Genomic DNA, 57,428 nt, shown 5'->3' with positions numbered 1-57,428 from the left:
ATTCGGGGCCGCCGCGCCTGATCGGCCGATGATCGTCGTTTCCGGTCGGTAGGTGGCTCGGGCCTGGCGTGCGTGCAGTGTTTCGACCGGAGACAGTGATCTTCGGTGCTCGCAGTGGTGGATGATCGGCGTTTGCGGTCGGAAAGTGGGTTTCGGCTTTGACGCCGTGCAGTGTTTTGACCGGTAGTGGCGATCTTCGGGCCTGTTTCGATCGATGATCGCTGTCGTCGGTCAAAAGGGCGCTGTGCAGCCGAGATAGTGACCGAAGACGGCGATCATCGTTGCGCGCCAGCCGCCAGCCGCCAGCCGCCAGCCGCCAGCCGCCAGCCGCCAGCCGCCAGCCGCCAGCCGCCAGCCGCCAGCCGCCAGCCGCCAGCCGCCAGCCGCCGAACGAGGCGGGGTCCGCCGCGCGGTGCGCGACGGACCCCGCTGGGCGCGACGAGGGTTACCCCTTGCGCCACTTCTGGTTGCTGGCGCCGGTGCAGGTCCACAACTGGAGCTTGGCGCCGTTGCCGGTGGCTGAGCCGGTGACGTCGACGCACTTGTTGGCCTGCGGGTTCACCAGGTCACCAGCCGCGTTGAGGGTGAACTTCTGTGCCCCGGTGCCGTTGCAGGTGTAGAGCTGGATCGCCGCGCCGTTGGCGGTGGAGGCCGCCGCGACGTCCATGCACTTGCCCAGGGCCTGCACGCTGCCGTCGGCGGCGAAGGTCCACTTCTGGGCGCCGGTGCCGTTGCAGTCCCAGATCTGCAGTCGGGCTCCGTCGACCGCGTTCGAGCTGGGGATGTCGATGCAGCGGTTGCTGCCGGTGCCGATGATCGAGTTGGCGCCGGGGGTGGTGCCGCCGTCGTTGGCGTACACGCGGACGTAGTCGACGACCATCGTCTGCGGGAACGTCGTGCTGGCGTTGGGGGAGCCGGGCCAGTTGCCGCCCACGGCAACGTTCATGATCATGAAGAACGGGTGGTCGAACGCCCAACGGTTGCCGTTGGTGTCGGCACTGGTCTTACGGGAGTACTGGATGCCGTCGATGTACCAGGTCACCGAGCCTGGCGCCCAGTCCACCGCGTACGTGTGGAAGTCGTTGGACAGCGCGGCGCCGCCGGGCAGGGTGTACTGGCCGGTGAGCGGGTTGCCGCCGGAGTAGCCCGGTCCGTGCAGGCTGCCGTGGACGGTGCCCGGCTCGGAACCGATGTTCTCCATGATGTCGATCTCGCCGTTGTTGGGCCACGGGTTGGTGGCGATGTCGCTGCCCAGCATCCAGAACGCGGGCCACATGCCCTGCCCTCGCGGGATCTTGATACGCGCCTCGAACCGGCCGTACGTCTGGGTGAACTTGCCGGCGGTGAGCAGGCGTGCCGAGGTGTACTGGCAGCTGCCGTACCAGCAGCTGTAGCCCGCCGGGTTCTCCTTGCGCGCGGTGATGACCAGGTGGCCCTGGCCGTCGTGCGAGGCGTTGCTGGTGCTGTTGGTGTAGTACTCCAGCTCGTTGTTGCCCCAGCCGCCGCCACCGATGTCGAACTTCCACTTGCTGCCGTCGACCGGCGCGCCCGCGGCGGCGTTGAACTCGTCGGCCCACGTCTGCGGACCGACAGCGGCGGCGGGCGCGGCGGTGACCACGTTGACCGGTACGGCCAGGCCGACCGCCGCCAGCGCGGCGACGGACAGCCGCGCGACCAGGCGTGTTGCTCTGCGCATGTGACTACCTCCCCTGTTCGGGATCGGATGCCACCAAGCGGTGCCGAGCGGGACACATTGGAAGCAAAGTTTATAGATCTGTGTCGCCGACGTTACAAATCCACATCGATCCCGTCAAGAGAGCGCTCCCTCATGGACTGAGTAGTCGATCAGGAGGCGGTGCCTTCGACGCGCCGTCGAGCCGTGCCATAGGTTCATGATCGACGGGTGGGAAGGGGGCTGCCCGCCGCGTGGATGGGACGCGGCGGGCAGCGGGAGTGGGGACTGTAGGGATACGGGAGTGGGGACTAGCGGGACAGGCGGGTGCGGTGGACGCCGCCGTCGCCGGTGCCGGCGAACAGCCACGTGCCGTCGGTGCTGACGGCCAGGGTGGTGATGTCGGTGTTCTGCAGGCCGGACGAGATGTTTTGCCAGGTCAGGCCGCCGTCGGTGCTGCGCAGGACGCCGCGTCCACCCTTGGCCAGGCCGTCGGCGAGGAACGACTTCGTGCCCGCGTACAGGGTGGAGCCGTTGGCGGCGAAGTCGGAGACCCACAGCAGCAGCGGCCCGGTGTCGCCGGTGCGGAACGTGCGGCCGCCGTCGGTGCTGACCCGGATGCTCTGCCCGCCGACGACCATCCGCTTGCCGTCGACGCGGATCGCGGTGACCCGTCCGTCGGCGACCCTGGTCATGTTCACGCCGCCGTCGTCGGAGCGGAACAGCCCCGAGTCGGTGCCGATCCACAGCCGCTTCGGGTTGGCCGGATCCCCGGCCAGTGCCCGCACCGGCTCGTCGAGGTACAGGTTCTTCCAGGTCTGGCCGCCGTCGGTGGTGACCGTCAGGCCGTGGCCGCCGAGGCTGTCGAAGCCCGCGTAGACCCGGTTCGGGTCGGCGGGGTGGACCATCAGGGCGGTCGGAACCTCGCCGGAGGTGCCCTTCTCGGTCCAGGTGCGGCCGCTGTCGGTGCTGATGGACATGACGAACCCGCCGAACGCGAACTGGCGGATCTTCCACAGCACCGCCGGGTCGGCCGGGGACGTGGTGACGAACTCGGCGCCCTCGCCGACCCAGCCCTCGCCGACCGCGGCACCCCACTCGGGGCTGCTCGCGGGCACCGTGGTGCGGTAGACGCCGTTCGGGGTGCCCGCGACCAGGTCGGTGCCGGTCACGGCCAGGTCGTACACCTTCGTGCCCGGTACGCCGAGGCGGCGGAAACCGGTGCCCTCGGGTGTGTAGACGCCCGCCGTGGTCGTGGTGGTGGCGGTGCCGTCGGCCCAGCGGTCGTAGTCGTACACGGCCGCGTCCCGGGTCGGCAGGGCCGTCGCGGTCCAGGTGCGGCCGTGGTCGGCGCCGACCAGACCTTCACCGTCGTATGTCGCGGCGTAGAGCTCGCCGCCGGTGGCGCGCAGGCCGGTCAGGCCGAACGAGCGGCTGTACAGCGTGGACCAGTGCTGCCCGCCGTCGTGGGAGCCCACCACGCCGACGCCCCACACCAGTGCCGCGACGACCCCGCTGTCGGCCGCGATCCCGGCGACGAAGCCGGTGCCGGTGTAGACCTGCGCCGCCTCGCCGGGCGTGCCCGAGGTGATCCCGGCGAGCTTCCACACGCCGTCGTAGGTGCCCAGGTACAGGTCGTCGCCGCCGATCACCGCGTACTGGGCCTCGCCCGGCAGGCCGGTGGCGGTGGCGTTCCAGGTGTCACCGCCGTCGGTGCTGGTGTACATGGCCCCGCTGACCAGTGCCACCAGTACGCGGGTGCGCTCGTCGGCGACCAGCGCGGTGACGTACCCGGTCGGCAGGTTCAGGGTGGTCCAGGTGCGGCCCGCGTCGGTCGTGCGCAGCACATGGCCGCCGGTGCCGGGGTCGTTGACGGCGTACCACCACCGGTCGGCGTTCGCGGAGTCCAGGACGACGGTGCCCAGGCCCGCGGCACGGCCCACGGGCAGGCGGTTGAGCTGGGTCCAGGTCGCGCCGTGGTCCTTGGTCAGCCACGGTCCGGCGGTGTAGTCGGTCGTCATCACGGCTCGGTCGCCGTCGGCCGCGGTGAGGGCGAGGTTGCCGCCCGCGCCGTTGGGGCCGACCGACTCCCACCGGTCGTGCCGCACGTCCTCCGGTGTGACCTCGAACCCGGACGAGCCGATGAGGTACTGCCCGGTGGCGGCGGTGCCCCGCACACTGACCCGGTACGCGCCCGCGCGGTCGCCGGTGAGGTCGGCGGTGTACACGTCACCCCACTGGTGCACGGCGGTGACCTGGTACGACTTGCCGTGCTGCGGGTCGACGACCACCACCGGCGCGGCGGCCAGCGGCGTCGGCGCTGCGATCCACACGGTGCTGTGGCCGTCGCTGGGGTCGGGCGAGGCCTGCACCAGCAGCGGGCGCACCACCAGCAGGTAAGGCACCCGTACGGCCCGGCCGCGACCCGCGTCGGCGGTGATGACGCCGGACAGCTCGGCGAAGCCCTCGGGCCGCTCGGCCCGCAGCGTCACCGACACCGTCGCGGTGCCGCCCGCCCGCACGGTCACCTGGTCCGGCTTGACCGTGACCGTGTTCGAGTCGGCGCGCAGCCGTACGGTCAGCGCCGAGGTGCCGGAGTTGCGCAGTGTCACCGTGGCGTGGCCGCCGACGGTGGCGCCGGACAGGTCGGCCAGACCGAACGACACGCTCGCCGGGCTGGTGGTGAGCACCGCGTCGGCCGCCGCGGCCACGTCCAGGCGGCCCGCGCCGCCGGTGGTGGCCGGGGTGCCGGGCAGGGGCTTGGCCGTGCCCGCCAGCGCCGACAGCACGTCGGCGGGGGACTGGCCCGGGTGCAGTTGGCGCAGCAGCGCCGCCGCTCCGGCCACGTGCGGGGCGGCCATCGAGGTGCCGGACATGCGGTACTGGCCCGGCGCGAACAGCGCGGTCGGCACCGTGGAGCGGATGTCGACGCCCGGCGCGACCAGGTCGGGCTTGAGCGTGAAGCGCGGCGACGGGCCGCGCGAGGAGAACGAGGCGATCTGGTCGGTGACGTCGGTGCCCTTCAGCGTCACCTGCACCGGTCCGGCGTCCAGCGCCCGCGACAGCTCGTCGTACTGGGTGCTGTCCATGCCGAGCACGACGAGGGAGTCCATCCGGTACAGGTCGCCGGAGGCGGTCAGCTTCGCCAGGTTCCTGGCCAGGCCGGACGGCGCGACCGGGACGGTGCCGTCCTGCGCGGCGACGACCGGGCCGCCGCCCGCGGGCGAGCCGGAGACCATCGCCAGCGCGCCCCGGCGCTCGACCTCCTTGGCCAGGTCCAGCTCCCACTGGGACAGGTAGTCCAGCGCCGGGGCGGCGAACCCGTTCACGCGGACGATCTTGCCTGCAGGTCACCGGCCTGGTCCAGCTCCTCGGTGCTGCCGTAGCCGACGTCGACCAGCGACGCGGTCACCGGCGCCACCGCCGGATTGGCCGACAGGATGCCGCGGTAGGTCTGCAGCTTCACGCCCTTGACGTACGCGGTGGGCTCGACGCGGTCGCTGGTCGAGGCGCCGACCGCGATCACGCCGTCGGCGGCGGCCGGGCTGCCGATGGTGTCGGCGCTCGGGCCGCTGTTGCCCGCCGAGGCGACGACCACGACTCCGGCGCGGGTGGCGGCGGTGGCGGCCAGGCCCAGTGGGTCGAGGCCGTCGCCGGGGCCGCCGAGGCTCATGTTGATGACGTCGGCGCGGTGCGGGTTGGCCGGGTCGATGGCGGCCTCGATACCGGCGATGATGTCGGAGGTCTCGCCCTCGCCCCATTCGTTCATCACCTTGTACGCCAGCAGGTTCGCCTCCGGCGCCACGCCGGTGATCCCGCCCGGTGCGGCCGCGCGGCCCGCGATGATGCCCGCGACGTGGGTGCCGTGGCCGTTGTCGTCCATCGGGTCGGCGTCGTCGTTGACGAAGTCGTACCCGCCGACGACCTTGAAGCCCTCGCCGAAGCCCCCGCCCAGGTCCGGGTGGCTGTAGTCGATACCGCTGTCGAGCACCGCGACGGTGACGCCCTTGCCCTTGGCAGCCGTGCCGGTGGCGTCCTGGCGCTGCCACACCCGCGTCGCGCCGATCAGCGGCACGCTGACCTCGGTGTGCACGCGCACCGGCCGGTCCGGCACCACCGCGGCGACCCCGGGCAGCGCCGCCAGCGCGGCGACCTCGCGCTCGGGCACAGTCGCGGCGACCGCGTTGACGAGCAGGTTCAGTGGGCGCTCCTGCGACAGATGCAGGCCCCGGCCACGGGCGCCGTCGACGAAGCCCTGTTGGCGGCCGCGCAGCGCCTTGCGCGCGTCGGCGACCTTGACGGCGTCGGCGCCACGGGCGTCCCGCAGTCTGCCGCCGGGGGCGGACGCGGCGGCGGCGTCGCCGTCGAGCAGCACGATGACCCGGCGCTGTGGCGCCGGTTGCTGGGCCACACCGGCCGGGGACCACGCCGACAGCAGCCCGGCGGCTACCGCGAGTGACAGTCCGGCTGCGAGGAACCGAGGAGGGGGGATCTTCATGGTTAAGCGTGTCTACTGGCCTATTTGCGCCAGGGCAATGACGTGCGGTGGCCCCTTGCTGCCGTTGGCACTCTTGGGCCAAGATCTCCCGCATGCCCTCGGAACTTTCCGCGGCCGGCGTCGACCCCTTCGACGAGGCCGTTTACCGTGCCGTGCTCACCCGGCGCTCGGCCGCGCCCGCCGATCTCGTCGAGGAGTTCGGCTGCTCGTTGGAGCGCGTCGCCCGCGCCCTGGACCGGCTGCGCGAGCACGGCCTGGTAGGACGGTTGGCGGGCAGCCGCCGCCGCTACGCCGCGATCGAGCCACAGGCGGCGGTCGGCGCGCTGGTGCGTTCCCGCGCGGCCGAACTCGACCGGGTCCAGGCGGCAGCCGGGCAGCTCGCGCTGCTGTTCGCGGCCACGCACTCGGGCAGCAGCGAGGAGATCGAGATCGTCACGGGCAGTGAGGCGCTGGGCCGCTGGTTCGTCCGGCTGCAGCAGGAGGCCCAGACCGAGGTGATCACCCTGGACCGGCCCCCGTACGCGCTGACCACCTCCAACCCGGTGGAGCAGACCGGCATCGCCCGAGGCGTGCGGTACCGGGCCGTCTACGCTCCCGAGGCGCTGGAGTGGCCCGGTGTCTTCGACGACATCCGCGAGCTGATCCGCCACGGCGAGCAGGCCCGGGTGCTGCCTGGCCTGCGCATCAAGCTCGCCATCGGCGACCGCCGCCTGGCCCTGATGCCGCTGTCACTGGACCTCACCGACGTACGCGCCGCCGTCATCCGACCGTCCACCCTGCTCGACGGGCTGATCGACTACTGGGAGATGTGCTGGCGGGCCGCCGTGCCGCTGGAGGCCCCGGCCGAGGACCCGCTCGGCGAGGAGGACCGGGCGCTGCTGGCGCTGCTGGTCAGCGGCCTCAAGGACGAGGCGGTGGCCCGGCAGCTGGACTGGTCGGTGCGCACCATGCGCCGCCGCATCAGCCGCCTGTACGAGCTGCTTGGCGCGGCCAACCGGTTCCAGGCCGGTGCCATCGCGGTGCGCAAGGGCTGGATCTGAGCGGCGCCGGTCACAGCCAGGAATACGGAATTGGTCGTCGTGCCGGGACCGGGGCATGGCTACGGTCAGGGCGTGGAGATCCTGCGATACACGGCGTTCAGTGCAGATCCGCGCGGCGGCAACCCGGCCGGGGTGGTGCTCGACGCGACCGGCGCCGACGATGCGTCGATGCAGCGCGTCGCGGCCGAGGTCGGCTACTCGGAGACGGCGTTCCTGCTGCCGCGCGGCGGTGACGACTTCGACGTGCGGTACTTCAGTCCGCAGGCGGAGGTGCCGTTCTGCGGCCACGCCACCATCGCCACCGCGGCCGCGTACGCGCGGCGGCACGGCGCCGGTCGGCTGCGGCTGCACACGAAGGCGGGCCTGGTCGAGGTGGGCACGGCCGTGGTCGGCGACACCGCGACGGCGACCCTGACCAGCGTGGCGCCGCGGGTCGAGCCGCTGGCCGAGGCCGACCTGACCGAGCTGCTGGCCGCGCTGGGCTGGTCGGCCGACGACCTCGATCCGGCGCTGCCGCCCCGGCTCGCCTACGCCGGGGTGTGGCACCCCGTCATCGCCGCCGCGAGCCGCGCGCGGCTGGCCGAGCTGTCCTATGACATGGACGCTTTGACCGAGCTGATGGCCCGGCGTGGCTGGACCACGGTGGACCTGGTGTGGCGAGAGTCCGCGACGGTGTTCCACGCCCGCAACCCGTTCCCGCCCGGTGGCGTATACGAGGACCCGGCGACCGGCGCGGCCGCCGCCGCGTTCGGCGGCTACCTGCGCGAACTCGGCCTGGTGCCGACACCCGCGACGATCACCGTGCACCAGGGCGACGACATGGGCCGCCCCAGCCTGCTCACCGTCGCCATCCCGGCCGGGACGGGCGGCGTCGACGTCACCGGCACCGCCGTGCCGCTGGCCTGACGCGTTCTGAGCGCGGGTCCGCTGGCACACGGACCCGCGCTCATTCCGGCGGGGAGGATCGCCGGGGCTCAGTGGGCGTACGAGTTCCAGCCGGACAGTTCGGCCGGACGGTTGGTGATGATGCCATCGACGCCGAGAGCGTCCAGCTGGTTCCATGCCGCGTCCGAATCGACCGTCCACGCCATCACCGCGACCCCGGCCGCGTGCAGACTCGCCACCACCGCCGGGCGTCCCAGCAGCGCGGCGGAGTCCGGGTTGTACGCGGTCAGGTGCAGCTGTGCGGCGAGCGCGACCGGATCGGCGTCCAGCGCGCTGCGCAGCAGGCCGAGCGGGATCTCGGGGGCCAATTCGTAGGCGTACTGCAGCGCGGTGGTCTCGAAGCTCTGGATGAACACGCGGCCGGTCATCTGCTGGTCGCGGATCACCTGAACGATCGTGGCGACCTCGGCGCGGGTGTGCGAACCCTTGATCTCCAGCAGCAGGTTCCCGCCCCGGGCCCGCAGGTCGGCCAGCTGCTCGGCCAGCGTCGGCAGCCGCACGCCGGCGTAGACCGGGGCGAACCACGAGCCCGCGTCAAGCGCCTTGAGCTGGGCCGACGTCAGGGCGCGGATGGCGCCGACGCCGTTGGTGGTCCGGTCCACGGTGCTGTCGTGCAGGATGAACGGCACCCCGTCGGAGGAGGGCTGCACGTCGTTCTCGATCCAGTCCGCGCCCGCGCGGCGGGCGATCTCCTGGGACACCAGCGTGTTCTCGGGCGCGGCCGACGAGGCGCCCCGGTGGGCGATCACCGCGACGCGGCTGCCGGGGGCGCGCAGGTACGGGTTGACCGGGGCCAGTTCGGTGACGCGTACGTCGTCGAAGGAGACCGTCGCGCCGTTGACCAGCAACGCCTGCCCGCCCGTGGTCGAGCGCTGCAGGCTGGTGGTGCGCAGCACCTCCGAGCCGTCGAACAGCCAGCGGGCCTGCGCGCCGTGCACCTCGACGGTGACGCGCACATCGCGACCGGTGCCCGCGGCGTACGGCGCGGTGCCGGTGTTGGTCACGTTCCAGGCGTTGGCGGTGGTGCGCTGGGCGAACTCGACGCCGTTGCCGGCGGTGGTGCCGCTGCGCATGGTCGCGATCCACCAGGGCGTGGCGCCGTCGGCCGGGACGTCCAGGCCGAGCGCGGCCCAGCGGGTGGCGGCGGTCACCGACTCGAAGCGGGCGGTCGCCTCGAACCTGAAGTCGCGCAGGTTGCGGCCGAACGTGATCTTGTTGTTCGCGGACGAGCTGGTCGAGGTGCCGTAGAGGCGTCCGTTCTGGACGGTCCAGGTGCCGTCGACGGCGCGCCAGCCGGTCGGCAGCGTACCGGCGGTGAAGTCCTCCGACACCACGACGGAACCCGGCGCGGCGGCGGCGGGGACGGCGGCGAGGCTGCCGCCGCACAGGGCGAGCGAGAGCAGGACGGCGGCGGTGCGGGTCGGCCGGGACCGCCACCAGCTGAGGGTACGCATGCCGCGAACGGTAGGAAGCGGACGATAACGGCCCGCCAATCTGCGGTGGCGCCCTTACCTACGCCGGGCCAATTCGGGGACCCCGGCCCCGGACCCCACCGCGCGACCCCGCAATACGCGGGGCCCGGATCCCGCAACACGCGGGGGCGCGAGTGCCGGGGGCGTGGGGTGCGTGCAGTTTCGGGGAGACTGCACGCACGAATGCGGGCCAAGATTCCTGCAGTCTCCGAAACCGCAGTCACCGCTCGTGCGGGTGCGGGTGCGGGTGCGGGTGCGGGTCCGGGTCCGGGGCGGACATCGCGTCGAGGTCGGTGCAGAGGTCGGCCGGGATCGGGCGGCCGGTTCGGGTGGACAACTGCTGCCAGCAGCGGCGGCCCAGCGCCCACGCGGCGGCGATGGCGCGGTCGATGTCCGCGGGGTCCGCGGTCGGCACGGTGGCGTGCAGGGCCGTGATCGTGTCGGCGTCGAGATCGGACTCGGCGCACCGGGACGGGGTGAGCCAGTGTTCGGTGCTGCGGTCGGCGAGGCGGCCCAGCCACAGCAGATGCCGCTGGGCGTGGGACAGCGCGTCGACCGCGCGCAGCAACTCGCCGCGTCGGCGTACGTGGTGGGCCAGCACCAGCCAGTTGGCGAAGCGGCCGCACAGCTGCTCGATCTCGTCGGCGGTCTCGGGGAGGCGGGGCTGGTCCGGCAGCGAGGTCAGGGCCTGTCGCAGCGCGCCGGTACGGTCGAGGACGATCATCCGGTCGACGGGCGCGCTGCGAGCGGGCCAGGTCGTCACCGAGGTGATGTCGGCGGCGGCGGCGAAGTGGAACTCGCCGCGGATCAGGCCGGGCAGGAACGCCACGTGCGAGCCGAACTCGTTCAGGACGACGTGGCGTACGCCGCCGACCCGGTCGATCCAGGCGCGCGGGTCGACGGTCGACGGGTCGGCGAAGAACAGCCAGAACTCGATGTCGCTGAACGCGTCACCGGTTCCCTGCGCGAACGAGCCGTAGGTCAGCGCGGCCACGAGGCGGTCGTCGGCCTGGCACAGTTCCCGTACCCGGGCCATCATGTGATCTTGTGGAAGCACGCCGCGACCCTAACGCGGCCGTCGGGATCGCGCGGCTGGGTTTCGGCTTGAGTCTCCAGCAGGAGGAGACGGCAGGGTGGGGGCATGAACGACGACACGCTCTACACGATCGGCGCGTTGGCCCGGCGAACCGGGCTGACGGTGAAGACCATCGGCTTCTACGCCGACACCGGCATCGTGCCGTCGACCGATCGCAGCCCGGCCGGTTACCGGCTCTACGACGTACGCGCGCTCGCGCGGCTGGACCTGGTGCGGACGCTGCGCGACCTGGGGCTCGACCTGACCGCCATCCGACGGGTGTGGACCACGAGGTTTCGGTGCCCGAAGTGGCGGCGACGCACGCCGACGCTCTGGACGTGCAGATCCGCACCCTCCGGCTGCGCCGAGCGGTGCTGCGCGCGGTGGCCAGGCGGGGCTCCACCCCACAGGAGTTGGACCTCATGCACAGACTCGCGAAACTCTCTGACGTCGAGCGGCGCCGCCTGATCGCGGACTTCGTCGACGACACGTTCGGCGGCCTCGACGCCAACCCCGCCTTTGTCGAGATGCTTCGCTCAGCCATGCCGGAACTGCCGGACGATCCCGAGCCCGCGCAGGTCGAGGCATGGGTGGAGCTGGCGGAACTCACCCAGGACCCGGACTTCCGCGCCGCCGTGCGCCGCGGCGTTGGGAAGGGCCCTTCCACATCACATTGCGATAAGAAGGTGCCCTTCCTTACCTCAGGGCTGGGGGTAGGTGGTGGTGAGGTGGTGGCGGATGAGGGCGGCGTGCGAGAGCGGCGTCGCCAGGTCGGTCACCTCGCCGTTCACGGTGTAGTCGAGCAGCACGACGGATCCGGCCTGGGCCAGGGCGCGCAGGTCGGCGACCACGTCGGCGGCGCGCTGCTCCAGCTGGAAGAGGTAGGTCGGCAGGTAGATCTCGCGGCGCGCCTGCTCGTAGCCGAGGAGTTCGGTGCCGTGCAGGCCGCGCCGGTGCCCCCGGACCGTGCCACCGCGATGTGGGGCCCGCTTGATGCCCCGCATCGCGGTGACGGTGAGTTTGGACGGGTCCACGTCGGCGTCGTCGAGCACCTTCAGCGCCTGCCACACTCCCTCGACCGACATGCTGGTCACGCCCGGGGTGAACGGCACCGGGATGCCGCCGTGCGGGTAGAACGGGCTCAGCCGCACCCACGGCTGCTCTCCCCGCGAGGTCACGTCGACGACGGTCGCGCCGGGAAACCGGCGGGCGAGCGTCGCCGCGCCCAGGCGCGCGCTCGCGACATGCACGTTGTCCACCGGAACGGTCTCGGAGTCGGCCACGGCCCGATCCTGCCGTCAGGGTGTGACAACGGGTCTGGACAGGACCTTGGTAGATCATTACGTTGTCCGACTGTGCCCTCGCCGCTGAAACCACAGATCGACCGCCTCGAGCAGGCCATGTACGCACACGACATGGACGGTTTCGCCGACGGCCTGGGCGGTCTCGCACAGCGGGCCCGGGAACTGTCCCCGGACGAGCTGACGGAGGTGGTCGGCGAGCTGGCGGTGCTGCTGCCGGAGATCGGCGGCGCCTACGCGAAGGTCGGCGTGCTGGCCGGGGCGTGCGTGGAGTGGGGCGGCTCGCCGCTGCCCCTGGTGGAGGTGCTGCCGCGCCGGGCGGCCGTGGCGCTGGAGACCGCGGACGTGTTCCGGATGGCGTGGGAGTTGGCCACCCGGGGCAAGCCCCTGCCCGACCCCGACCAGGACGACCCGGACTCGGTGCTGCGACGACTGGTGCGCAAGTCGCGGCGTACCAAACTGGCCGACGAGCACGCCTGGACGGCCGTCGGGGCCTGGTTCGACGTTGTCGACTGGCTCAAGCCGATGATCACGGTGCTGGGTCGGGCCGAGTTCCGCCGGGCGCTGGACGGTGCCTCCCGGACCCGGCTGCTGGCGGCGGCCGAGCCGCTGGGCGAGCACATCTCGCGCGCGCACTGGGTGCACGGGCTGTGCCAAGTGGTCGACGACGAGCCGCTGATCGCGCTGGACCCGGCCACCGGCCGAGGTTTTCGGCTGACGATGGGCGGTGTCGGGGACAACTTCCAGCTGCACACGCTGCTGGCCGACCTGCTCGGTCCAGGTGGGGCCGCGCTGCCGCACGTCGAGCCGCTAGAGCCCGCCTGGCTGGCCGCTGCCACCACCGGCGAGCAACACCTGACGTCGGCCAACGCCGTGGTGCGCCGGTTCCGCCTGTACGACGGCACCGGCGAGTATGTCTACCCGGAGGGCGTCCCCGCCGACATCAAGCCGACCGGGGGCGTCCGGGTGCTCGTGCTGCACCCGCCCCGGGGCCGGTACCTGTGGCTCGCGGGCCGCGTCTACCGGCACATGATGCCGTCACTGACGCTCGACCACGAGCTGCCGCCCGCGGAGGCCGCCGCTTGGCTCGGCCGCATCGCCCCGGCCCGCGAGACGGATCTCTTCGCCGGGTGAGGCCACCGCCCCGTTGGCACGGCGGCGGCCACGGCTACGGCACGACCGCCGGGCGGTAGGCGGCCACGTGCTCCGAGCACAGGTACAGGCTCATCCCCTCGGGGGTGAGCACGTGCGACAGTCCACCCCAGCGCTGCTCCGGGTCCAGGCGGAGCAGCAGGTTCTTCAGGGTGCGGAAGTCGGCGTCGGTGTCGGCGTGGCTGAGCGGCCGCGCGTCCGGCCGACCCGGTGCGAGCGGTGGATCGGCCGAGGAGGCGCCGATCGTGTCGAGCACCTGCCTGGTCAGGTCCAGCTCGTCGGTGAGCTGCTCCTGCAGCTCGTGGGCGGTGAGGCCGAGCAGCGGGCCGACGAACGGCACGGTGGCCCGCAGCAGTTGCAGGGTCCGGGCGAGGTGCGGGCCGACGGTACGCAGCCAGTCGGACAGCTCGGCGACCTCGTAGCAGCCGTCCGCACCGGGCAGCGGGTGCCAGGAGTCGGGTTCCTCGCAGTAGAGGCGCAGCGTGTGCAGAGTCTTGCCCACTCTCTTGCGCCCGTCGGGGACGATCGTGAACACGCTGGGGCAGTGGGTCTGCTGGGCCTTCTGGACCAGCGTACGCAGCCGCAGGTATTCGCGCTGGTTGTCGTGGTTGTACCCGGCGATCTCCTGGCGCAGCGCGTTGAAGCCGCTGGCGATTAGGTGGCGCAGGTCGCCGGTGGCGAAAGCACGAACGGGCGGGGCGATGCCGTACAGGAGCGCGGCGATGTCGACGTGTTCGTCCGCCTCGTCGCAGTAGGCGGTGGTCTGCTCGCGTTGCAGGCGTGCGATGAGCTTGCTGTAGTCGAACAGCTTCTCGCAGGGCCCGTGGCCCTGACAGGGCACCCAGCGGGTGATCCGCAGACCGGGGTAGCGGTCCATCGTGAGGTTGAGGCCGTCGTCGAGCAGCGCGAAGAACCCGCCCGGCATGGGACCGCGCACGGTCAGCTCGACGCGGTTGCGGCCCGGGTCGGTGCGTAGCAGCCCGGTGTGCACCCCGTCGGGATGCCGCAGTACCGCCCCGGAGCGCCAGCGGTGTGGGGTGCCGAACCGGTGCGACCGGGCCAGGAACCAGCCCGGAATTCCCGGCGGCAGGATCGGCAGCTGGTACTCGACGCGGATCTCGCGGTGGCCGGACCGCGTCTCGCGCCACTCGGCGCCGTAGTCGGACGGGGTCTGCGGCAGCCAGGCGATGACGATGGCCAGGGCGTCGTCGGTGCTCTCGCGCACGCGGTAGCATATGTCGAACTTCTCCATCAACGCGAGCAGGAACAGTCGCTGCGCCCGTGGCATCCCCGGCCAGATCCCGCCCAGCTCGGTGCCGGTCAGCAGGCCGTTGTGAGCGGCCACCGCCGGGCTGTCCAGGACTTGGCTGATCCGGGTGCTGAGCCACTGCGGGTCCAGGATGACCGTGTCGGACAGCTCCTCGTCGTCGGGGTAGAACAGGATCTGCCCGCGGTGGGCCAGGGCGGTGGCGAGCGTCTGCTGCTCGGCTGGGTCGCCGACCCCGGCCTGGTCCATCACCTGGAACATCCGGGCGGCCGAGAGGTAGGGCTCGCTGTCGCGGCCGGTCAGGGCCTCGGCGGCAGCCGCCCAGGCCCTGGGCCATTCGGCGCCCATCAGCGGCAGGCCCGCGGCGGCACCCACGAGGGCAACATGCAGTTGCTCGAAGCCGGTCCGGGCGGCGCAATCGACCGGGAAGCTGCCGACGATGGCGGGGTAGGCGGCCTTGAGCGTGGCCAGGTCGATGTCGACGGGGCGGTCGGCGGCGTGCGTGGCGGCCAGCAGGATCGGGGCCTGGGGCGCGCGAGCGGTGATGATGTCCAGCCAGTACTGGAGCCGTCCTCGCTGCGTACCCTCGCCGCTGTTCCACACCAGCAGGAACACCGACCGGTCGGTGAGGAAGAACTGGTGCGTCGCGTGGTAGATGTCCTGGCCGCCGAAGTCCCACACCGACAGCGTCATCCGGGTGCCGGCGAGTTCGGGGTGGGCCAGGCTCAGCCCGTCGACGAACAGGCCGTGGGTGGTCGGCTCGGCCGGGTCGTGCTTGCGGCCCGACAGCGCCTTGACCAGCGATGTCTTGCCCACCCTCCCTTCGCCGACGACCATCAGTTTGGACGCCCACTGCGGCACCGAGGCGGACCCGCTGGCGCGCAGGAAGGCCAGCACCGACGGGGTGCCGGCGGCGACGACCTCCGGTGGCGGGCTGGTGAGCGGGTTCTGGTCGAGCACGAGCGTGTGCAGGGCGGGCAGGTCACCCAGAGGCTCCGGCAGCGAGATCAGCCGGTTTCCGCCCAGATACAGCTGCCGCAGGTCGACGAGGCGGCTCAGGGACTCCGGCACCTCGATCAGCCGGTTGCGGGCGAGGTCGAGCTGGCGCAGCGCGGTGAGCTCGCCGAGCCAGGCGGGTAGCTGCCCGATCCGGTTGCCGCTGAGGTTGAGCCAGGTCAGGCGGGTGAAGTCGCGTAGCCAGTCCGGCAACGCCGTCAGGCCCAGATCGGACAGATCGAGCCCTTCGGCCGCCACTCCGCCCGCCGCCTTGGCGCGCCGTTCGGCGACCACCGGGCCCGGTGGCGGTGCGGCGGGTGCCGCCGGTTGCTCCTGGACGCCCGACTGGTAGACCCGCCCGGCGGGCCGGGTCGCGGGCGCGACCGATGGCTGCGGCGCGGGCGCCGTGCCGGCAGCCGGGGTCGGCGGGTTGACCGTGGCAGAGCCGGTCGGGAGGTTGCCTTCGGCGCTGGTGCGGCCCAGCCCGAGGAGGTCCCGTAGGCCGCGGCGCCGCGCCGGTTCCTCCGTGGGCGCCGTTCTCGCTTCCGCCGGTGGGGAGCCGAGCACCGGGGTCGCCCCCAACGGGCGTCCCGCGGCCGCGCGCAGCAGGTCGTCCCGCATCGCGCCGGCCGACTGGTAGCGGCTCGCGGGGTGCTTCCTCAGGGCCATGAGCACGACGGCGTCGACATCGACGCCGATGCCTTCGACCAGGGCGCTCGGCGGCCGCGGATCCTCACGGACGTGCTGGTATGCCACGGCCACGGGCGAGTCGCCGACGAAGGGCGGATGTCCGCACAGCAGTTCGTACAGCACGCAGCCCGCGCCGTACACATCCGACCGCGCGTCCATCGCCTCGCCGCGAGCCTGCTCGGGTGACATGTACTGCGCGGTGCCGATCACGGCCGCGGTCTGCGTGATGGTGGTGGCCCCGGTCGCCAGGGCACGCGCGATGCCGAAGTCCATGACCTTGACCTGGGAGCTCGGCGTCACCATGACGTTGCCGGGCTTGACGTCGCGGTGGACGATGCCGTGGCGGTGGCTGAAGTCCAGCGCCGTGCAGACGTCGGCCATGATCTCCAGCGCCTCGCGTGGCTGGAACCGACCCCGGGCGGCAAGCGCTTCCTTGAGTGTCCCGCCCGGGACGAACTCCATGACGATGTATGGCAACGTCTCGCCCGTGGCCGTCCGCTCCTCGCCGGTGTCGTACACGGCGACGATGGCGGGATGGTTCAGCGAGGAGGCGTTCTGCGCCTCGCGCCGGAATCGCATCTGGAACGTGGCGTCCCCGGCCAGGTCGGTGCGCAGCATCTTGAGCGCGACGTCCCGGCCCAGCCGCAGGTCACGGCCGCGGTGCACCTCGGCCGTGCCGCCGTAGCCGATCAGCTCCCCGACCTGGTACCTGCCACCCAGCAGCCGAGCCCCTGCGTTCATGCGGAAGCTCTCCCTCACCCGCGAGCCGTCGATGACAAACTATCCGACGGCCGTCAGCGGGTGAACAGACCGAACGACCACAGTGGACGAGAGAGCATGAAGGTCCATTCGAGCGGCCTCGCCTGGCAGTGCACGACCGAATGCCGCCGCAGCGCTTTTTGTATGGCAAAAGGTATGAAAGCCATCATGCGGGCCGATACACTACTCACTTCGCCAAAGCTATGAACCCGATATATCCCTGGTGTTAGCTTCGGAAAGGCGGCTCGATGGGGTGCCGCGACACCCCCGAGCGCAATCGGCCCGCGAGCGGGCGACGACAGCAGGGAGTCGCAGTATGAGCACCGGCAGGGTCACCACCAAGGACGGCACCGAGATCTTCTACAAGGACTGGGGCACCGGCCAGCCGGTCGTGTTCAGCCATGGCTGGCCGCTGACCGCCGACGCCTGGGACGACCAGATGTGGTACGTCGTCTCCAACGGCTTCCGCGCCATCGCCCACGACCGGCGCGGCCACGGCCGCTCCAGTCAGCCGTGGGAGGGCAACGACCTCAACACGTACGCCGACGATCTGGCCGCTGTCATCGAGAAGCTGGACCTGCGCGACATCGTCCTGGTCGGACACTCCACCGGCGGTGGCGAGATCACCCGCTACATGGGGCGCCACGGCACCGATCGCGTCGCCAAGGCCGTGCTCGTCGGTGCGATCCCGCCGCTGATGCTGCAGACCGACGCCAACCCCGAGGGTCTGCCCCGCAGCGTCTTCGACGGCCTGCGGGAGAACGTCGAGCGGGACCGGTCACAGTTCTGGCAGGACCTCAGCGCCCCGTTCTACGGTGCCAACCGCGACGGCGCGAAGGTCAGCAAGGGCGTGCGGGACGCGTTCTGGCTGATGGGCATGACGGTCGGGTTCAAGGGTGCCTACGACTGCATCAAGGCGTTCTCCGAGACCGATCTGACCGAGGACTGCAAGAAGATCGACGTCCCGACGCTGATCATCCATGGCGACGACGACCAGATCGTGCCCATCGTGGCCTCGGCGAACAAGTCCTCGAAACTGATCAAGGACTGCACCCTGCACGTGTACAAGGGCGCCCCGCACGGGCTCACCGCCACGCACCAGGACGAGTTCAACGCCGACCTGCTGGCCTTCCTCAAGGGCTGATCGCGGGCTGACTGGCGTTCCGTTCAAAGGAACACTGTTTCTCCCAAGGAAATTTTGTCGGGCCGACCCCTGGTCAGGGGCTCGGCCCGACGGTCGTTGTGTGACAACCCCCGGTTCGACCGGTTGACAACCGGGTTCCGCCCTGCCTTCATTGTCGTATCGCAGATGAGAACGACGTTTCATCTAGCGAAACAATCGAGGGAAGGGAGGTGCCATGCGAAAGAAACTGGCGGTCGGAACCAGCAGTCTCGTGGTCGTCGCCGCGCTCGGCCTGAGCAGCACATCCGCTCAGGCGTACGGGCCGACGGCGGACTCGCTGGGTTGCCGCCTGTACTTCGGCGACACGGGCACGGGCAGCTCGCCCAGCACGTGGAGTGACACGTTCGGGCTCACCCTGTCGCCGGCCACGCCGACGCCGGGGCAGACCGTGACGGTCACCTTCACCGCTGCGGCAGGTGTCACCAACGGGCCCGCACCGCTGAATCCGGGCGACGTGCCGGTGATCGTGAAGATCGCGCTCGGCGGGTCGCAGTCGGGTTCGGTGAACCTGAACCTGGCCGCCTACCCGGCGGCGGCGAAGGACCCCTACGTCCCACTAGGTCCGATCACGGCGACGGGCACGTTCGTCGCCGGAGCGGCCGGTGCCGCCACCGCCACGGTCAGCCAGATCAAGTTCGCCAACGCCACCGCGGCCACGTACTGCTCGGCCGCGGGCGACCGCGACCAGAAGGCCGCGCCGCAGGCGACCACCATCGCGGAGCCGTTCACCGTCTTCGACGGATCGGTGCACGTCACCGCGGTGTCCGGGCAGAGTGTCAGCACGCATGCCCGCGCCGGCAACACCATCACCTACGCGGTCTCGGGCCTCGCGTCCGGCGCCACGCTGTCCGCGTCGCTCAAGGACGCGGCCGGTAACGGCACCGGCGAAGGTTCGGGCACCGGCAGCACGGACGGCACCGGGGCCGGCAGCGGCACCCTGGCCGTACCGGCCGGAGCCACCACCGGTGCCCGCACGCTCGCGGTCACCGACGGTGTCAACACCGTGGTCACGCCGATCACCATCCTGGGCACGCCGAGCATCGCCATCACCCCTGGTGGCGGCGGGGCGGGCACCTCGGTCACCGTGACCGGCACGAACTGGAACCCCGGCAGCGCCGTCGCGATCCGCGGCTACCAGGCGCTGACCGGACCGCCGCCGCCCAACCCGACCAGTGACGCCCCCGTGGGTGTGACCGCCTCGGCGACCGGCGGCATCAGCGGCACGTACGTCGTCAACGCCGCCGCCACCGCGTACCTCGGTGCGTCGTCGGGCGTCGGTCCGAGCACCCTGTTCGCCGTCGCGGCCTGGGCGGCCTCGGCCGACTCCTGCGTCGCGAAGACGGGCACGGCGACGACTGGAACGTGCGGGCTGAGCTACAACCTGTCGCAGACGGTCACCGCGGGCAACCTCGCGATGGGCCGCGCGGCGGGCACCGGCAACATCGTGCTGTCGGGCGTCACGCTCGACGGCACCGTCCACACCAGCACCGGCGCCCTGGCGCCGATCACGGTGACGGACTACCGCGGCAGCACCTTCGGCTGGAGCCTGGTCGGTACGGTCACCGACTTCACCGGCACCCCCGGCGGCACCATCCCGAAGGCGAACCTGTCCTGGACGCCTGCCTGCACCGGCACCGCCGGCGCGACCAACGCCGTGACCGCGGTCGCGGGCTCGGCAGGCCCCGTCAACGGCGCCACGCTGTGCTCGGCCCCGGCCGACACGGCAGGCACCGGCGGCAGCTTCGACGCCTCCGCGGCGCTCGCCCTGACCGTGCCAACCAACCAGCTGGCCGGTTCGTACACCGCGACGCTCACGCTGACGCTGAGCTGACCGGGACCGGTGGGGGCGGGCGCTATCCGTCCCCACCGGCCGATCGAGGGCGCAAACCTGCCGTCGGCGGGTCCTGCGCGTTGATTCTGCGATCCATTCAAGCATCGGGGAGTCGGTCCATGACCACGCTGGTCCGTACCGCCGCCGCGCTGACAGCCCTGCTGCTGGGCGCGGCGCTGGCAACCGTCCCGGCGCCGCCCGCCGCGGCCGCGGGCAACGGCCGGTGGGCCGTGGTGCCCACCCCGCCGAAGACGCCGACCCCGGCCGCCCGGCAGTACTTCTTCCTGGAGTCGCCGCCCGGCCAGACCGTACTCGATTCGGTACGGGTCACCAACCACACCGACACCGCCCTCAGCCTGCGCGTCTACGGCGCCGACGCCTACAACACCGCCGACGACGGCGGCTTCGGCCTGCGCGAACAGACCCAGCCCCAGCACGACATCGGCGCCTGGACCAGCACCGGCGTCACCGACCTGGTCGTGCCCGCCCGCCGCCAGGCCGACATCCCGTTCACGGTCGTGGTGCCCCCCAACGCCAGCCCCGGCGACCACGTCGGCGGCATCGTGGTGGCCGAGGCCGCGCCGAGCGGGCAACTCGACGGCGGCGGGGTCGCCATCGCCGTGCGGCAGGCCGTGGCCGCCCGCGTCTACCTGCGGGTCAGCGGCCCGGCCGTGCCGGCGCTCACCGTCGGCGAGGCGACCGCCGAGCGGGATCGGGTCGCGTACACGGTCACCAACACCGGCAACCTGCACCTCGCGCCGACGATCACCGTCACCTCCGCCGGCCTGTTCGGACACGACGTCCACACCGGACCCGTGCCGCGGCTCGACCTGGTGCCCGGCGCGCAGACGGTGCTGCGTACGGCCCTGCGCGGCGCCTGGCCGGTGGACGTCGTGACCACCACCGTCACCGTCACCGCCGACAGCGGCATCCGCGCGGGCACCGAGGTCACCACCGTCACCGGCGGATGGCAACTGCTCGCCGCCCTGGCCGCGCTGCTCGCCGTGGCGACAGTGCTGATCCGCCGGCGCCGCCGCGCCCGCCTGCGCCGCCCGCGAGGCATCTCGTGACCTGGCCGCGCACCGACCTCACCCCGGCTGCCGTGGCCGAGCCGACCAACATCGCCCGCCCCGGGCGTGCCCGCACGCGTTCGGCGCGCCGCCGGGTCTCCGCCGAGCGGTTCGCGGCGGTGCACCTCGCCGCCGCGGCGGTGTCCTGCTGCGGCGTGTTCGCGCTCGTCGGCCCGGCCGCCGTCGCGGCGGCGGCCGAGCCGGGGCGCGGTGTGAGCCTCGCCGCCGCGCGGGCACAGGCCGGAGACCACCTCCGGGTCACCGGCACCGGCTGGCCGCAGGGCGCGCTGATCCAGCTGGTCACCTGTGGCGAGCTGGCCCTGCCCGGATCGTCCGCATGCGACATGCGGGCCGCGCTGGCGACCGTCGCCCGTGCCGACGGCACGTTCGCGGTCGAGCTGACCGTCGGCGACCCGCCCCGGCCATGCCCCTGCGTCGTGCACGTGGCCGAGGTCGGTCCCGGTGGCGGCGGCGGCCACGTAGACGCGCCGATCGAGCTGACCGGCCACGCCACCGGCCCGGCGCCGGTGCCCGGCCGGGTGCGGGCCCGGCTGGAGGTGATCGCGGCGCGACTGACCGGCGGTAGCGCGACGGCGGCGTGGTTCGGCGGCGTGCAGCACCGCACGCTCGTCTACACCGTGCGCAACGCGGGCAGCCAGCCGCTGGACGGGGCGCCGCTGGTGGTCCGGGTCGGCCGCAGCGCCGAGGGCGTGCCCACGCCGCCGACCGGGCAGCTGCGACCGGGGGAGACCCGCACCTTCGAGGTGCCGGTGACCATTCCGTTCGCGGCGTTCGGGGCGTATCCGGTCACCGCCGAACTGGGCGGACTCGGCCAGGCCAGGGCGGTGCACCAGGCGTACCCGTGGGGGCTGGTGGTGCTCAACGTGATCGGCGCCGCCATGATCGCGTACGGCGTGCTCCGGCTGGTCCGCCGTCGCCGTGACCGCGTCGTGCCTGCGCTGCCCGGCACCGGCGAGGTGCTGCTGCCCGCCGTGGTGCGGCTGCCCGCACTCCAGGCGTACCTGGTCTTCGACGATGCCCCCGGCGCGGGCCGCCTGCGCCGCCTGGCGGCGGGGCGACTCGATCCGGCCGACCTGGACCGGCTGCTGCACACCGCCGCACCCGAGCAGCCCGACGCCGTCGTCGATCTGGCCGCGCTCGACGAACACCTGACCCGACCACGAAACGGGTGACCCGTGGACCGACCTCTGCTCCTGCGGCTCGGCGCGGTCGCGGCCGCCGCCGTGCTCGCCTTCACCGGCTGCTCGGCCGTCATGCCGGGCGCCCTCGACCAGCCCGGCACCGCCACCGCCGACGGCGTCGGCCCCGGCGTCACCGACAGCACCGTCAAGGTGGTGTTCGTCGGCGTCGACCTGGGCAAGACCAGCGCCTTCACCGGCTTCCGCACCGCCGATGCCGGGAACCTGCCCGAGCAGGTCAAGGCGTTGCAGACGTGGATCAACGCCAACGGCGGCATCGCCGGTCGGCGCCTGGAGGCCGTCTACCGCAGCTACGAGGCCGGCGACGACTCCCCGGCGGCCGAGGAGAAGCTGTGCAACCAGATCACCCAGGACGACCGGGCGTTCGCGGTGGTCCTGACCGGACAGTTCCAGGCCAACGCCCGCCCGTGTTACGCCCAGCGGCACACCCTGGTGCTGGACGCGACCCTGGTCGCCACCGACGACGCCACCTACGCCCGACTCGCGCCATACCTGTGGTCGGCCAGCTATCCGGGCTACGACTCCTTCGTGCGGGCGCTGCTCAAGACGCTGTCCGAGCAGGGTTTCCTGGTCTCGGGCAGCGCGGTCGGGGTGGTCGCCGCGGACACCCCGACCAACCGGGCCGTCTACACCGGGCTGGCCGCGCCGGAGCTGGCCCGGCTGGGCACCACCGCGACCGTCGCCTGGGTCGACACCACCGACCTCGGCACCCTCAACGCCGGGCTCAACCAGGCCGCCGTCGACTTCCGCGGCAAGGGCGTGACCCGGGTGGTGTTCCTCGGCGGTGCCCGGCTCGCCTCGTTCTTCCTCACCACGGCGGCGGCGCAGGAGTTCACCGCTCGGTACGCGGTGTCCAGTTTCGACAATCCGGCGTTCCTGGTGAACAACCCGTCCACCATCCCGCCCGCCGCGCTGCGGGACATGGTCGGCCTCGGCTTCAACCCCAGCCAGGACGTGCCCGACAGCCAGGTCCCGTTCCCCGGCGGCGACGCCGAGAAGCGGTGCCTGGACATCTTCGGCGCGGCCGGGCAGACCTTCAAGACCAGGGAGAACGCGCGGATCGCGCTGACCTACTGCGACGCCGCGCTGCTGCTGCACGCCGCTGCGAAGGACCTCGGACCGAACCTCAACGCGACCGCGTTCGCCCAGGCGGCGGCCGCGCTCGGGGACGGGTTCAGGCCGGCCGCCGGGATCAGCGGCGGGATGGGCGGCGGCCGTCGGACCGCCGGGGGTGGCTACCGGGTGCTGGCGTACGACGCCGGCTGCTCCTGCTTCACCTACCGGGGCGAGGAGGTGCGCTTTGACTGACGCGCTCACCGCCACCGGGGTCTGCTGCGCGTACGGCCCGGTGCAGGCGCTGTTCGGGGTCGATCTGCGGGTCGGCCCCGGGGAACTGGTCGGGCTGTGCGGGCCCAACGGGGTCGGCAAGTCCACGCTGCTGCGGGTGCTGTCCGGCCTGCATCGGCCCACGTCGGGCACGGTGGAGTTGTTCGGCGCCGACGTCACCGCCGTGCCCGCCGCCCGTCGGGTGCGGCTCGGGCTGAGCACCGTCGTCGGGCAGGCCGCGTACGGCTCGCTGACGGTGCTGGAGAACCTGCGCCTGCAGGGGTACCGCATGCGGGGCGCCGACGCCCGCGCCGGGCTGGACGCGGCGCTGGCCGTCTTTCCGCGCCTGGCCCGGCGGGCGCACCAGCCCGCCGCCACCCTGTCCGGCGGCGAGCGGCAGATGCTGGTGCTGGCCAAGGCCCTGGTGCAGCGGCCCCGGCTGCTGCTGGTCGACGAGCTGTCGCTGGGCCTGGCCCCGATCGTCGTCGGGGGGCTGCTGGAGATGCTGCGGCGCATCAACGCCACCGGTGTGGCGATGCTGATCGTCGAGCAGTCGGTCAACGTGGCCCTGTCCCTGGCCGACCGGCTGTACTTCCTGGAGAAGGGCGCGGTCGCGGCCGAGCACGACGCGGCGCGCCTGGCCGGGCGGCCGGAGCTGGTCCGCTCGCTGATGCTGGGCGGCCACTCGTGATCGACGCGGTGGTGCTGGGACTGTTCACCGGGCTGACCTACGGGCTGCTCGCGGTCGGGCTGGTGCTGGTGTACCGGTCCAGCCGGTTCGTCAACTTCGCGCACGGCTCGGTCGGCGTCTTCGGCGCGGCGGTGCTCGGCAAGGTGGTGACCGCCGGGGTGCTGCCGTACTGGGTGGCGTTCCCGCTGGCCATGGTCGCCGCCGGGGCGGTGGCGGCCGCGATCGAGGTCGTCGTCGTACGCCGCCTGCGCCACCGGCCCGCGGTCACCGGCATGATCGCCACGCTGGGGCTGTCGCAGTTCATTCTGATCGCCGCGCTGCTGCTCAACAGCCAGGGGCTGAGCGGCCTCACCTTCCCGCGCCCGCCCGGCCTGCCGACGTTCACACTCGGTCGGACCCCGATCGGCCCCGCGTTCGTGGCGATGGCGCTGTTGGCGCCGGTGCTGTTCGGCGCGCTGGCGCTGCTGCTGCGCCGCAGTCGGGTCGGCCTGGGCCTGCGCGCCGCCGCCGACGCGCCGGACATGGCCCGGCTCGACGGCGTGCCCGCCGCCCGGATGACCACGCTGGCCTGGGCGGTCGCCGGTGCGGTCGCGGCATTCTCGGCCATCCTGGTCACGCCGACGCAGGGCGCGCAGTCCATCGACACCCTCGGTCCGGAGCTGCTGCTGCGGGGCCTGGCCGGTGCGGTCGCGGCGCGGATGTCGTCGCTGCCCAGGGCGCTCGCGGCGTGCCTGGGGATCGGCGTCGCCGAGCGGGTGCTGCTGTCCTGGGGCGCCGGGCGTGGCGGGGTGAGCCTGGCTCTGGCGTTGTTCATCCTGGTCACGTTGCTCTGCCAACCCCGGTTGGGTCGCCGCGACAGCGGACAGGCCGGCTGGCCCCGCAGCGTGCCGCAGCCGGGCACCGTGCTGGGCCGCGTCGTCACGGCGCTCGGGCTGCTGGCGGCGGCAGGGCTGGCGTACCTGGTCAGCAACGAGACCGCGTCGGTGCTGACCACTGTCGCCGGGTTCGCGCTGGTCGGGCTGTCGGTGCTGCTGGTGACCGGCCTGGCCGGGGAACTGTCGCTGGGCCAGTTCGCCTTCGCCGGTATCGGGGCGGCCGTGTCCCTGCACGTCGCCGCCGTCAGCGGCAACTTCTTCACGGCGGCGCTGGCGGGATGCGCGGCGGCGGCGGTCGCGGCGGCCCTGGTCGGGCTGCCCGCGCTGCGGCTGCGCGGGCTCGCGCTGGCGGCGGTGAGCCTCGCGTTCGCGCTGGCCGCCGAGGGCTGGCTGCTGCGCCTGCCGGTGCTGCTGGGCGACGGGGTCGAGGCGGCCAAGCCGCAGTGGCACGGCTACCCGCTGCTGCTGGCCAAGGACTACTACCTGTTCGCGCTGCTGATGCTGGGGCTCGGGCTGTGGCTGGCGCACCGGCTGCGTACCGGCGGGTTCGGGCTGACGGTGCTGGCCCTGCGCGACAACGAGGACGCGGCCAAGGCCCTCGCCGTGCCCGCCACCCTGCGCAAACTCCAGGTGTACGCCGCCGCGGGTGTGCTGGCGGGCCTCGGCGGCGTCGTCATCGCCCATGGCCAGACCCAGGTCACCGTCAACAGCTTCCCCGCCTCCGCCGGGATCGACGCCGTCGCGCTGACCGTCGTCGGTGGCCTGGGCGTGCTCGGCGGTCCACTGCTGGGCGCCCTGCTGCTGGTCGGCCTGCCCGCCCTGGTCGACCTCGGCATCGGCGGCCAGGCCGCGCTCACCGTCGGCTGGCTGCTCGTGGTGGTGCTCCTGCCCGGCGGCCTGGGCGAACCGCCGGCTCGGCTGCTGAAGCGGCTGCCGTCACGGGCCCGCAACGCCGAGCTGTCCACATCCGACAGTGCTGCCTTGGTGGCGGAGCCGCAGGATCGGCCGCTCGGCGCGGGCGGGGCGGCCTTCCCGGGCTCGCGAGCGGCTGTGGACGGCACGGCACCGGCCCGGGTGCGGCTGCCGAGTTTCGAGGTGCCGGTGGGTGGCACGGCGCTGCTGAGTGCGCGGGCGGTGGCGCGGTCGTTCGGTGGGGTGCGGGCGGTCGCCGGGGTGGACCTCGACGTCGCCGCCGGTGAGGTCGTCGGGATCATCGGGCCCAACGGCGCGGGCAAGACCACGCTGTTCGAGATCCTGGCCGGATACACCCGGCCCGACGCCGGGCGGGTGCTGCTGGCGGGGCACGACGTCACCCGGCTGCCCCCGCAGCGGCGGGCGCGGCGCGGCCTGGGCCGCTCGTTCCAGGACGCCCGGCTGTTCCCGACCCTGACCGTACGCGAGTCGCTGCAGGTGGCCGGGCAGCGGCGGCACCCAACCGGGCTGGCCGCGGCCGCACTGGGTGCCACCGCCGGGCAGCGCCACCGGGCCGCGCGCACCGGCGACCTGCTCGACCTGTTCGGGCTGGTCGAGCTCGCCGACCGGTCGGTCGCCGCGCTGTCCACCGGCACCCGGCGCACCGTCGAGCTGGCCTGCCTGCTCGCGCTGGAACCGGCGCTGCTGCTGCTGGACGAGCCCTCGTCCGGGGTGTCCCAGGCCGACGGGGTCGCGCTGGGGGAGCTGCTGCTGCGGGTCAACCGCGAGCTGGGCGTGGCCCTGGTGGTCATCGAGCACGATCTGCCGCTGCTGGCACGGCTGGCGCCCCGGTTGGTCGCCATGGAGTCGGGCCGGGTGATCGCCGACGGGCCGACCGCGTCCGTACGGGCGCATCCGGCCGTGGTCGCGTCGTACCTCGGCACCGATCCGGTGGCCGAGCACAGGTCCGGGATAGCTGTCTAGGAGGAACCCATGTGGAGAGCACGAGTCGTGGCGGTGCTGGCCGCGGTCGCGGTGACCGTCCCGCTGTACGCCCAGCCCGCCGCGGCCGCGCCGCGGTTGACGCTGAGCAAGTCCAGCGGTCTGTCGAACGGCACCCAGATCACGGTCAACGGGTCCGGGTTCACCGCGAACCTGAAGCAGATCGCCATCGGTCAGTGCATCGCCGACCCGGTCGGGCCGACCGACTGCAACCTCGCCGGGGGTGCCCAGTTCGTCAACGCCGACGGCAGCGGGAAGATCCCGGCTGTCACGTTGAAGCTCGCGGCGAAGTTCGGGTCGTTCGACTGCACCAAGCGGCAGTGCGTGGTCGCGGCGCAGATCCTGCCGTCGTCGGCCTCCGACGACGTGGTGAAGGCGAACCGGGCGAGCGTGAAGATCTCGTTCGGGGCGGCGAGCTCGCCCAAGCCGGGCACCAGCACCAGCCCGGAGAGCCTGGCCAAGACCGGTCCCGGTGACGAGCACTGGGTGCTGGTGCTGGGCGGCTCGGCACTGCTGCTGCCCGGTATCGGCCTGCTGCTGCTCCTGCCGCGGCGCCGCCGGGCGGCCGCCTGAGCGCCGACGGCGCGCGATGACCCGGACCGGGCCGGGCGGGTGAGCCCTCGCCCGGACCGGTCCGCCGTCGCTCAGGCGAGCTGGCGGTGCCGGTCGGTCCACAGCGCGGCGCTGAGGAAGTGGTTGTCGTATCGCTCCTGCGACGCCTTGATGTCGGCGGCGGTCGCCAGCCCGGCGTGGAAGCGGTCGAGCAGGCGGTAGTACTCGAAGCGGGCCGGGCCGGGAGTGAACAGGAACAGCACGTCGGCGTCGGTGTCGGGCGCCGGTGCGAACGCGTGCGGCAGGTACGGCGGGACGATCAGCAGGTCGCCCCGGTACAGCGTGATGATCTCCTCGCCGAGCAGCACCTCCAGTTCGCCGTCGAGCAGGAAGAAGATCTCGTCGGAGCGCTCGTGGAAATGCGGTGGGGCGCCGGGCGAACCGGCCTTGAGCAGTGACCGGTTGCTGGTCAGCACATTGCCTGTCTGCGGCGCGTCGGCCAGCAGCGTGACGACGCTGCCGGGGTCGCGGGTCAGCTTCTCCGCCTCGCCGGCCCGGACCAGTACTCCTCCGCGCATGGCGGCCTCCCTCGTGTTGTGGGACCAGGCGAGACAGCCCGTCTCGTCTTGCGGTCACGGTAGGCGTCGTGAGTCACGAGTGTCAAGACGAGACGTACCGTTTCGTCGTACGCTACGATGCGTGACGTGACACCACCACCACCACCGCCGCCACCAGACGCCACCCGCCGCAACGAGCAGTCGCGCCAGGCGATCATCACTGCCGCCCTCGAACTGTGCGCCGAGCGCGGCTACGCGGCCACGACCGTCGAGGCCGTCGCCGCCAAAGCGGGCGTCGGCAAGCAGACGATCTACCGCTGGTGGCCGTCCAAGGCGGCGGTGCTGATCGAGGTGATGGAGGAGCAGCGCGACAAGTCGGCTCGGTTCCCGGACACCGGCGACATCTGGCGCGACCTGGGCACCCAGACCCGCAACGTGATGCGCCTGTTCGAGTCCGACTTCGGGCTGATCTGGCGCGGGCTGATCGGCTCGGCGCAGACCGAGGAGCCCGCCGCCGACGGCGTACGGCGGATCCTGCGGGTGTCGATCGAGCAGTGCATGGCCCGGCTGGCCAAGGCACGCGACGCGGGGCAGTTGCGCGCCGACCTCGACCTCGAACTGGCGGTCGAGTTGATCTACGGCCCGATCTACCACACCTGGCTGCTGCGGGTACGCCGGATCGACGAGTCGTACATGGACACCGTCCTGGCCGCCCTGCGCCCGGCGCTCGCCCCGTGACCCGGCGCCGACCCGACTACACCGGCAGCGGCGTGGCGTCCTCGGGCAGCGCGTCGGCCAGCACCTGACGCGCCTCGGCACCCGACGCGTCGTCGTGCGCGGCGACCTGCTCCAGCGCCGCCCGGTATGCCGTGGCGAACGCGTCGGCCGCCGAGGTGGCGACATCTGGGCTGACGCCCGTGCCCTCCCAGTTGCCGCCGGTCACCGGGCTGACGGAGCGGGCCACGGAGATCGTCGCCTCGAGGTGATCGTGCACGCGGAACGCCTCGCGGGGGTGCGCTCCGCCCCGCGTGCGCTCGCCGACCACGACCGCGCGGCCCAGCGCCTGCAGGCCGTAGGCCAGCGCCTCGCCGCCGGAGAAGGTGGTGGCGCTGGTCAGCGCGTACACGGGCTTGGTGCGGCCGTAGCGGCGGCCGGGCACGTGCGCATGCGTCCACGACTGGCGCACCCGGTCCGTGCGGCGTTCGTAGTGGCCGGTGAACTCGACCGGTTCGTCGTCCCACAGGTAGCTGGCCAGCAGGCTGACGGCGTTGGGATCGCCGCCGAGGCAGCCGCGCAGGTCGATCACGAGGGCCCGGGTCGGCGCGAGCAGCGTCATCGCCGCCGCGTAGGCGTCGCCGACGATGGCGGCCGGGAACAGCAGGGGGTTCAGCTCCAGCAGGCCGACGTCGCCCGGCAGGCGCCGTACCGTCGCGACGCCGTTGGCGGTGCGTTCGGCCCACGCTCGCATCGACGCCCACTCGGCCGCGTCGTCACCGTCCGCGCGCTCGGGCAGCGGCTCGGGGGAGTGGACCAGGCGCAGGTGCCGGTCGCCGTTGACCGCTTGCAGGTCGGCGGTGACCGCCGCGGCCAGCGCCGCCGGATCGATGGGGTAGCCGTCGGCGGCCGCGGCCAGGCGGGCGGAGATGTCGGCGGCAGCCTCGGGAAAGACATAGTGCTGCTCGACCAGTGCGCGCAGGCGCGTGATCACGTCCGTCATCTCGATCTTGTCCACCGGTCGAGGCAACCACAACGGACCGTGCCGGGTCAAGGCGGGCCGTTCGGGCGGCGAGAGGGCTGTGGCAGGTGGACACTACGATGCGGCCATGGATCGTCGGTCGAACCGTCCCGTGCCGCTCGACTGGCCGGGCTGCCGCAACGCTCGCGACCTCGGCGGCCTGCCCACCGCCGACGGCGGCCGGATCCGGGCCGGTGCGCTGCTGCGCTCGGACGGGCATGAGCGGATGACCGACGCGACAATCCAGGCCGTACGCGGCGCCGCGCTCAGCCGCATCCTGGACCTGCGCTGGTCCTGGGAGTGCGCCGAGTTTCCCAGCCCGTTCGCCCAGGACCCCTGCTACCGGCACACGCCGCTGCTCAACGACGTGCTGGACTACGTGCCGCCGCCCGACAGCTACGCGCCGATGCTCGACCACAACCAGGCCCGCATCGGCGCGGCCGTCCGCGCCTTCGCACAGGCGCCACCCGGTGCGGTGGTGGTGCACTGCCACGCCGGGCGTGACCGCACCGGTGTGCTGGTGGCACTGCTGCTGCGACTGGCCGATGTCGACCACGAGACGATCGCCGACGACTACGCGCTGACCGAGGGCTGCACACCCGCGCCGATGCTGAACACGCTGGCCCACCTGGACGCGGCCCATGGCGGCGCGGCGCCCTACCTCGCGCGGGCCGGGGTCGACGCGGACGACGTGCGCGCGGTGCGGGCTCGGCTGCTCGCCTAGCGGGCGGGTCAGCTGCCGCGCTTGCGCAGCCCGAACCAGGTCAACGCCAGACCGACGACCGCCGTGATCGGACCGATGACGGCCCACGTCAGGTCGCCGCTCATGACGCTGCCGCCCAGGACGTCCAGTCCCTGCAACGTCCACACGAGGCCGGACAGCACCAACAGGACTCCGATACCAGCCCACACCCAACGCATGACCGACACGCTACGCGCCCGGACCCCGTCGTGGCGTCAACCGAACGGCGCCCGATGATCGCCACGGTTGCGGCGGTCGGGGCCGGTGTCGTACGGTCTCGGCACGCCACGCGAGCCGAAAGGAGGTCAGAACACCATGTCCACTGTTCTGCGCCCCTTCCGCGGCCCGGCGTACGCGCGGATTTGACCGGGGCGTACGCCCGGAAGGATCCCCCTATGGCCGATCTGGTCATCCGCCCGCTCGTCGCGGGCGAGGAGCACGTCTTCGACTCGATGCCCGACCCGCTGCCCGAACTGCGACAGGTCAGCTATGCCGACGGCCTGGCCGGTGGCGGCTACCGCCCTGAGCACACCTGGGTGGCCCTGCTCGACGGCCGCGTGGTCGCCCGCGCCGCGTGGCTGCGGCCGCCGGGATCGGTCGGCCGCCCGTGGCTGGAGCGCTTCGACCTCATTGCCGAGCCCTCCGTGGGCGCGGCGCTGCTGGCCGCCGCGCACCGTTCGCTCGGCGGTCCCACCGGCTACTACGCCTCGATGCCCGCGTCCTGGCGGCAGCATCCGCACCAGCGCGCCGCGGTGGCGCCGCCGATGGCCGCGGCGCGCCTGGCCGGTCTGACCGAACGCGGCGAACGGCTGCGTATGACCTGGTCCGGCGGCGCCGTCGCGACCCGGTCCGGCGGCTCCGTCCCGACCCGAACTGGTCGGTACGCGTTTCGCCCCGCCGCCGATGCGGCGGAGATAGCGGCGTTGGCCGCCCGCGTCACCGCTCCCGACGTGCTGACCGGCGCGGAGGTGGCGCGCCTGGTACGCGGCGTGGACCTGGCCCGTGACCCGCTGAAATGGCTCTCCGGCCCGCCCGGGGACTGGCGCGTCGCCCTGGCCGGGGGCGAACCGGTCGGCCTGACCGGACCGGCCGGGGACGCCTGCTACCCGATGATCGCCTACCTGGGCCTGCTCGACGAGGCCACCGCCGACCCCGCGGTACGCGGCGAGATGCTCACCGACGCGGTCGCGGTGCTGGTCGCCGGGGGTGCGCTGGAGATCGTCGCGGACGTCGACGCCGACCGCCCGGATGCCCGAGCGGACCTGGAACGTGCCGGATTCACCCCGGTCCGCGCCCGAGTCCACTTCGCACCCGCCTGAGAACAGACCCGCCGCGCCCGGGTCGCGTGGCTCGCGTCCGGCTCGCGTCGGGCTCGCGCCCGGGTTGCGTCCGGCTGGGCGTCCGGTCCGGGTCGGGCTCGCGACGGGCCGCGCCACGTGGGGGCGGTTTCGGGGAGATGTCCGGGATGGTGCGTTTGGTGGCACCTGTTCGCGGGGCGCGCGTGTGTCGAAACGGTCACATTCCTGCGTGCGGTTTATTTCCGGCGCCAACCGTCGCACCAGCCTCGATGGTCGTCCCCGGGGGTGCCGGAGCACTCTGCGGGGTTGTCCGCACGGTGACGGGCCGTTACGTTGGTTCAGGTCTTGACAGAGCACGCAAGGTGAACCGGCACATAGGATCACCGCGACGCTACGGAGAGTGCATCTTGCAGTACCGGCCCGCGCTGTCGAAAGAGAGCGACCGATACCGGGGACGTCGACGCGTCGACACCCCGCCACGGCACCGGTACGTCGCCGTGCTCGCCACCGCCGTTGCCGGAGCCGGGGTCGTCGCCCTGGGCGCCGGAGCCACCGTGGACGACGGCAAGACCGACCCGTACGCCGTCGAGATCTCCGCATACTCGACGGGCGGGGCCGACCGCGGTGCCGCCGTGGAGCGGGCCAGCCGGTCCGACACCCGCGAGGCGCTCACCACCACCGACGACCGCGACCCGAACGCCTGGGTGCTGCCGTTGCACGACTTCAAGCTGAGCTCGCGCTTCACGTCCGACTGGAGCAAGTCGCACCACGGCGTCGACCTGGTCGGCCCGGCCGAGGGCACCGCTATCGGCGCGGTCCACCGCGGCACCGTCGTGCAGGCGGGCTGGAACGGTGCCTACGGCTACTCGGTCGTCGTCGACCACGGCGACGGCATCCGTACGCTGTACGGCCACGCGAGCAAGGTGCTGGTCAAGGTCGGTCAGCGGATCGAGGCGGGCGAGACCGTCGCACTGCTGGGCAACACCGGCCTGTCCTACGGCACCCACCTGCGCCTCGAGGTATACGTCGCCGGAGCCCCGCAGAACACGCTGGAGTGGCTGCGCCAGCACAAGGTCGACCTCGAGCTGGAGATCGAAGCCGTCCTCGGCAGCTGACCGCCCGGACCGCTCGCGGCGGCCCGGGTCCGCTCAACCGGCCGACCAGTCGGCCAGGACCTGTGCCGTGTGCGCGCCGGGTTCGGCGGGCGGACCGCTCAGCGTCGCGGGCGTACGCGAGAACCGGGGCGCGGGCGCGGGCTGCACCACCCCGTCTCGGTCCACATAGGTCTGCCGTGCCCGCAGCTGCGGATCGGCGGGCGCCTCGGCCCACGACAGCACCGGCGCCACGCACCCGTCGCCGTCGGCGAAGACCTCGGTCCACTCCTGCCGCGTACGCTGCGCGAACCGCTCGGCGATCGCGGCTCTCAGCCGCGGCCAGGTCGCCGGGTCGTACTGCGCCGCCGCCTCCTCGCCCAGACCCAGGCGCTGGGCGAAGACGGCGAAGAACTGCGGCTCCAGCGGGCCGACCGCCATGTGGCCGCCGTCGGCGGTGGCGTACACGTCGTAGAACGGGGCGCCGGAGTCGAGCAGGTTCACCCCGCGCTGGTCGCGCCACGCGCCACCCGCGCGCAGCCCCGCGACGAGGGTGGCCAGGTGGGACGCGCCGTCGACGATAGCCGCGTCGACGACCTGACCCCGGCCGCTGGCCTGGACCTCCCACAGCGCCGCGAGGATGCCCGTGGCCAGGTAGAGCGCACCGCCGCCGAAGTCGCCGACGAGGTTGAGCGGGATCTGCGGCGGTCCACCGGCCCGGCCCATCGCGTGCAGGACACCGGTCACGGCGAGGTAGGTCAGGTCGTGTCCGGCGGTGTGGGCTCGGGGGCCGTCCTGACCCCAGCCGGTCATCCGGCCGTACACCAGGCGCGGTTGGCGGGCCAGGCACGCGTCCGGGCCGAGGCCCAACCGCTCGGCGACGCCGGGCCGGTACCCCTCGATCAGCACGTCGGCCCGCTCCACCAGCCGCAGCGCGGTCTGCAGGTCGGCCGGATCCTTGAGGTCGAGGGCGATCGAGCGCTTGCCCCGGTTGAGCAGGTCGAAGCGTGGCTCGACGGCCATGGTGCCGCCGCCGGGCCGGTCCACGCGGACCACGTCGGCGCCCAGGTCGGCCAGGTGCATGGCGCAGAACGGGCCGGGTCCGAGCCCGGCCAGTTCCAGCACCCGCAGGCCGTGCAGCGGGCCGGTGGGCTGCGGTGCGGTGTGGTCGGTCATGACGCTCCCGGGGTCGGGTAGAGCCGGTCGATCTCGGCGGCGTACTTGGCGGACACGGCCGAGCGGCGCAGCTTCAGGGTCGGGGTGAACTCGTCGCCGCCGGGCTCCCACGGTCCGGGCAGGATCGCGAACTTCTTGATCTGCTCGACGCGGGACAGCGTACTGTTCGCCGCCGCGACGCCGTCGGCGACGAGCGGGTGCGGGTCGGCGCCGGGCTCGCGCCGGTGCAGCGCCGCCAGCGCGTCGGCGTCCAGCACGATCAACGCGACGTTGTACGGCCGCCCGTCGCCGACCACGGCCACCGTGCCGACGAGCGGGCACGCCGACAGCAGCGCGCTCTCGATCGCGACTGGGGACATGTTCTTGCCCGCCGCGTTGATGATCAGTTCCTTCTTCCGCCCGACGATGCTGACGTACCCGTCGGCGTCCACGGTCGCCACGTCGCCGGTGCGCAGCCAGTCGCCGTCGAACAGCTCCCCGGTCCGCACCGGGTCGCCGCGGTAGCCGCGGGTGACGATCGCGCCGCGTACCAGCAGCTCCCCGTCGTCGGCAAGGCGCAGCTCGACCCCGGGCAGGGCCCGCCCGACCGTGCCGGGGCGGATCGCCGCAGGCGGGTTGAGCGTGGCCACGCCGCAGGTCTCGGTCATGCCCCACACGTCGCAGACCGTGATGCCCAGCTCCAGGAAGTAGGTCAGCACCGCCGGAGGCAGCGGCGCGGCCCCCGACATGACCCAGCGAGCCCGGTCCAGGCCGAGCTGGGCGCGTACCTTCGCCAACAAGACCCGGTCGGCCAGCCGGTATGCCACGCCCCGGCGTCCGTCGCGGGCGGTCCGCATCGCCGCCCGCAGCGCCCAGCGGCGCGGTGTCGGGGCGGTCGCCAGCGCGTCCTCGATCCGGCCCCGCATCTTCTCCAGCACCCGTGGCACGGCCGCCCAGAACGTCGGCCGCACCTGCTGCAGCGCCTCGCCCAGCCGGGCCAGGTCGGACAGGCACACGATCTGCAGGCCGTACACGATCGGGATGTAGTGGCCGGCCAGCCGGTCGGCGATGTGCGCGGCGGGCAGGTACGACAAGCCGACGTCGTCCGGCCGCAGGTCGACGACCTGAGTCAGTCCGTCGATCTCGGCGAGCAGGTTGGCGTGCGTCAGTTCGACACCCTTGGGCAGCCCGGTGGTGCCCGAGGTGTAGATGATCGTCAGCAGGTCGTCGGGGCCGACGGCGGCCCACGCCACGGCGAAGTCGAAGTCGGCCTGGGTCGCCGCCTTCAGCTCGCCCAGGGTGATCGCGCCCGGCGCCGGACCGTCCACGCAGATCACCGCATCCAGGGCGACGCCACTGGCGAGGATGCGAGGCAGGTACTGCCGCTCGGTGACGGCCAGGCGGGCGCCGCAGTCGCGCAGCACGTGGGCCAGCTGCTCGGGCGACGAGGTGTTGTACACCGACACCGGCACCGCGCCGAGATGCACGGCGGCCAGGTCGAGCAGGTGGAACTCGGGGCGGTTGCCGAGCATCAGCGCGATCGTGCCGCCCCGGCTCAGCCCGACCCCGGCCAGGCCCGCGGCGAGCGCCGCGACCTCTGCCGCGTACTCCGACCAGGTCAGCGCGCCGCCGTGGACGTGGTCACGCAGGGCGACCGCCTCCGGCGTGCGGGCGGCGGTCTGTTGGAACACGGCGCACAGGCTCGCCGGTGTGCTCATAAGCCTCTCCAAGGGACGGTCCGGCCGGGGGAGCGAGCGGTGGCTCCCCCGGCCGGAGCGGGTCACGAACCGCTGAGCGTCTGCGTCACGCCGGTGGCGATCAGCGAGTCGTAGTAGCCGCCGCCGGGGTAGTAGCCGCCGGTCACCGTGCCGCTCAGGGCGTCGGTGGCCCAGGCCACGGCCAGGGTCTGCAGTGCCGCGATGTTCTTCTGCTGCGGCGTGCCGGAGGTGAGCGTGCACACCCCGTCGGTGCTGGCGCCCTCGGCGTCGCAGTGGCAGCCTGTGGTCAGGCGAACCCCCAGGAACGGCCGGTGCAGGTCGGTGGTGAGCTCGACGGTGCCGTTGGCGTCACTGTTGGCCGTGTACGGCGGGGACGAGATCGCGTAGACCGGGGTGCCGGTCGGAGCGATCCCCTTGAGGCCGGTGGCCATGTTGGACCCGATGAACGACTTCACCGGGTCGAGCAACTGCACCAGCGCCACCCGCGCGTACTGGCTCGGGTAGGTGCTGCGCAGCCGGTTGGCGACGTACGCGGCGACCTCGCCACCGGCCGAGTGGCCCGCGATGACGTACTTCGTGGGCAGGCCGGTGCTCGGCCGTCCGGCCTTGGCCAGGGCGTCGGCGTAGCTGCGCGCCAGCGCGCCCGAGCCGCTGTTCGCGGTGCCCAGCAGGGCAGCCACGTTGTTGAGGAACGGCGAGTTGTTGCCGAGGTTGCTGACCGTACAGCCGAAGATGTCAGCCGAGGGCAGCGTCGGGGCGACCACGACGAACCCGGCCGCGGCGTAGTGCTCGGCGAGGTCGGCCATGTTGCCGTTGGAGCGGGAGAAGCCATGCTGCAGGTAGACCAGGCCCTTGGGGCTGGTCGTGGCGGGCAGGAACCAGTCGGAGGACTGGTGGTAGGTGAACGCCGCGCAGGACACGTCGACGGTGTTGCTGACCTGCGTCCAGGTGACCGCCGCGGTGGCGGGCTGGGCGGGCAGGGCGGTGGCGACCGCTGCGAGCAGGGCGGACAGGCTGATCAGGCGCCGTAGGGACATCGTGCACGTACCGCCTTTCGTGTATCGCTGGATGGAACGATGTTTCCTCCGAAGGGATTTAGCGCTTCTTGTTGGCAGACTGTCAAGAGGCGTAGAGTGCCGTCATCAGGTCGGCCCGGCGATGGGAGGCGTCGATGGCGTATCCGCCGCAACCCTGGTCGCTGCGCGGCCAGCTGTACGTCTCCGTCTGGGCGGTGCCGGTCGCCGACCTGCCGCCGATCCCGCCCGAGGTCACGGCGGCCGTCCGCCTGGTCCGCCTCGGACGGTATGCGCTGGTCGGCACCGCCTGGGTCGACTACCAGCCCGGCGGCGACATGGCCTACCGGGAACTGCTGGGCGCGGTGCTGATGCGAGCCGGGTTTTCGCGGCCCCGCGTGACGATCACCCACATCTGGGTGGACAGCGTCGACTCCCGCGACGGCGGCCGGGAACTGTGGGGCATCCCCAAAGATCTGGCCGACTTCGAGCTGTCCGACACGGACGCCGCCGCCGTCACCGCCGGTCAGCCGATCGCCACGGCGACCATCCGCCGCTCCCGCCTCGCGCTGCGCCTGCCCATCGGTTTCCGGGTCACCCAGGCCCTCAACGGCCGCGCCCTGACCACCCCGGTACGCGCTCGTGCCCGCTGCGGCCCCGCCCGCCTGAATTGGCAGATCGCGTCCGACGGCCCGCTCGGCTTCCTCTCCGGTCGGCGTCCCCTCCTGTCACTCGCGGCCGCCGATTTCGACATGCGCTTCGGCACCGCCGCCCCACCACCGCCCTGACGGCAACCCGCGCCCATTCCGCCTGCCCACGCCCGCCCGGAAAGCGACCGGGGGCAGTGATCTTCGGCTGGGGGGTGGGCCGCTGCCGCCCGGAGAGTGACCGGAGACGGCGATCTTCGGCGGGCGCGGGCTGCTTCCCGCCCGGAAAGCGACCGGAGGCGGCGATCTTCGCAGCGAACCGACTCCTCCGGGCGCACCTTTCGACCGCAGGTGAAGATCTTGAGCCTTGTGGAGCCTCTAGATCGGTATTGGCGGTCAGAATGCCAGGTCTACGACCGCCTTTTGACCGCGCACAGCGATCATGGTCGGGTCAAGTTGCCGCTGGCCGCTGGCCGCTGGCCGCTGGCCGCTGGCCGCTGGCCGCTGGCCGCTGCCCGCTGGCCGCTGAGCCGCTGGCCGCTGGCCAGCGGCCGGTCAGGTCGGGGTGGGGCCTGTGGTGGCGGGGGGGGGGGGGCCGGGGTGGGGGAGGTGTAGTCGGTGGGGTGGAAATGGCGGGTGCGGGCGCGGTACTCGCCGGCCATGCCGGGCCAGTTGGTGACGATCCGGCCGCTGCCGGTGCGGTACCAGCTGTCGCAACCGGACCACACGCTGCCGGACAGCCGCCGCTGCATCTCCGCGTCGAAGTCGGCCGCGACCTCGGCACGCACCTCCAGCGGCCCGGACGCGCGCACCGCCGCCACGGCCTGGGCGATGTAGTGGGCCTGCGCCTCGTGGAAGTACACGACCGAGGTGTTGCCGGTGTTGGTGTTGGGGCCGTACATCAGGAACAGGTTGGGGAAGCCGGGGACGGCGATGCCCAGGTGGGCGTGGGCGCCGTCGCGCCACTGGTCGGATAGGAGCAGCCCGTCGCGGCCGAGCACGCGCAGCGAGGTGAGGAACTCGGTGGCAGCGAAGCCGGTGCCGTAGACGAGCAGGTCGCAGGGGTGTTCGGTGCCGTCGGTGGTGCGTACGCCGGTCGGGGTGAGCCGTTCGACGTCGGCGGTGACCAGGTGCACGTCAGGGCGGCGCAGCGTACGGAACCAGTTCCCGGTGAACAGCACCCGCTTGCAGCCCATCGCGTAGTCCGGCGTGACCTGCGCGCGCAACCCGCGTGCCTGCGCGAACCGCTGCGCCCGCGACAGCGTCCCGACCGCGAGCCGGGCCAGCGGATTGCCGGTGACGGCCTTGCCGGTGACCACGGTCAACAGCCAGGTTCCCGCCCGCGCGGCGCGCATCAGGATCGGCAGCCGCCGGTTCAGCGCCCGGCGCACCCGGCCGTAGCGGCGGTCGGGCTTGGGCAACGTCCAGGGCGGCGTGCGCTGGAAGACGGTCACGCTCGCGGCCGCGTCGGCGATCGCCGGTACGAGCTGGATCGCGCTGGCCCCGGTGCCGATGACCCCGACCCGGCGTCCGGCGACCGCGACGGTCTCGTCCCAGCGGGCGGTGTGCACCGCCTGGCCGGTGAAGTCGGCCGCCCCGTCGAGCCTCGGGATGACCGGCTGGGACAGCTGGCCCAGGGCCGGGACGAGGACGTCGAACTCCTCGACCTCGCCATCGGTGCCGGTGAGGCGCCAGCGGGTGCCGGTCCACCGGGCCTCGGCGATGGCGTGGCCGAGCCGTAGGTGCGGGGTCAATCCGAGGTCGGCGACGCAGCGGCGCAGGTAGGCGAGGATCTCGCCGTGCGGCGGGAAGCGCCGGGTCCAGTCCGGATTGAGCGCGAACGAGTACGAGTACAGCGGCGCCGGGATGTCGCAGGCGCAGCCCGGGTAGGTGTTGTCGCGCCACACCCCGCCGACGTCGTCGGCCCGTTCGAAGATGGTCAGCTCCGTGAAACCGGCCTGGCGCAGCAGGTGCGCCGCGGCGATGCCGCCGAACCCGGCCCCGATGATGGCAACCCGTGTCACGGCCGGAACGTAACAGCTTGTTGGCCGACTGCCAATAGGCGTTGCGGCCGGTCTACTTCGGATCGAGGGTCGGGAAGACCCGCTCCACCAGCGTGATCAGCGTCGTGGCCAGCAGCAGGTGCGCCTGCTCGCGGTCCAGCGCGTCGCGCTCCAGCCACTCCCGGGCGGTCGCCTTGGCCAGCCCGCAGTACGCCCGGACCATCGCCCGCAGCTCGTCGCGGTGCCGGGACGCCTGCGCCAGCCCGACCGCGACCAGGATGCTGTCGGCGGCGATCTCGTCGGCCTCGGCCAGCACCCGCTCCACGTCGGGGTCGCGGCCCACGCCGCCCCCGTCGACGGCGGCCAGCCAGGACCGGCTGTGTCGGGACACCACGTCCAGGAACCAGGCCACGCTCGCGTCGACGCGGGTGGCCAAATCGCCCTGCGGCAGCTGCTCGACCGCGACCGCCGGGATCGTCACCAGCACCCGCACCGACTCCAGGAACAGGCCCTTCTTGGTGCCGAAATAGTGGTTGATCAGACCTCGGGCGACGCCCGCGGCGTTGGCGATGTCGGTGGTGCTGACCTCGGCGTACGGCCGCTCGCCGAACAGCCGCACCGCGCACGCCAGAATCTGCTCGCGGCGGGCGTCGGGCTCCAGCCGACGGCCGCGCGGCATCACGTCACTGGTCATCGAAGGCGTTCCGGCGGGCACAGTCAGCCATTATCACCCAGTGCACCGTCACCCAGTGCACCGTCACCCAGTGCACCGTCACCCACTGCACCTTCACCCAGCGCACCCTCACCCGGCAGTGCTGTCACCCGGCAGCCGCAGCTCACCGGGCGCCCCCGCGGGCACCACCGGCGCGACCGGCGGCACCGCCCGCACCGGCCGGTACGCGGCGCCCAGCTCGGGCCGCGCGTCGGCGTCGCCCTTGTTGGGCCACATCGCCAGTGCCCGCTCGGCCAGCGCGCAGACGGTCAGCGACGGGTTGACCCCGAGGTTGGCCGCGACCACCGCGCCGTCGACCACGTGCAGGCCCGGGTGGCCGAAGACGCGGTGGTACGCGTCGACGACCCCGCTCGTCGCGTCCGCGCCGATGGGGGCCCCGCCCAGGAAGTGGCCGGTGACCGGCCGTCCCACCAGCTCGGTGACCGAGCCGATCGGCACGCCGTCGATCTTCTCGGCGACCCGCCGGGTCACCTCGTGCGCGACCGGGATGTACAGCGGGGCGGGTTCGCCGATCCCCGGGCGGCTGGTCAGGCGCTGGCCGCCGAGGGGACCGCGCCTGCCGCGTACCGTGATGGAATTGTCCTTGGGCTGCATCGCCAGCAGCACGATCGTCTGCTGCGACCAGCGGCGCGGCCACAACAGCCGGGGCCAGTCCCGCCAGCTCGCCAGGGTCTTGCCCAGCCCGGCCAGCCAGCGCGGCATCCGGCCGGTGTCGTCGACCAGCACGGCCGCCATCAGGCCGAGCAGGTTGCTGCCCGGCCCGTAGCGGACCGGCTCGATGTGGGTGTCGGCGTCCGGGTGGAACGACGAGGTGATCGCCACGCCGTGGCTGAAGTCGCGGTCGTCGCGGCGGGTGCGCGGGCCGAGGATCGACTCGGAGTTGGTGCGACTCAGCTCGCCGAGCCGGTCGGACAGGTGCGGCAGGGTGCCGCCGCGCTTCATGTGGTGCAGCAGCCGCTGCGTGCCCAACGCCCCGGCCGCCACGATCACCTGCTGCGCGGTGAACGTCCGGGACCGTCTGCGCAGCTTGCCGCCGGTGTGCACGGTGCGCACCGCGTACCCGCCGGCGGGCCGGGGGGCGACCGACACCGCCGTGGTCAGCGGGTGCACCACCGCCCCGGCCCGCTCGGCCAGGTGCAGGTAGTTCTTGACGGTGGTGTTCTTCGCGCCGACCCGGCACCCGGTCATGCACGCCCCGCAGAACGTGCAGGTGGTCCGCTGCGGCCCGGCGCCGCCGAAGTACGGGTCTGCCACCGGCCGCCCAGGCTCCGGTCCGAACAGGACCCCGACCGGCGTCGGCCGGAACGTGTGGCCGACCCCCATGTCCCGCGCGACCTCGCGCAGCACCTCGTCCGACGCGGTGTGCACCGGATTGGTCGCCACTCCGAGCATGCGGGTGGCCTGGTCGTAGTACGGCGCGAGCTCGCGCTTCCAGTCGGTGATGTCGGCCCACTGCGGATCGGCGAAGAACACGTCCGGCGGCTGGTAGAGGGTGTTGGCGTAGCCGAGTGACCCGCCGCCGACGCCCGCGCCGGTCATCACCAGCACGTCCGGCAGCACCGTCATCCGCAGGATGCCGTAGCAGCCCAGGGCCGGAGCGAACAGGTAGTCGCGCAGCCGCCACGAGGTCTTGGCGAAGTCGGCGTCGGCGAACCGGCGTCCGGTCTCCAGCACGCCGACGCGGTAGCCCTTCTCGGTCAGCCGCAGCGCGCTGACGCTGCCGCCGAAGCCGGAGCCGATGACGAGCACGTCGTAGTCGAGGTTGGGGTCCAGCGAGGACATGCCGAAACCGTGCCCTGTTGTTGTCGGCCTGTCAACAACTACCGTGGGGTCATGCTCTCGCATCACCGGGGCGGCTCCGGGGAGCTGCTCGTCCTGATCCACGGCATCGGCGGCACCTGGCGGTTGTGGCGGCCCGTCCTGCCCGCGCTGGAGTCCCGCTTCGAGGTCCTCGCCGTCGACCTGCCCGGGTTCGGCGACTCGCCGGTCGCGCCGCGTGCCGACGTGGCGGCCTTCGCCGACGCGGTGGCGGATCGGGCGGGGCGACCGTGTCACGTCGTCGGCAGTTCGCTGGGTGGCGGCGTCGCGCTGGAGCTGGGCCGACGCGGCATCGCCCGGTCGGTGACCGCGTTCGCCCCGATCGGCTTCTGGGGGCCGCTGGGACGCCGCTGGTGCCAGGCCTCGGTCACCCTCGGCCGGGGTGCCGCGCGCGGGCTTGGACCGTCGCTGCCCCGGCTCGCGGCCACCGGGGTCGGCCGGTCTGTCCTGTTCGGCCTGTTCTACGGGCGGCCGGGCCGGGTCGACCCGGAGACCGGGCTGGCCGACGCCCGTGCGCTGGCGGCCGCGCCCGGGTTCGCGGCGGCGCGGGCGGCGTTCGCCGGGCACCGGTTCACCGATCCTGGTGCGCTGTCGCGGATTCCGGTGACGGTCGCGTGGGGCAGCCGCGACCTGGTCCTGCCCGTACGTCAGGCGCGGCGTGCGGCCGAACTACTGCCGTCCGCGCGGCATGTGCGCCTGCCCGGCTGCGGCCACCTACCGTTCGGAGACGATCCTGACGCCTGTGTCCGGCTGATCACCCAGACCACTATTGACAATCTGCCAACAACTGGAAAAGCTGGCTGAGACGTTGGGAGGTCCCATGCCCGCCACAATTCCCGGGCTCGACGGCTACCGGTCCCGGTGGCGCAGCGCCGATCACGACGCGCTCGCCGAGACGGTCGCCACGTTCTTCAGCCGGGAGGTGACGCCCCGCGAACAGGAGTTCGCCGCACAGGGCCACACCGACCGGGAGCTCTACCGCCGCGCTGGCGCCCTCGGCCTGCTCGGCCTGTCCGTGCCCGAGCAGTACGGCGGAGGCGGCGGCGACTTCAGCCACGAGACCGTCCTGATCGAGCAGCAGACGTACTCCGGGGACGTGAGCCTCGGGCTGGCCGTGCACAGCGGCATCGTCACCGGCTACCTGGCCGCGTACGGCACCGACGAGCAGAAACGCGCCTACCTGCCGGGGCTGTGCAGCGGCGAGCTGGTCGGGGCGATCGCGATGACCGAGCCGTCGGGCGGGTCGGACCTGCAGTCGATGCGCACCTGGGCCAAGCCCGACGGCGACGACCTGGTGATCAACGGCGCCAAGACGTTCATCACCAACGGGCAGTTGGCCGACCTGCTGCTGCTGGCCGTCAAGACCGACCGTGACCAGGGCGCCTCCGGCATCTCGCTGGTCGTCTGCGACCTGCGCGACGATCCGCCCGGCTGCCGGCGCGGCCGCACCCTGCACAAGATCGGTTTGCAGGCCAACGACACCGCCGAGCTGTTCTTCGACGACTACCGCGTGCCCGCCGGTGCCATCCTCGGCGGCCTGCCCGGCCTCGGCTTCGTCCAGATGATGCAGCAGCTGCCGCAGGAGCGGCTGGTCATCGCCGTCGGCGCGGTCGCGGCGATGGAGCGGGCGCTGGAGCTGACCGTCGCCTACACCAAGGAGCGCACCGCCTTCGGCAAGACGATCTACGCCCAGCAGAACACCCGGTTCACCCTGGCCGAGTGTGCCGCCCTGGTCCGGACCGGACGGACGTTCCTGGACGACTGCGTGCAGCGCCACCTCGACGGCGGCCTCGATCTGCCCACCGCCGCGATGGCCAAGTTCCACCTGACCGAGTCGCAGTGCAGTGTCATCGACCGCTGCCTGCAGTTGTTCGGCGGCTACGGATACATGACCGAGTACCCGATCGCCCGTATGTACGCCGACGCCCGCGCGCAGAAGATCTACGGCGGCACGAACGAGATCATGAAGGAGCTGCTGGCCCGTGCCCTCTGAAGCGTTCATCTACGACGCCGTCCGCACCCCGCGCGGTCGCGGCCGGGCCACCGGCGCGCTGCACGGCGTCAAGCCGATCACGCTGGTCACCGGCCTGATCGACGCGCTGCGCGAGCGCAACCCCGGCCTCGACCCGGCCCGGATCGAGGACCTGCTGCTCGGCATCGTCACCCCGGTCGGCGAGCAGGGCGGGGTGCTGCCCAAGGCGGCGGCCCTGGCGGCCGGGCTGCCCGACCATGTCGGCGGCGTGCAACTGGACCGGTTCTGCGCCTCCGGGTTGGAGGCGGTCAACATCGCCGCGCAGAAGATCCGTTCCGGATGGGAGCACCTGCTCGTCGCGGGCGGGGTCGAGTCGATGTCGCGGGTGCCGATGGGCTCCGACGGCGGCGCCTGGGCGATGGACCCCGAGACCGCGCTGACCACCTCGTTCATCCCGCAGGGCATCAGCGCGGACCTGATCGCGACGGTCGAGGGCTTCAGCCGCGCCGACGTCGACTCGTACGCGCTGACCTCCCAGCGGCGGGCCGCGCACGCCCAGGCCGAGGGCTGGTTCGACCGGTCGGTCGTGCCCGTGCGCGACCGCAACGGCGTCATGATCCTGGAACGCGACGAGCACCCGCGTCCGGGCACCACCCTGGACGGGCTGGGCGCGTTGCCGCCCTCGTTCGCGGCGATCGGCGACGCGGGCGGGTTCGACGCGGTCGCGCTGCGCAAATACCACTGGCTCGAAGGGATCGAGCACGTGCACACGGCCGGAAACTCCTCCGGCATCGTCGACGGCGCCGCGCTGGTGCTCATCGGGTCCGAGCAGGTCGGGCGAGAGTTGGGGCTGACCCCGCGGGCCCGGATCGCCGCCGTCGGCGTCAGCGGCGCCGACCCGACGCTGATGCTCACCGGGCCCGCCCCGGCCAGCCGCAAGGCGCTGGCCGCCGCCGGGCTGACCGCCGACGACATCGACCTGTGGGAGATGAACGAGGCGTTCTCCGCCGCCGTACTGCGCTACCGCAAGGACCTCGACCTCGACCCGGAGCGGCTCAACGTCAACGGCGGGGCCATCGCGCTGGGGCATCCGCTGGGCGCGACCGGGGCGATGCTGGTCGGCACGGTGCTGGACGAACTGGAGCGGCGCGACGCGCGCCGGGGACTGATCACCCTGTGCATCGGCGGCGGCATGGGCGTCGCCACCATCATCGAGCGCCGCTGAGGGGCGAGGCTGTGATCTCGTACGAACTGGACGCCGACGGCGTCGTCACGCTGACCATGGACGACCCCGAGCAGTCCGCCAACACCATGAACGACCGGTACGTCACCGCGATGGGCGCCGCGCTCGACCGCCTCGAAGCCGAGCGCGGCCGGATCACCGGCGTGATCGTGACCAGTGCGAAGTCCACCTTCTTCGCCGGTGGCGACCTCGACCTGATGGTCCGGGCCCGCCCCGAGGACGCGGCCGCGCTGACCGACCTGGTCAACCGGATCAAGCACGACCTGCGCCGCCTGGAGAAGCTGGGCCGTCCGGTCGTCGCGGCGGTCAACGGCTCAGCGCTGGGCGGCGGCCTGGAGATCGCGTTGGCCTGCCACCACCGCGTCGTGCTCGACGCGAAAGGCTGCCGTCTGGGCTTTCCCGAGGTCACCCTCGGGTTGCTGCCCGGCGCGGGCGGCGTCACCCGGACCGTACGCATGCTGGGCCTGGCCCCGGCGCTGATGAACGTGCTGCTCACCGGTCGCCAGTTCCGCCCCGCCGACGCGCAGGAGGCCGGGCTCGCCGACGAGGTCGTGCCGACCCCGGAGCAGATGTTCGCGGCGGCGCGAGCCTGGATCGCGGCCAACCCCGACGCGACTCAGCCCTGGGACCGCAAGGGCTTCCGCATCCCCGGCGGCGGCCCGAACGACCCCAAGGTCGCCGCCCAGCTACCCGCGTACGCGGCGAACCTGCGCAAGCAGCTCAAGGGGGCGAGCCTGCCCGCGCCCGAGGCGATCCTGGCCACGGCGGTCGAGGGCGCCCTCGTCGACGTGGACACCGCGACGCTGATCGAGACGCGATACCTGGTGAGCCTGCTGACCGGGCAGATCGCCAAGAACATGATCGGGGCGCTGTTCTTCGACCTGAAGGCGGTCAACTCCGGTGCCAACCGGCCGCAGCTGCCGCCGACCGCGGCCGCCCGGGTGGCCGTGCTCGGGGCGGGCATGATGGGCGCGGGTATCGCCTACGTCTGCGCCAAGGCCGGGCTCGACGTCGTGCTCAGGGACATGACCCTGGAAGCGGCTGCCAAGGGGCGTGCCTACAGCGAGAAGTTGGTGGCCGGGCAGGTGGCCAAGGGACGGCTGAGCGCCGAGCGGGCGGCCGCGCTGCTGGACCGGATCACGCCGACCGCGGACATGGCCGACCTGGCCGGCTGCGACGTGGTCATCGAGGCCGTCTTCGAGGACCTGGACCTCAAGCACAAGGTGCTGGCCGAGGTCGGCGCGGTCGTGGGAGACGGCGCGCTGCTGGCCTCGAACACCTCCACGCTGCCCATCACCCAGATCGCCAAGCCGCTGGACCGGCCCGGCGACGTCGTCGGCATGCACTTCTTCTCGCCGGTGGACAAGATGCCGCTGCTGGAGATCGTGGTCGGCGCGCAGACCAGCGACGCCGCCATCGCCCGCGCGTTCGACCTGGGACGCCTGATCGGCAAGACGCCGATCGTGGTCAACGACAGCCGGGGCTTCTTCACCAGCCGAGTCATCGGCACGTTCATCGAGGAGGCGATCACCATGGTCGCCGAGGGCGTGCCGCCCGCCTCGATCGAGCACGCGGCGCTGCAGGCGGGCTACCCGACCGGGCCACTGGCGCTGGCCGACGAGGTGACCCTGACACTGATGCAGCGCATCCGCCGCTCGGCACAGGCCGCCGGGCAGGCACGCGCCGACGTGCCGGCGCACGGGCTGATCGACGCCCTGGTCGACACGCACCGGCGTCCGGGCCGCTCCGGCGGCGCCGGGTTCTACGAGTACGCCGGTGGTCGCCGGAGCGGGCTGTGGTCGGGGTTGTCGGCGTACGCCACCGAGGCGGGGCGGGCGGTGCCGCTGACGGACATCAAGGACCGGATGCTGTTCGTCGAGGCGATCGAGTCGCGCCGGTGCCTCGACGAGGGGGTGCTGCGGTCCGAGGCCGACGGCAACATCGGCTCGATCCTCGGCATCGGCTATCCGGCGTGGACCGGCGGCGTGCTGCGCTTCATCGCTCAGCACGCGGACTTCGCCGGGCGCGCGTGCGAACTGGCCCAACGTTACGGCGAGCGCTTCCGCCCCTGATCCGTGCCGCCCGTGGCGGCGGCCAGCAGCGCCCGGGCGGTCCGGTGGACCGTCCGGGTCGCCTGCGTGCGGTCGTACCCGGCGATGTCGGTCAGCCAGATCAGCGACTCGATGCCGATGGCCGACCGGATCGCCACCGCCAGCTCGTTGATGTCCACCTGCGGATGCGTCTGCGCCAGCGGCCGCAGCGCGTCCTCGACCCAGGCGACGGCGCGCCCCTGCCGCAGGGTGGGCGGTGCCGTGCCGGGTTCCAACGCCAGTCGCAGCGCCGCCCGCAGCTGATGCTGCCAGGTGAAGTTGTAGTCGCAGAACGCCTCGACGAACGCGTCCAGCCGCGCGGGCAGCGCGCCGGGTGCGTCCGGGCCGAGCAGGGTGGCCGGTGCGATGTCGGGGTGGGCGGCCTGCAGCAGCGCGCGCTGGTTGCCGAAGTAGCGGTAGGCGGTGGTCCGGGAGATTCCCGCCGCCTCGGCCGCGTCCTCCACCTGCGGCGTCTGCCCGTCGGCCAGCAGCCGCCGGGCCGCCTCGATCAGCGCCTGCCGGGTACGCGCCTTCTGGTTGGTACGACCGGTCGCCTCATATGGCATCGACATCTCCATCATGGTACCGTAGTCCCATAAACAGATTCGCTCATCGCATGGCCTTTCAGGAGCTGATGCGCCAATGAGTCACGACGATCCGGCCGTCACCGACCCGGAGTTCTACACCGTCATCTTCGAGAACGACCGCGTGCGCGTGCTGGAGTACCGGGACCGCCCCGGCGACAGAACCCATCCGCACCGCCATCCGGACAGCGTGATGTACACCCTCAGCGGGTTCCGACGCAGGGTCTCCTCCGGCGACCGCGAGGTCGAAGTGGACCTCGCCGCCGGGCAGGTGCGCTGGCTGGCCGCCCAGGAGCACGTCGGCGAGAACATCGGCGCCACCGTCACCCACACCATCCTCGTCGAGCTCAAGGAGCCGGGCCCGGCACCGGCACCCACCGGAGTGCTCGGCCCGACACCGTGACGTCGCGGCTCATCGGTCCAGGCGGCGGATCACCCGGGCCGGGTTGCCCACGGCGACCACGTCGGGTGGGACGTCGCGGGTGACCACGGCGCCCGCCCCGATGACGCTGTTCTCGCCGACGGTGACTCCAGGCAGGATGATCGCGCCGCCGCCCAGCCACACGTTGTCGCCGATGGTGATCGGCAGCGCCGCCTCCCACTTGTCGCGGCGCGGCCCCGGCTCCAGCGGGTGCGTCGGGGTCAGCAGCTGCACGTTCGGTCCGATCTGGACGTCGTCGCCGATGGTGATGGCGGCGACGTCCAGCGCGACCAGCCCGAAGTTGGCGAAGCAGCGCGCCCCGATCCGGATCTGGTGGCCGTAGTCGCAGTAGAACGGCGCGCGTATCTCGGTGCCCGCGCCGAGCGAGCCCAGCAGCTCCGACAGGATCTCGCGGCGGTGCGGGTCGGCCGGGTCGCACGCGTTGAACCGGGCGCACAGCCGCCGCGCCTGGTCGCTCTCGGCGGCCAGCACCGGGTCGCTGCCCTGGTACAGGTCACCGGCCAGCATGCGTTCGCGCTGGCTGCGGGCGTCGGCCGGATCGTGGTGGCTCATGGCTTCGCACCCTGCCACAGCGACGCCGTCGGGAACCGCAGCCCGCGCGGCGCGTCGGTGTCAGCGGGGTGGCGGTGTCAGCGGCGCGTCGGGACGTGTCAGCCCCGTGTCAGCGCGGCTCGACAGGATCTGCGCATGACTCGCGACGACACCTCCCGCATCGACGTCCTCATCGTCGGCTCCGGCCCGACCGGGCTCACCCTCGCGGTGGACCTAGCCCGGCGCGGCGTCTCGTTCCGCATCGTGGAGCGCGACGCCGTCGGCCGGGGCAACGGCGACCAGCCGCACCTGTCCGGCTCGCGCGGCAAGGGGCTGCAGCCGCGCACCCTGGAGGTCTTCGACGACCTCGGTGTCATCGACGAGATCCGGCGCACCGGCGCGCACTACCCGGTGATCCGGGTGTACGCGGGGCGGGTGCCGGTGTGGAAGGCGTCCATGCACAAGTGGCAGGAGCCGACCGACGCCGTGCCGTACCCGATGATCATGATGCAGCCGCAGTGGCGCACCGAGCAGATCCTGCGCGACCGCCTGGCCGAGCTGGGCGGCAAGGTCGAGACCGGCGTCGAGCTCGCGGAGTTCACCCAGGACGAGGACGCGGTCACCGCCGTGCTGCGCGACGCCGCCGGTGCCGTCGCGACGGTGCGGGCCCGCTACCTGGTCGGGGCGGACGGCGGCCGCAGCACCATCCGCAAGGCGCTCGGGATCGGGTTCGTCGGCGAGACCCGCGAGGAGGAGCGGATGATCATCGGCGACGTACGGGTCGAGGGGCTGGCCCGCGACGCCTGGCAGGTATGGATCAACCCGTGGCGGCGGCAGCTCAAGGTCGCCGTCTGCCCGCTGCCGCACACCGACACGTTCCAGCTCACCGCGCCGCTGGCGCCCGGGGTGGAGCCCGACCTGTCACTGGCGGCCTTTCAGCGGCTGTTCGCCGCGGACACGGGCCTGCGCGACGCCCGTGTCACCGCGCTGACCTGGGCGTCGGTCTACCGGGTCAACATCCGCATGGTCGACCGCTACCGCGTGGGCCGGGTGTTCCTGGCCGGAGACGCCGCCCACGTGCACTCGCCCGCGGGCGGCCAGGGTCTGAACACTGGCGTGCAGGACGCCTACAACCTGGGCTGGAAGCTCGGGGCGGTCCTGGGTGGGGCGCCGGAGTCGCTGCTGGACACCTACGAGCAGGAGCGGATGCCGGTCGCGGCGAGCATCCTCGGCCTGTCCACCCGCCTGCTCGACCAGGCGAACAAGGGCGCCCGCAAGGCGCTCAAGCGCGATGAGGAGACCGGCCAGTTGCTGCTCAACTACCGGGGCGGCCCGCTCGCGGTCGGCGAGCGCGGCGGCGAGCGGGCCCCTGACGGCCGCGCCCGCCTGGTCGACGGGACCCCGGTGCGGCTGTTCGACCTGTTCCGAGGGCCGCACTTCACCCTGCTGGCCACCCGCCCGGTGACCGCCCCCGAGGGCGTACGGGTGCACGTGGTGCGACCCGGCAGCCTCCGCGGCGGCTACGGCGGTCACGCGTTCCACCTGGTGCGCCCCGACGGCTACCTGGGCGTCACCACCGACTCGGAGGGGGACCTGGCCGACTACCTGGCCCGGGTGGCGCCCGGACGGTAGCGTGCGGCCACCTGCCCGGCACCCCCCAACCTGGAGCGTCGCGGCCGCGTGTGGATCAGTGGAGGTGGCGGGTGGACAGGTTCGACGGGTTCCAGGAGTTCGTGGTGGCACGGGGTGGGGCGCTGTCGCGTACGGCTTTCCTGTTGACGGGAGAGCACCACGCGGCGGAGGACCTGGTGCAGGCGGCGCTGGCCAAGGCGGCGGCGCGGTGGCGGCGCATCTGCGCGGGCGGTGAGCCGGAGGCGTACGTCCGGCGGATCATGGTCAACGAGCGGATCTCGTGGTGGCGGCGTCGCCCGGCCAGTCCGATCCCGGAGGTGCCCGACGTCGCGGTGCCGGGCCACGAGCAGCGGATCGTCGACCGGATCGCGCTCGGCCACGCCCTGGGCAGGCTGTCGCCGCGGCAGCGGGCGGCCGTGGTGCTGCGCTTCTACGAGGACCTGTCGGAGGCCGAGACCGCCTCGGTGATCGGCTGTTCGGTCGGAGCGGTCAAACGCAACACCCACGACGCCCTGGTACGCCTGCGCGAGGCGCTGCCCCTCTACGCCGAGCAGGCCGGCCAGTACGCCGACGGGCCGGCCGCCGTCGCCGCCGCCCGCCGTCGCAAGGTCGCCACGATCGCGGGCGCGGCCGCGCTCATCCTGGTGCCGCTGCTGGTGGCGGCGACCCTCCTGTGGGCCGGACTGCCCGGACGGCATCCGCTCCCGCCGTCGACCTCGCCCTCACCCTCGCCGACGCCGCTGCCACCGCTGCCGAGCCTGCCCACCGCGGTCCCGGACCGCAGGCTTCAGGCAGCACCGCTACCCGCCTACGAGGGCATCGGCCAGGTGCGGATGTCGGTGGGCAGCTATCTGGTGACCGAGGACGGCAGCTGGTGGAAGGTCCCGGGAGCGTCGCACGGCGGGTTCGACCTCTCGCCAGACGGCCGGTGGCTGGTGACCAGAACAGAGGTCGGGATCGTCCTGCGTGACCTGACCGGCACGGCGGAGCATCCGATCCTGGGGGCTTTCGCACAGATCCTGTGGTCACCGTCGGGTAACTGGATGTTCGCCGTCCCCCTTGCGGCCTCCTCGGCGGACGGCAAGCTGGTGTCCATGGGCGATCTGGGCGTCCGGGGCTTCGGTTACGAAGCGGTCGCCACCGCCGTGGCGGTGCTCGACAGCGGGGAACTGCTGCTCAGCTCGTACCACAAGGGCCAGCCCTCGACGCGGCTGACGCTGAAGGTGTTCACCCCGGCGACCGGCGCCGCCCGGGAGCTGCGGGTGGACGCCACCGCGCACCTGGGTGACCACGAGGATCTCGCCTTGGTGACCGACAACGACGACACGGGCTTCGTGCACCTGCTGACCTGGGGGCGGCGCGCGGTCCTCGCCCGGTCCGGCGGGATCGGCGCGGTCGTCTTCTTCCGGCGCCCCGCGGGCGAGAACCCGGACTGGTATGTCGGCACCGAGCAGGCCGGCGTGCTCGAGTTCTCGCTGGCGGACGGGCAGGTCCTGCGGCGGCTGGACCTACCCGGCGTCGCGGGGGCGGTCGCGAGTCCGATCTGCTACCGAGGTGACGAGCTGCTGTGGAACGACGGCGCGGCGATCAGGCGAACCCCGGCCGACTCGCTGCCCGGCACCGTGGTGCTCCGCCTGACCGACGGCTTCGACTACCGTCCGCCGGGCTGCGGCGCCATCTTCGGCATCCTCGGCTCCCGGCTGCCTAGTCGAGGGTGAGCAGGTTGCGGGCGCGGACCGCCTTCAGCGACAGGGTGCGGTAGCCGACCTCGTCGAACAGCACCGTGATCCGGTCGGGTTCGGTGCGCATGACGATGCCGGGGCCCCACTCGGCGTGCCGCACCGGCGCCTGCACCGCGAACTCGCCGTCGGTGCCCGCGTCGTCCTGCGCGGTCCCGGCGGCGCAGGTGTCGCAGTTGCCGCACAGGCCGGGCAGCTGCTCGCCGAAGTAGCCGAGCAGGAACTGGCGGCGGCAGTCGTCGGTCTCGGCGTACCCCCGCATCATCTCGACGCGGGTCAGCTCGATGGTCCGCTGCTGCTCGGCCTCCTGCGCGGCGGCCGCGACGGCCTGCTCCGGCGTGCCGCCGGACCAGCGCAGGCCCTCGGGGCCGGAGGTCAGCGCCTCGGCCTGCTGCAGCAGGTTGGCGGCGCGGGTGATCCGGGCCCGGGTGACGTCCAGTTCGGCGACGAGGTCGTCGATGTCCACCGGCCTGTCCGCGGCCCGCAGCGCGGTGGCGACCAAGGTCAGCAGCTCCTCGTCGACGGTGCCGGAGGAGAAGAAGCGCGGCAGGCGCAGGTCCTCGGGGCGGAAGTAGAGCACGGCCGTGGCCGGGTCGCCGTCGCGGCCCGCGCGGCCGATCTGCTGGTAGTACGAGTCCAGCGACTCGGCGGGCGCGGCGTGCACGACGAACCGTACCCCCGGCTTGTCGATGCCCATGCCGAATGCGGAGGTGGCGACCACGATGACCCGGTCGGAGGCGAGGAACGCGTCGTGCACCCGCGCCCGCTCCGGGGCCGACAGCCCGGCGTGGTAGGCGTACGCCTCCTCACCGGCCTCGGTCAGCGCCTGCGCGTACTCCTCGGTCTCGGCGCGGGTCTGCACGTAGAGCAGGCCGGGCGGGTCCAGGGCGATGATCCGGTCGACGAGCTCGCGGCGCTTCTCCCGCTCGGTGATCTCGCGGGAGACCTCCAACCGGATGTTGGGTCGGTCGAAGCCCTTCACCAGCTCCAGCGCGTCGCGCATGCCCAGCCGCTCGACGATGTCGGCGCGCACCGGCGGCGACGCGGTCGCGGTCAGCGCGAGCACGGTCGGGTGCCCGAGCCGGGCCACGACCTCGCCCAGCCGCAGGTAGTCGGGCCGGAAGTCGTGCCCCCAGGACGAGACGCAGTGCGCCTCGTCCACCACGAACAGCGACGGCTTCGCCTCGGCCAGCTCGGCCACCACCTCGTCCTTGGCCAACTGCTCGGGTGCCAGGAACAGGAACTCGGCCGTGCCCGCCCGCAGCGCCGCGAACGCGGCCGCGTTCGCGCTGTCCGAGCGGGAAGAGTTGACCACGTGCGCGTCGGCGGCGCCGTGCTCCAGCAGGCGCTGCACCTGGTCGCGCTGCAGGGCGATGAGCGGCGACACCACGATGGTCGGGCCGCCGACCAACATCGCGGGCACCTGGTAGATCGCCGACTTGCCCGAGCCGGTGGGGGAGACCACGAGCGTGTCGCGCTCGGCCATGACCTGCGCCATCGCCTCTTCCTGCGCGGGCCGCAGCGACGGCCAGCCGAACACCCGCCGCGCCACCTCCCGCAGCCGGTCGAGGTCCTCGGTGGGCGTGGGCGTAGGTTCGCTGCGCATCACGGCAGTGTGCCACGCGCCCGTGCGGCCGGTACGGACCGGTGCGCACCGACGCGGGCGGGGAACCTCACCACGACATGGCAGCATGGTCACGGTGGACAGGCACCGATATGGACGGATGGGTGAGGCATCGGATGGCGGGGCTCTACGCGATCAGCGACCTGCACGTGGCGTATCCGCAGAACCGGGAGTACGCCCTGTCGCTGCGGCCCGACGACCCGGGCGACTGGCTCATCGTCGCCGGTGACGTCGCCGAGAACGTCGCCGACGTGGCCACGGTGCTGGAGACGCTCGCCTCCCGCTGGGCCAAGGTGATCTGGTCGCCGGGCAACCACGAGCTGTGGACCTCGCCGCACGACCCGGTGCAGGTGCGCGGGACCGACCGCTACGACCTGCTGGTCAAGGTGTGCCGCGAGCTGGACGTGGCCACCCCGGAGGACCCGTTCCCGGTGTGGTCCGGCCCCGGCGGCCCGGTCACGGTCGCGCCGCTGTTCCTGCTGTACGACTACACGTTCCGCCCCGCCGGGGCGAAGAACAAGGAGGAGGGCCTGGCCCAGGCGTACGCCGAGGGCATCGTCTGCTCGGACGAGTACGTGCTGCACCCCGACCCGTATCCGAGCCGGGAGGCGTGGTGCCGGGCGCGGGTGGAGCACACCCAGCGGCGGCTGGCCGAACGGGACGAGACCCTGCCGACGGTGCTGGTCAACCACTGGCCGCTGACCCGTACGCCCACGCTGGTGCTGCGCTACCCGGTGTTCGCGCAGTGGTGCGGCACCGAGTTGTCGGCCGACTGGCACGTGCGCTACCGGGCCGCCGCCGTGGTCTACGGCCACCTGCACATCCCGCGCACCACCTGGGAGGACGGGGTGCGGTTCGAGGAGGTGTCGGTGGGCTACCCACGCGAGTGGGGCCACCGGGGCCCGACGCCGCCCAAGCCCCGGCTGATCCTGCCGGTGGCGGCATGATCGAGCAGGTGCTGCCGCCCGGCGTACGCGTCGCCGAGTTGTTCGCCGATCCCGAGCACACCCCCGACGCGCTGTTCCCGCAGGAGGCGACGCACATCGCCAAGGCGGTCGACAAGCGGCGCCGCGAGTTCACCACGGTCCGGGTCTGCGCCCGTGCGGCGCTGGGCGAGCTCGGGGTCGCGCCGGTGCCGCTGCTGCCCGGCGTACGCGGTGCCCCGGGCTGGCCCGCCGGGATCGTCGGCAGCATGACGCACTGCGACGGCTATCGCGCCGCGGCGGTGGCTCGCGCGGCCGACCTCGCCTCGGTCGGCATCGACGCCGAACCGCACGCCACCCTGCCCGACGGCGTGCTCGGCATGATCACGTCGGAGTCCGAGCGGCGGCACCTGGACGGCCTGGCCCGCACCGCCCCGCACGTGCACTGGGACCGGCTGTTGTTCTGCGCCAAGGAGGCCGTCTACAAGGCGTGGTCGCCGCTGACCGGCGGCCGCTGGCTGGACTTCCTGGAGGCCGACGTGGCCGTCGACCCACTTGCGGGCACCTTCCGGGCCCGGCTGCTGGTGCCCGGGGACTGCCCCGACGGCCGGGTGCTGACCGGCTTCGACGGGCGTTGGCACGTCGCCGGCGGACTCGTGGTGGCGGGGATCACCGTGGCGGTCTGACCGACCGGACGCACGGCACGTGACGGGCCCGCCTATGGTGTTCCAGCACTGTCACGAGTCCGGCTCGGGTTGGGTAACGGAAGGTCATGAGCGGCGAAACCAAGGAATACGCCATCCCCGCGGTGGTGGGCAGTCCCGATCGAGCCGAGGGCCCGGTCGGCAAGGTGAGCCGCTGGCTCCTGCAGCACCGGGTGCAGCCGGTCGGCCCCGAAGCCGACGAGAGCCACGCCCCACCGCAGGCCTGGTGGAAGGTGATGTGCCTCACCGGAGTGGACTACTTCTCCACCCTGGCCTACCTGCCCGCCATCGCGGCCACCGCCGCCGGGGCGCTGTCCCCGCTGGCCACCCTGCTGATCATCGCGCTGACGCTGCTCGGCATGCTGCCGATGTACCGGCGGGTGGCCAAGGAGAGCCCGCACGGGCAGGGCTCGGTCGCGATGCTGGAGGACCTGCTGCCGTTCTGGCGCGGCAAACTCTTCGTCCTGGTGCTGCTGGGCTTCGTCGCCACCTCGTGGATCATCACGATCACCCTGTCGGCCGCCGACGCCTCGGTGCACCTGCTGGAGAACCCGCTCGCGCCGCACTTCCTGGAGGGCCACGCGGTCCTGATCACCGTGCTGCTCCTGGTGATCCTGGGCGGGGTGTTCCTGCTCGGCTTCAACGAGGCCGTCGGCGTGGCGATCCCGCTGGTCGCGGTGTTCCTCGCCCTCAACGCCGTCATCGTCGTCGCGGGCCTGATCGAGGTGTTCACCACCCCGGGCGCTTGGTCGTCCTGGACGAGTCAGCTCACCTCGGGCGGCGGCGGATGGACCGGGCTGGTCGGCCCCGCCGTCCTGGCGTTCCCGCTGCTCGTGCTCGGTCTGTCCGGGTTCGAGACCGGGGTCAGCATGATGCCGCTGATCGCCGCCGAGGGCACGGACGGCAAGCAGCGGATGGTGTCGCGGGTGCGCAACACCCGCAAGCTGCTGACCGTCGCCGCGCTGGTCATGTCGGTGTACCTGCTGGCGACCAGTTTCGTCACCACCGTGCTGATCCCGGCCAAGGAGTTCCAGCACGGCGGCGCCGCGCAGGGCCGCGCGCTGGCGTTCCTGGCGCACGAGCACCTGGGCGGGGCGTTCGGCACGGCGTACGACATCAGCACGATCCTGATCCTGTGGTTCGCGGGCGCCTCCGCGATGGCCGGTCTGATCAACATCGTGCCCCGCTACCTGCCCTCCTACGGCATGGCGCCGGAGTGGGCGCGCGCGGTCCGGCCGGTGGTGCTGGTCTACACCGTCGTCTGCGTGGGAGTGACGCTGGCTTTCGGTGCCGACGTCGAGGCGCAGGCAGGGGCGTACGCGACCGGCATCCTGGCGATGATGGTCTCCGGCAGCGTCGCGGTCACCATCTCGGCCTGGCGCTACCGCCGCAAGGCCGCCGCGACCGGCTTCGGCGTGCTCACCCTGATCCTGCTGTACGCGCTGATCGAGAACATCCGGGAGAAGCCCGACGGCATCGCCATCTCGGCGGCCTTCATCGGGGCCATCATCCTGATCTCACTGATCTCGCGGGCCAGCCGCACCACCGAGCTGCGCGTCGAGCGGATCGAGTTCGACACCGCCGCGCGGGTGTTCGTCACCGACTCGCTGGCCCACGACGGCGCGCTCAACCTGATCGCCAACCGGCGCCAGGAGGGCGACGTCGCCGAGTACGCCGCCAAGGAGCGCGAGCAGCGCGGCATGAACCCGGTGCCGGGCCGCGCCGACGTGATCTTCCTGGAGATCGACGTGGTCGACCCGTCGGCCTTCCGCGACGTGCTGCGGGTCGAGGGCGTCCAGGTCGGCGGCTACCGGGTCCTGCGCGCCAGCGCCCCCGCCGCGCCGAACGCCATCGCGGCGATCCTGCTGGCCCTGCGTGACACCACCGGAGTGCGGCCGCACTGCT

At 72.7% G+C, this 57,428-nt stretch carries 46 protein-coding genes and 2 pseudogenes (2 of these 48 only partly in view); 28 read left to right on the top strand and 20 right to left on the bottom strand.

Annotation, left to right across the window (positions count from 1 at the left end; all coding sequences use genetic code 11):
* Positions 1–21: the 3' end of a TetR/AcrR family transcriptional regulator gene (locus KUA19_RS21330; protein WP_217398184.1), read on the top strand. It extends 561 nt beyond the left edge of the window; 21 of the gene's 582 nt are visible here — the last part of the coding sequence; its start codon lies off the left edge, out of view; the stop codon is at positions 19–21.
* Between the two features lie 424 nt (positions 22–445).
* On the opposite strand, the gene KUA19_RS21325 is transcribed toward KUA19_RS21330, so the two are convergent.
* From KUA19_RS21325 to KUA19_RS21315, 3 genes are all read right to left on the bottom strand, one after another.
* Positions 446–1,696: a glycoside hydrolase family 16 protein gene (locus tag KUA19_RS21325; protein WP_217398182.1), complete on the bottom strand. Its 1,251-nt coding sequence runs from the start codon at positions 1,694–1,696 to the stop codon at positions 446–448.
* Positions 1,697–1,983: 287 nt separating this feature from the next.
* Positions 1,984–5,001 carry a S8 family serine peptidase gene (locus KUA19_RS44015; protein ID WP_308167555.1) on the bottom strand — a complete coding sequence of 1,006 codons (3,018 nt, stop codon included), beginning with the start codon at positions 4,999–5,001 and terminating at the stop codon, positions 1,984–1,986.
* Positions 4,998–6,170 (bottom strand): S8 family serine peptidase, encoded by a 1,173-nt coding sequence (locus tag KUA19_RS21315; RefSeq protein ID WP_217398180.1) that lies wholly within the window; start codon positions 6,168–6,170, stop codon positions 4,998–5,000. The genes KUA19_RS44015 and KUA19_RS21315 overlap by 4 nt, the downstream gene beginning before the upstream one ends.
* A gap of 92 nt (positions 6,171–6,262) precedes the next feature.
* On the opposite strand from KUA19_RS21315, the gene KUA19_RS21310 reads away from it, so the two are divergent.
* A complete protein-coding gene (locus tag KUA19_RS21310; protein ID WP_217398178.1) occupies positions 6,263–7,210 on the top strand; it encodes a helix-turn-helix domain-containing protein in 948 nt (315 codons plus the stop codon).
* 72 nt (positions 7,211–7,282) lie between these two features.
* Positions 7,283–8,116, top strand: coding sequence for a PhzF family phenazine biosynthesis protein (locus tag KUA19_RS21305; RefSeq protein ID WP_217398176.1), 834 nt, complete (start codon positions 7,283–7,285; stop codon positions 8,114–8,116).
* A 68-nt stretch (positions 8,117–8,184) separates the two neighbouring features.
* Here KUA19_RS21305 and KUA19_RS21300 read toward each other — a convergent pair whose 3' ends face one another.
* Together KUA19_RS21300 and KUA19_RS21295 are read right to left on the bottom strand one after the other, a co-directional pair.
* A complete protein-coding gene (locus KUA19_RS21300) occupies positions 8,185–9,609 on the bottom strand; it encodes a glycerophosphodiester phosphodiesterase (RefSeq protein ID WP_217398174.1) in 1,425 nt (474 codons plus the stop codon).
* A 238-nt stretch (positions 9,610–9,847) separates the two neighbouring features.
* Complete coding sequence (locus tag KUA19_RS21295) at positions 9,848–10,684, bottom strand: nucleotidyltransferase domain-containing protein (RefSeq protein WP_217398172.1); 837 nt, start codon at positions 10,682–10,684, stop codon at positions 9,848–9,850.
* 84 nt (positions 10,685–10,768) lie between these two features.
* On the opposite strand from KUA19_RS21295, the gene KUA19_RS42950 reads away from it, so the two are divergent.
* Positions 10,769–11,170 (top strand): MerR family transcriptional regulator, encoded by a 402-nt coding sequence (locus KUA19_RS42950; RefSeq protein WP_254549860.1) that lies wholly within the window; start codon positions 10,769–10,771, stop codon positions 11,168–11,170.
* Between the two features lie 233 nt (positions 11,171–11,403).
* On the opposite strand, the gene KUA19_RS42945 is transcribed toward KUA19_RS42950, so the two are convergent.
* Positions 11,404–11,985 carry a DUF6939 family protein gene (locus KUA19_RS42945; RefSeq protein ID WP_254549859.1) on the bottom strand — a complete coding sequence of 194 codons (582 nt, stop codon included), beginning with the start codon at positions 11,983–11,985 and terminating at the stop codon, positions 11,404–11,406.
* Positions 11,986–12,057: 72 nt separating this feature from the next.
* Here KUA19_RS42945 and KUA19_RS42940 point away from each other — a divergent pair, with 72 nt between their 5' ends.
* Positions 12,058–13,137, top strand: coding sequence for a hypothetical protein (locus tag KUA19_RS42940; protein WP_254549858.1), 1,080 nt, complete (start codon positions 12,058–12,060; stop codon positions 13,135–13,137).
* Positions 13,138–13,171: 34 nt separating this feature from the next.
* Here the strand turns inward: KUA19_RS42940 and KUA19_RS21285 are convergent, their stop codons facing one another.
* Together KUA19_RS21285 and KUA19_RS42935 are read right to left on the bottom strand one after the other, a co-directional pair.
* Positions 13,172–15,676 carry a COR domain-containing protein gene (locus tag KUA19_RS21285; RefSeq protein ID WP_308167576.1) on the bottom strand — a complete coding sequence of 835 codons (2,505 nt, stop codon included), beginning with the start codon at positions 15,674–15,676 and terminating at the stop codon, positions 13,172–13,174.
* A gap of 202 nt (positions 15,677–15,878) precedes the next feature.
* Positions 15,879–16,849: pseudogene (locus tag KUA19_RS42935) on the bottom strand (protein kinase domain-containing protein); the annotation flags it as partial.
* Between the two features lie 334 nt (positions 16,850–17,183).
* On the opposite strand from KUA19_RS42935, the gene KUA19_RS21280 reads away from it, so the two are divergent.
* The 8 genes from KUA19_RS21280 (at position 17,184) to KUA19_RS21245 (ending at position 27,550) form a co-directional block, all read left to right on the top strand.
* Entirely contained in the window at positions 17,184–18,011 is an 828-nt protein-coding gene (locus tag KUA19_RS21280) for an alpha/beta fold hydrolase (protein WP_217398169.1), read from the top strand.
* Positions 18,012–18,225: 214 nt separating this feature from the next.
* Positions 18,226–19,881, top strand: a complete 1,656-nt coding sequence (locus KUA19_RS21275; RefSeq protein WP_217398167.1) for a WxL domain-containing protein — start codon at positions 18,226–18,228, stop codon at positions 19,879–19,881.
* Positions 19,882–20,000: 119 nt separating this feature from the next.
* Positions 20,001–20,951 carry a WxL protein peptidoglycan domain-containing protein gene (locus KUA19_RS21270; RefSeq protein WP_217398165.1) on the top strand — a complete coding sequence of 317 codons (951 nt, stop codon included), beginning with the start codon at positions 20,001–20,003 and terminating at the stop codon, positions 20,949–20,951.
* The gene (locus KUA19_RS21265; RefSeq protein ID WP_217398163.1) at positions 20,948–22,144 is read left to right on the top strand and encodes a neocarzinostatin apoprotein domain-containing protein; all 1,197 of its coding nucleotides are present in this window, start codon (positions 20,948–20,950) and stop codon (positions 22,142–22,144) included. Before KUA19_RS21270 ends, KUA19_RS21265 begins: the two co-directional genes overlap by 4 nt.
* A 3-nt stretch (positions 22,145–22,147) precedes the next feature.
* The gene (locus KUA19_RS21260) at positions 22,148–23,479 is read left to right on the top strand and encodes a type 1 periplasmic-binding domain-containing protein (protein WP_217398162.1); all 1,332 of its coding nucleotides are present in this window, start codon (positions 22,148–22,150) and stop codon (positions 23,477–23,479) included.
* Positions 23,472–24,188: an ABC transporter ATP-binding protein gene (locus KUA19_RS21255; protein WP_217398160.1), complete on the top strand. Its 717-nt coding sequence runs from the start codon at positions 23,472–23,474 to the stop codon at positions 24,186–24,188. Before KUA19_RS21260 ends, KUA19_RS21255 begins: the two co-directional genes overlap by 8 nt.
* Positions 24,185–26,959 carry an ABC transporter permease subunit gene (locus KUA19_RS21250; RefSeq protein WP_217398158.1) on the top strand — a complete coding sequence of 925 codons (2,775 nt, stop codon included), beginning with the start codon at positions 24,185–24,187 and terminating at the stop codon, positions 26,957–26,959. The genes KUA19_RS21255 and KUA19_RS21250 overlap by 4 nt, the downstream gene beginning before the upstream one ends.
* Before the next feature lie 9 nt (positions 26,960–26,968).
* Positions 26,969–27,550: a neocarzinostatin apoprotein domain-containing protein gene (locus KUA19_RS21245; RefSeq protein WP_217398156.1), complete on the top strand. Its 582-nt coding sequence runs from the start codon at positions 26,969–26,971 to the stop codon at positions 27,548–27,550.
* Between the two features lie 71 nt (positions 27,551–27,621).
* Here KUA19_RS21245 and KUA19_RS21240 read toward each other — a convergent pair whose 3' ends face one another.
* Positions 27,622–28,107, bottom strand: coding sequence for a cupin domain-containing protein (locus tag KUA19_RS21240; protein WP_217398154.1), 486 nt, complete (start codon positions 28,105–28,107; stop codon positions 27,622–27,624).
* A gap of 126 nt (positions 28,108–28,233) precedes the next feature.
* Between KUA19_RS21240 and KUA19_RS21235 the strand changes: the two genes are divergently transcribed.
* Positions 28,234–28,824 carry a TetR/AcrR family transcriptional regulator gene (locus tag KUA19_RS21235; protein WP_217398152.1) on the top strand — a complete coding sequence of 197 codons (591 nt, stop codon included), beginning with the start codon at positions 28,234–28,236 and terminating at the stop codon, positions 28,822–28,824.
* Between the two features lie 16 nt (positions 28,825–28,840).
* Here the strand turns inward: KUA19_RS21235 and KUA19_RS21230 are convergent, their stop codons facing one another.
* Positions 28,841–29,818, bottom strand: a complete 978-nt coding sequence (locus tag KUA19_RS21230; protein WP_308167554.1) for a S41 family peptidase — start codon at positions 29,816–29,818, stop codon at positions 28,841–28,843.
* Between the two features lie 91 nt (positions 29,819–29,909).
* Here KUA19_RS21230 and KUA19_RS21225 point away from each other — a divergent pair, with 91 nt between their 5' ends.
* The gene (locus KUA19_RS21225; protein WP_217398150.1) at positions 29,910–30,545 is read left to right on the top strand and encodes a tyrosine-protein phosphatase; all 636 of its coding nucleotides are present in this window, start codon (positions 29,910–29,912) and stop codon (positions 30,543–30,545) included.
* Positions 30,546–30,553: 8 nt separating this feature from the next.
* Here KUA19_RS21225 and KUA19_RS21220 read toward each other — a convergent pair whose 3' ends face one another.
* Positions 30,554–30,742 (bottom strand): hypothetical protein, encoded by a 189-nt coding sequence (locus KUA19_RS21220; protein ID WP_217398148.1) that lies wholly within the window; start codon positions 30,740–30,742, stop codon positions 30,554–30,556.
* 216 nt (positions 30,743–30,958) lie between these two features.
* Between KUA19_RS21220 and KUA19_RS21215 the strand changes: the two genes are divergently transcribed.
* Both KUA19_RS21215 and KUA19_RS21210 read left to right on the top strand, forming a co-directional pair.
* Positions 30,959–31,882 carry an acetyltransferase gene (locus tag KUA19_RS21215; RefSeq protein WP_217398146.1) on the top strand — a complete coding sequence of 308 codons (924 nt, stop codon included), beginning with the start codon at positions 30,959–30,961 and terminating at the stop codon, positions 31,880–31,882.
* 386 nt (positions 31,883–32,268) lie between these two features.
* On the top strand, positions 32,269–32,976 hold the full coding sequence (locus KUA19_RS21210; protein ID WP_254549856.1) for a M23 family metallopeptidase: 708 nt from the start codon (positions 32,269–32,271) through the stop codon (positions 32,974–32,976).
* A 33-nt stretch (positions 32,977–33,009) separates the two neighbouring features.
* Here KUA19_RS21210 and KUA19_RS21205 read toward each other — a convergent pair whose 3' ends face one another.
* The 3 genes from KUA19_RS21205 to KUA19_RS21195 all read right to left on the bottom strand — a co-directional run bounded on the left by KUA19_RS21205 (position 33,010) and on the right by KUA19_RS21195 (position 36,862).
* Positions 33,010–34,128, bottom strand: coding sequence for a CaiB/BaiF CoA transferase family protein (locus tag KUA19_RS21205; protein ID WP_217398142.1), 1,119 nt, complete (start codon positions 34,126–34,128; stop codon positions 33,010–33,012).
* Entirely contained in the window at positions 34,125–35,825 is a 1,701-nt protein-coding gene (locus KUA19_RS21200) for an AMP-dependent synthetase/ligase (RefSeq protein WP_217398140.1), read from the bottom strand. The genes KUA19_RS21205 and KUA19_RS21200 overlap by 4 nt, the downstream gene beginning before the upstream one ends.
* A gap of 62 nt (positions 35,826–35,887) precedes the next feature.
* Positions 35,888–36,862, bottom strand: a complete 975-nt coding sequence (locus KUA19_RS21195; protein ID WP_217398138.1) for an alpha/beta hydrolase — start codon at positions 36,860–36,862, stop codon at positions 35,888–35,890.
* Positions 36,863–36,996: 134 nt separating this feature from the next.
* Here KUA19_RS21195 and KUA19_RS21190 point away from each other — a divergent pair, with 134 nt between their 5' ends.
* The gene (locus tag KUA19_RS21190) at positions 36,997–37,626 is read left to right on the top strand and encodes an acetoacetate decarboxylase family protein (RefSeq protein ID WP_217398136.1); all 630 of its coding nucleotides are present in this window, start codon (positions 36,997–36,999) and stop codon (positions 37,624–37,626) included.
* Positions 37,627–37,925: 299 nt separating this feature from the next.
* Here the strand turns inward: KUA19_RS21190 and KUA19_RS21185 are convergent, their stop codons facing one another.
* The 3 genes from KUA19_RS21185 to KUA19_RS21175 all read right to left on the bottom strand — a co-directional run bounded on the left by KUA19_RS21185 (position 37,926) and on the right by KUA19_RS21175 (position 42,003).
* Positions 37,926–39,509, bottom strand: a complete 1,584-nt coding sequence (locus tag KUA19_RS21185; RefSeq protein WP_217398134.1) for a flavin-containing monooxygenase — start codon at positions 39,507–39,509, stop codon at positions 37,926–37,928.
* Positions 39,510–39,561: 52 nt separating this feature from the next.
* Positions 39,562–40,182, bottom strand: a complete 621-nt coding sequence (locus KUA19_RS21180) for a TetR/AcrR family transcriptional regulator (RefSeq protein WP_217398132.1) — start codon at positions 40,180–40,182, stop codon at positions 39,562–39,564.
* 108 nt (positions 40,183–40,290) lie between these two features.
* On the bottom strand, positions 40,291–42,003 hold the full coding sequence (locus KUA19_RS21175) for a GMC oxidoreductase (protein WP_217398130.1): 1,713 nt from the start codon (positions 42,001–42,003) through the stop codon (positions 40,291–40,293).
* 51 nt (positions 42,004–42,054) lie between these two features.
* Here KUA19_RS21175 and KUA19_RS21170 point away from each other — a divergent pair, with 51 nt between their 5' ends.
* Genes KUA19_RS21170 through KUA19_RS21155 form a run of 4 tightly spaced genes read left to right on the top strand, consistent with a single transcriptional unit; the run spans position 42,055 to position 47,326 of the window.
* On the top strand, positions 42,055–42,843 hold the full coding sequence (locus tag KUA19_RS21170; RefSeq protein WP_217398128.1) for an alpha/beta fold hydrolase: 789 nt from the start codon (positions 42,055–42,057) through the stop codon (positions 42,841–42,843).
* 16 nt (positions 42,844–42,859) lie between these two features.
* A complete protein-coding gene (locus tag KUA19_RS21165) occupies positions 42,860–44,032 on the top strand; it encodes an acyl-CoA dehydrogenase family protein (RefSeq protein ID WP_217398126.1) in 1,173 nt (390 codons plus the stop codon).
* On the top strand, positions 44,022–45,236 hold the full coding sequence (locus tag KUA19_RS21160; RefSeq protein WP_217398125.1) for an acetyl-CoA C-acetyltransferase: 1,215 nt from the start codon (positions 44,022–44,024) through the stop codon (positions 45,234–45,236). The genes KUA19_RS21165 and KUA19_RS21160 overlap by 11 nt, the downstream gene beginning before the upstream one ends.
* A 56-nt stretch (positions 45,237–45,292) precedes the next feature.
* Positions 45,293–47,326, top strand: a complete 2,034-nt coding sequence (locus tag KUA19_RS21155) for a 3-hydroxyacyl-CoA dehydrogenase NAD-binding domain-containing protein (protein WP_254549891.1) — start codon at positions 45,293–45,295, stop codon at positions 47,324–47,326.
* Here KUA19_RS21155 and KUA19_RS21150 read toward each other — a convergent pair.
* Complete coding sequence (locus KUA19_RS21150) at positions 47,302–47,916, bottom strand: TetR/AcrR family transcriptional regulator (RefSeq protein ID WP_217398121.1); 615 nt, start codon at positions 47,914–47,916, stop codon at positions 47,302–47,304. The genes KUA19_RS21155 and KUA19_RS21150 overlap by 25 nt on opposite strands.
* Before the next feature lie 70 nt (positions 47,917–47,986).
* Here KUA19_RS21150 and KUA19_RS21145 point away from each other — a divergent pair, with 70 nt between their 5' ends.
* Positions 47,987–48,331 carry a cupin domain-containing protein gene (locus KUA19_RS21145; RefSeq protein WP_217398120.1) on the top strand — a complete coding sequence of 115 codons (345 nt, stop codon included), beginning with the start codon at positions 47,987–47,989 and terminating at the stop codon, positions 48,329–48,331.
* Positions 48,332–48,340: 9 nt separating this feature from the next.
* Here the strand turns inward: KUA19_RS21145 and KUA19_RS21140 are convergent, their stop codons facing one another.
* A complete protein-coding gene (locus KUA19_RS21140; RefSeq protein ID WP_254549855.1) occupies positions 48,341–48,922 on the bottom strand; it encodes a sugar O-acetyltransferase in 582 nt (193 codons plus the stop codon).
* Between the two features lie 135 nt (positions 48,923–49,057).
* Between KUA19_RS21140 and KUA19_RS21135 the strand changes: the two genes are divergently transcribed.
* Positions 49,058–50,533, top strand: coding sequence for an FAD-dependent oxidoreductase (locus KUA19_RS21135; protein ID WP_217398118.1), 1,476 nt, complete (start codon positions 49,058–49,060; stop codon positions 50,531–50,533).
* Between the two features lie 71 nt (positions 50,534–50,604).
* Positions 50,605–51,063, top strand: a pseudogene (locus tag KUA19_RS42930) (SigE family RNA polymerase sigma factor); the annotation flags it as partial.
* A gap of 1,174 nt (positions 51,064–52,237) precedes the next feature.
* Here KUA19_RS42930 and KUA19_RS21125 read toward each other — a convergent pair.
* Complete coding sequence (locus KUA19_RS21125; RefSeq protein ID WP_217398114.1) at positions 52,238–53,878, bottom strand: RecQ family ATP-dependent DNA helicase; 1,641 nt, start codon at positions 53,876–53,878, stop codon at positions 52,238–52,240.
* 110 nt (positions 53,879–53,988) lie between these two features.
* On the opposite strand from KUA19_RS21125, the gene KUA19_RS21120 reads away from it, so the two are divergent.
* From KUA19_RS21120 to KUA19_RS21110, 3 genes are all read left to right on the top strand, one after another.
* Positions 53,989–54,843 (top strand): metallophosphoesterase family protein, encoded by an 855-nt coding sequence (locus KUA19_RS21120; RefSeq protein WP_217398112.1) that lies wholly within the window; start codon positions 53,989–53,991, stop codon positions 54,841–54,843.
* Positions 54,840–55,505, top strand: a complete 666-nt coding sequence (locus KUA19_RS21115) for a 4'-phosphopantetheinyl transferase family protein (RefSeq protein WP_217398110.1) — start codon at positions 54,840–54,842, stop codon at positions 55,503–55,505. The genes KUA19_RS21120 and KUA19_RS21115 overlap by 4 nt, the downstream gene beginning before the upstream one ends.
* Before the next feature lie 86 nt (positions 55,506–55,591).
* Positions 55,592–57,428, top strand: the 5' portion of a protein-coding gene (locus KUA19_RS21110; RefSeq protein WP_217398109.1) for an APC family permease. Its footprint extends 149 nt past the window's final position; 1,837 of the gene's 1,986 nt are visible here — the first part of the coding sequence; the start codon lies at positions 55,592–55,594; its stop codon lies beyond the right edge, outside the window.

The organism is Catellatospora tritici (assembly GCF_019083965.1).
Lineage (GTDB): Bacteria > Actinomycetota > Actinomycetes > Mycobacteriales > Micromonosporaceae > Catellatospora > Catellatospora tritici.
This window is presented reverse-complemented; position numbering and strand designations above follow the sequence as displayed.

Coding starts and splice junctions, on each gene's coding strand:
- KUA19_RS21325 (WP_217398182.1), bottom strand. CDS start 1,696: ATGCGCAGAGCAACACGCCTGGTCGCGCGGCTGTCCGTCGCCGCGCTG.
- KUA19_RS21315 (WP_217398180.1), bottom strand. CDS start 6,170: ATGAAGATCCCCCCTCCTCGGTTCCTCGCAGCCGGACTGTCACTCGCG.
- KUA19_RS21310 (WP_217398178.1), top strand. CDS start 6,263: ATGCCCTCGGAACTTTCCGCGGCCGGCGTCGACCCCTTCGACGAGGCC.
- KUA19_RS21300 (WP_217398174.1), bottom strand. CDS start 9,609: ATGCGTACCCTCAGCTGGTGGCGGTCCCGGCCGACCCGCACCGCCGCC.
- KUA19_RS42950 (WP_254549860.1), top strand. CDS start 10,769: ATGAACGACGACACGCTCTACACGATCGGCGCGTTGGCCCGGCGAACC.
- KUA19_RS21280 (WP_217398169.1), top strand. CDS start 17,184: ATGAGCACCGGCAGGGTCACCACCAAGGACGGCACCGAGATCTTCTAC.
- KUA19_RS21275 (WP_217398167.1), top strand. CDS start 18,226: ATGCGAAAGAAACTGGCGGTCGGAACCAGCAGTCTCGTGGTCGTCGCC.
- KUA19_RS21270 (WP_217398165.1), top strand. CDS start 20,001: ATGACCACGCTGGTCCGTACCGCCGCCGCGCTGACAGCCCTGCTGCTG.
- KUA19_RS21245 (WP_217398156.1), top strand. CDS start 26,969: ATGTGGAGAGCACGAGTCGTGGCGGTGCTGGCCGCGGTCGCGGTGACC.
- KUA19_RS21240 (WP_217398154.1), bottom strand. CDS start 28,107: ATGCGCGGAGGAGTACTGGTCCGGGCCGGCGAGGCGGAGAAGCTGACC.
- KUA19_RS21225 (WP_217398150.1), top strand. CDS start 29,910: ATGGATCGTCGGTCGAACCGTCCCGTGCCGCTCGACTGGCCGGGCTGC.
- KUA19_RS21220 (WP_217398148.1), bottom strand. CDS start 30,742: ATGCGTTGGGTGTGGGCTGGTATCGGAGTCCTGTTGGTGCTGTCCGGC.
- KUA19_RS21215 (WP_217398146.1), top strand. CDS start 30,959: ATGGCCGATCTGGTCATCCGCCCGCTCGTCGCGGGCGAGGAGCACGTC.
- KUA19_RS21205 (WP_217398142.1), bottom strand. CDS start 34,128: ATGACCGACCACACCGCACCGCAGCCCACCGGCCCGCTGCACGGCCTG.
- KUA19_RS21200 (WP_217398140.1), bottom strand. CDS start 35,825: ATGAGCACACCGGCGAGCCTGTGCGCCGTGTTCCAACAGACCGCCGCC.
- KUA19_RS21195 (WP_217398138.1), bottom strand. CDS start 36,862: ATGTCCCTACGGCGCCTGATCAGCCTGTCCGCCCTGCTCGCAGCGGTC.
- KUA19_RS21190 (WP_217398136.1), top strand. CDS start 36,997: ATGGCGTATCCGCCGCAACCCTGGTCGCTGCGCGGCCAGCTGTACGTC.
- KUA19_RS21180 (WP_217398132.1), bottom strand. CDS start 40,182: ATGACCAGTGACGTGATGCCGCGCGGCCGTCGGCTGGAGCCCGACGCC.
- KUA19_RS21175 (WP_217398130.1), bottom strand. CDS start 42,003: ATGTCCTCGCTGGACCCCAACCTCGACTACGACGTGCTCGTCATCGGC.
- KUA19_RS21170 (WP_217398128.1), top strand. CDS start 42,055: ATGCTCTCGCATCACCGGGGCGGCTCCGGGGAGCTGCTCGTCCTGATC.
- KUA19_RS21165 (WP_217398126.1), top strand. CDS start 42,860: ATGCCCGCCACAATTCCCGGGCTCGACGGCTACCGGTCCCGGTGGCGC.
- KUA19_RS21155 (WP_254549891.1), top strand. CDS start 45,293: ATGGACGACCCCGAGCAGTCCGCCAACACCATGAACGACCGGTACGTC.
- KUA19_RS21150 (WP_217398121.1), bottom strand. CDS start 47,916: ATGTCGATGCCATATGAGGCGACCGGTCGTACCAACCAGAAGGCGCGT.
- KUA19_RS21145 (WP_217398120.1), top strand. CDS start 47,987: ATGAGTCACGACGATCCGGCCGTCACCGACCCGGAGTTCTACACCGTC.
- KUA19_RS21140 (WP_254549855.1), bottom strand. CDS start 48,922: ATGAGCCACCACGATCCGGCCGACGCCCGCAGCCAGCGCGAACGCATG.
- KUA19_RS21135 (WP_217398118.1), top strand. CDS start 49,058: ATGACTCGCGACGACACCTCCCGCATCGACGTCCTCATCGTCGGCTCC.
- KUA19_RS21125 (WP_217398114.1), bottom strand. CDS start 53,878: ATGCGCAGCGAACCTACGCCCACGCCCACCGAGGACCTCGACCGGCTG.
- KUA19_RS21120 (WP_217398112.1), top strand. CDS start 53,989: ATGGACGGATGGGTGAGGCATCGGATGGCGGGGCTCTACGCGATCAGC.
- KUA19_RS21115 (WP_217398110.1), top strand. CDS start 54,840: ATGATCGAGCAGGTGCTGCCGCCCGGCGTACGCGTCGCCGAGTTGTTC.